We start from the raw sequence: 54064 nt of genomic DNA, 5'->3' as shown, positions 1-54064 counted from the left end.
CAGCACGATGCCCGCGGCCACACCGGCGTTGAGCGATTCCGCGCCGCCCGGCATCGGGATCCGCGCCCGGAAGTCGCAGGTCTCGCCGACCAGTCGGGACAGTCCCTTGCCCTCGCTGCCGACGACGATGACGACCGGCCCCTCCAGGGCCGCCAGTTCACCGATCTCCGACTCTCCGTCGGCCGCGAGGCCGACGACCACGACGCCGGCCTTCTTGTAGGCCTCCAGGGCGCGGGTGAGGTTGGTGGCGCGGGCGACCGGGGTACGGGCCGCGGTGCCCGCGGAGGTCTTCCAGGCCCCGGCCGTCATCCCGGCCGCGCGGCGCTCGGGCACCACGACGCCGTGTCCGCCGAAGGCGGAGACGGACCGGACGACGGCACCGAGGTTGCGCGGGTCGGTCACCCCGTCGAGGGCGACGAGCAGCGGGTCCTCGCCCTCGTCGGCGGCCGCGTCGAGGAGGTCCTCGGGGTGGGCGTACTCGTAGGGCGGCACCTGGAGGACCAGGCCCTGGTGGTTGAGGCCGTTGGTCATGCGGTCCAGCTCGGGGCGCGGCGCCTCCATGAGGTTGATGCCGCCGCGCTCGGCCGCGAGTTGCAGCGCCTCGCGGACCCGCTCGTCGTTGTCGATGAACTGCTGGACGTAGAGCGTGGACGCGGGCACGCCCTCGCGCAGCGCCTCGACGACCGGGTTGCGGCCGACGACCAGCTCGGACGCCGACCTGCCGCCGCGGCCGCGCGGCGCGGGGCGGCGTGCGGACTGCTTCGCCTTGGCGGTGGCGAGGCGGTTCTTCTTGTGTCCCTTGCGCATCTCGGCGGGCGGGGTCGGGCCCTTGCCCTCCAGGCCCCGGCGTCGCTGGCCGCCGCTGCCGACCTGCGCGCCCTTCTTGCCGGACATGCGGCGGTTGTTGGCTGCCATGACCTACCCGTCTGTCGTGCGGTGTGCGTGCGTACGTAATGCAGTGTGCCGCCCGGACACCCGGGCGGCACAATCGATCAAGAATCGATCAGTTTCGCTCAGCGCGGGCCGAGCGACCAGCGCGGTCCCTGTGGGCTGTCCTCGATGACGAGTCCCGACTGGTTGAGCTGGTCGCGGATGGCGTCCGCGGTCGCCCAGTCCTTGCGGGCCCGCGCCGCTTCCCGCTGGTCGAGGACGAGGCGTACGAGGCTGTCGACGACGCCGTGCAGGTCCTCGCCCCGGTCGTCCTCCCCGGCCCAGTGCGGGTCGAGGGGGTCCAGGCCGAGGACGCCGAGCATGGCGCGGACCTCGGCGAGGCGGGCCACGGCGGCTTCCTTGTCGTCGGCGGCCAGCGCGCTGTTGCCCTGCCGGACGGTGGTGTGCACGACGGCGAGCGCCTGCGGGACGCCCAGGTCGTCGTCCATCGCCTCGGCGAAGGCGGGCGGTACGTCGGCGGACGGCTCGACGACTCCCCCGGCCTTCTCGACGACGCGCTGCACGAAGCCCTCGATCCGCGCGAACGCCGACTCGGCCTCGCGCAGCGACTCCACGCTGTACTCGATCATCGAGCGGTAGTGGGGCGTGCCCAGGTAGTACCGGAGCACGATGGGGCGCCACTGCTTGACCATCTCGGACACCAGGACCGAGTTGCCCAGGGACTTGGACATCTTCTCGCCGCGCATGGTGACCCAGGCGTTGTGCACCCAGTACCGCGCGAAGTCGTCGCCGTAGCCCTTGGCCTGGGCGATCTCGTTCTCGTGATGCGGGAAGATCAGGTCGAGGCCGCCGCCGTGGATGTCGAAGACGCTGCCCAGGTACTTGTGGGCCATCGCCGAGCACTCCAGGTGCCAGCCGGGGCGGCCGCGGCCCCACGGGGTCTCCCAGCTCGGCTCGCCGCGCTTGGCCGCCTTCCACATCGCGAAGTCGCGCGGGTCCCGTTTGCCGGTCTCGCCGTCGCCGGAGGGCTGGAGCAGGTTGTCCAGGTCCTGGTTGGACAGCCGCAGGTACTCCGGGAAGGAGCGCACGTCGAAGTAGACGTTGCCGTCGGCCTCGTAGGCGTGGCCGCGCTCGATGAGACCGCGCATCATCTCGATCATCTCGGGCACGTGCCCGGTGGCCCGCGGCTCGTACGTCGGCGGGAGGCAGCCGAGCGCCTGGTAGCCGTCGTTGAACGCCCGCTCGTTCTCGTACCCGATGGACCACCAGGGGCGGCCCTGCTCGTGGGACTTGCTGATGATCTTGTCGTCGATGTCGGTGACGTTGCGGACGAACGTGACGTCGTAGCCGCGGTAGGCGAACCAGCGGCGCATGATGTCGAAGTTGAGGCCCGAGCGGATGTGCCCGATGTGCGGGGCGGCCTGCACGGTGGCGCCACAGAGGTAGATCGAGACACAACCCGGCGTGAGCGGGGTGAAGTCACGGATCTGCCGGGCGCTGGTGTCGTACAGGCGAATCGTCACCACTCCAGGGTAGTGGGCGTGGGACGGTGCCCCGCGCCCTTCCACCCGAAGGCCGCACATTCGTGCCGCGGCGCTTCGTCCCGCGGCACGGCACGTACCGACGGACGGCCGCCACCGGCTGCCGACGGACGGCTGTCACGGGCTGTCGACGGACGGCTGTCACGGGCTGTCGGCGGGCGCCCGCCGCCGGCGGTCAGGCAGGTCCGCGCCACCGCCCGTCAGCGGGCCCGCGGCACCGGCCGTCAGCGAGTCCCGCGCCACCGGCCGTCAGCGGGCCCGCACCACCGGCCGTCAGCAGGTCCGCGCCACCGCCCGTCAGTGGGCCTGCGGCACCGGCCGTCAGCGAGTCCCGCACCACCGACCGCCAGCGGCTCCGAGCCACCGACCCTCAGCGAGTCCGAGCCACCAGCGCCGTCGCGACGGCCATCAGGCCCTCGTCCCGGCCGGGGAAGCCGAGTCCGTCGGTCGTCGCGCCCGACACCGAGACGGGGGCGCCCGCCGCCGACGGTCAGCGGGCCTGCGGCACCGGCGGTCAGGCAGGTCCGCGCCACCGCCCGTCAGTGGGCCTGCGGCACCGGCCGTCAGCGAGTCCCGCACCACCGGCCGCCAGCGGCTCCGAGCCACCGACCCTCAGCGGGCCCGCACCACCGGCCGCCAGCGGCTCCGCGCCACCGACCCTCAGCGAGTCCGAGCCACCAGCGCCGTCGCGACGGCCATCAGGCCCTCGTCCCGGCCGGGGAAGCCGAGTCCGTCGGTCGTCGCGCCCGACACCGAGACGGGGGCGCCCGCCGCCTCGGAGAGGATCTTCTGCGCCTCGTCGCGCCGCTTGCCGATCTTCGGCCGGGGGCCGACGACCTGGACGGCGATGTTGCCGATGGTGAAACCGGCCTCGCGGACGATCCGGGCGGCCTCGGTGAGCAGGGTCACCCCGGAGGCGCCGGACCACTCGGGCCGGCCGGTGCCGAAGTGTTGGCCCAGGTCACCCAGTCCGGCGGCGGAGAACAGCGCGTTGCAGGCGGCGTGCGCGACGACGTCGGCGTCGGAGTGCCCGGCCAGCCCGGGGCCTTCGCCCTCCCACTTCAGGCCGGCGCACCACAGTTCGCGGCCGTCCTCGAAGGCGTGGATGTCGGTGCCGATGCCGACCTGGGGGAGCGTCAGGGGCTGGTCAGAAGCCATCGTTGAGCCTCCTGCGGGCCAGGACCGCCTCGGCGAGGACCAGGTCGAGCGGGCGGGTGACCTTGAAGGCCTCCTCGTGGCCGGGGACGACCACGACGGTCAGACCCAGCCGCTCGACCATGCTCGCGTCGTCGGTGACGTCGTCGACGACGGTCTCGTGGGCGCGGACGAGGGTGGCCCGGTCGAAGCCCTGCGGGGTCTGCACGGCGCGCAGGCGGGCGCGCTCGGGGGTGGCGACGACCGGCTCGGGGTCGCCCGGCGCGGCGGCCGGCTCGACCTCCTTGACGGTGTCGGCGAGCGGCAGCGCCGGGACGACGGCCGGGGCGCCCTCCCGGACCGCCTCGATCACGGCGTCGACGGTGTCGACGGGGACCAGGGGGCGGGCGGCGTCGTGCACCAGGACGATCTCGTAGCCGGGCGGCAGCGCGTCGAGGCCGAGCCGGACCGATTCCTGCCGGCTCTCGCCGCCGGGGACGACGAGGAAGTCGGTCCGGTCGGGCAGCGCGTGCGCGTCGAGCAGCGACTTGACCTCGGCGGTGCCGTCCGGCGGCGCCACGACGACCACGAGGGAGACGGCGCGGGAGGCGGCGAGGGCGCGCACCGCGTGGATCAGCATGGGGGTCCCGCCCAGCGTGCGGAGCGCTTTGGGGGCGCCCGGGCCGAGGCGTACGCCCCGGCCGGCGGCCGGAATCACCGCGGCCGTGCGGGTGGGGGCGGGGGCGGGAAGCGAATCGTCAGACATCGGTTCCTGTCAGGTTTGTGTGCTCGCCATACGTGGGTACGGAGACAGCGTGCCGGGCGCGACGCCTTGACCGGACCCTTCCGTGACGCGCCGGTCGAGCCAGCTGCCCGGGCCCGGCACACACAGGGTCGGGGGATCGTTCCCCCGAGGGGATCAGTCGTTTCCCCCGAGGGGACCGGTCGTTCCCCCCGAGGGGGTCGGTCGTCCCCGCGGGGGGTCAGTGGTCCTCCCTGGGGGATTCAGGCGTACGGCATCGGAACGCGACATGCCGCAGCGCCCGGCGACAAGAGATACGTCATCGGGCACCGCGGCATTTCTCAGTGTGCTGAGCCTGCTGTGCTGAGCCTGTACTGAGCCGAGGCCGGCTGCGTCGGCGTCAGGACGCGAGGACCTCGTCGAGGAGCGCCTCGGCCTTGTCCTCGTTCGTGTTCTCCGCGAGGGCGAGCTCGCTCACCAGGATCTGGCGCGCCTTGGCGAGCATGCGCTTCTCACCGGCGGAGAGTCCGCGCTCGCGCTCACGACGCCACAGGTCACGCACGACTTCCGCGACCTTGATGACGTCGCCGGAGGCGAGCTTCTCGAGATTTGCCTTGTAGCGACGCGACCAGTTCGTGGGCTCCTCGGCGTACGGCGCACGCAGCACCTCGAAGACCCGGTCCAGCCCGTCCTGACCGACCACATCACGCACGCCGACGAACTCCGCATTGTCCGCTGGCACACGTACCGTCAGGTCACCCTGGGCGACCTTCAGCACCAAGTAGGTCTTGTCCACGCCTTTGATCTGGCGAGTTTCGATGGCCTCGATCAGCGCGGCCCCGTGATGGGGATAGACCACGGTGTCGCCAACCTTGAACGTCATGTGACAGGTACCCCTTCCGTGGCTATCCAGGGTAACACGGAAACGGCGGTTCCTGAATGGCGTTTTCGCAGGTCAGGGCATATCTCGGGGCTTGACAACAGCAACAGGAACGTGCTGCGGGCGGGCGACGGAAGCAGGTATTCGCAGGTCGGAGCGGCTGTCCAAGGGGGACGAAACACGCACGTCACAGTCTTGCGGAGGCCGTTCCGAACGGCCGAACATCCCCATATGTCCGGTTCCAGACGTGCGACTTCCGCTACTCCGTTCGGTGTCCGGAGGCAGATCCACGCCGTTTCCGGAATTGATCACACCATCGGCCGAACAGGGCGTGATCAATTCTCCGGACGACCCCGCATTCCGGCCCGCAAAAACCCGCCCGCCCCGGCGAGCGGCGCTTATGTGAATGGGGGGCGACGTCCGGGCGATCGCGAAGAAGCCAATGTGACTCACGGGTCACTTGTGGGTGGTGTGACGGGAGTGGCGACAGTCCCGCTGTGGCGGTGATCGGGGCCCTGGAGCACGCTAGAGGCGGGTCGGGTGCGGTGGCGTGAGGACGGCTCGGTAACCTAAGGCCCGCTGACAGACCCTTAGGGCGGCTTTATAGAGGTGAGCTGCCCGTGCGTTTCAAGGAGTTGCCGCCGCCGTGAGCAGCAGCCTTCGACGCGGCGCCCTCGCCGCCTCCGCCCTCGCGTTCTCGATCGCCACGCTCGCCGCCTGTGGTGCGGGCAACGACGCCCAGACGCTGCAGATCAAGCCGGACAACGCCGCCACCACCGTTGGCGACATCAAGCTGCAGAACGTCGTCGTCATCACCCAGCCCGACCCGGAGTCGACGGGCCCGGCCGCGGTCTCGGCGACCGTCTTCAACAGCAGCGACGCCGCCCAGACGCTGGAGTCGATCACCGTCGAGGGTGTCGACGAGCCGGTGGAGATCAAGCTCGCCGAGGGGGACGGCGAGCTGACCGTCCCGGCCCACGGCTCGGTCGTCATCGGCGGCGCGGACAACGCCTCCGCCGTCCTGCCCGGCAGCAGCGAGGCGGTCCAGGACGGCAACGCCCAGAAGGTCACCTTCACCTTCAGCGAGACCGGCGCGGTCAGCCTGCGCGCCTTCGTCGTCCCCGCCGAGAGCTACTTCACCGAGTGGGGTCCGAGCGAGGTCCCGACCGCCCCGGAGTCCGCCTCCGCCTCCGTGACCCCGTCCGGCGAGGCGTCGGCCACCGAGTCGCCGGCCGAGGGCACCACGGAGGGCTCGACCGAGTCGCCCGCCGCCGCCGAGTCGGCCGACGCGAGCGCCTCGGAGTCGGCCGCCGCGGAGCACTGAGTGCCGTAGCGCCCCTGACGGCCGGAGGGCGGCACCCCACGTGGGGTGCCGCCCTCCGGCCGTGACGTCCGCAGCGTGCGGTTTACGGCTCGAACTTGTAGCCGAGACCGCGGACCGTCACCAGGTAGCGGGGCGCGCCCGGGTCCGGCTCGATCTTGGCGCGCAGGCGCTTGACGTGCACGTCGAGGGTCTTGGTGTCACCGACGTAGTCGGCTCCCCACACCCGGTCGATGAGCTGCATGCGGGTCAGGACACGGCCCGCGTTGCGCAGGAGCATCTCCAGCAGGTCGAACTCCTTGAGCGGCAGGTCGACCTTCGAGCCCGAGACCGTGACGACGTGCCGGTCGACGTCCATCCGGACCGGCCCGGCCTCCAGGGCCGCCGGGGTGACCTCCTCCGGCTCCCCGCGGCGGCGCAGCACGGCCCGGATCCGGGCGACCAGCTCGCGCGAGGAGAACGGCTTGGTGACGTAGTCGTCGGCTCCTATCTCCAGGCCGACGACCTTGTCGATCTCGCTGTCCTTGGCGGTCACCATGATCACGGGGACGTTGGAGCGGCCGCGCAGCTGCCGGCACACCTCCGTGCCGGGCAGTCCCGGCAGCATCAGGTCGAGCAGGACGAGGTCGGCGCCGTTGCGCTCGAACTCGTCGAGTCCGTCGGGCCCTGTGGTCGCGACGGCGACCTCGAAGCCCTCCTTGCGGAGCATGTACGACAGGGCGTCGGAGAAGGACTCCTCGTCCTCGACGACGAGCACTCGGGTCACGGAAGGACCTCCGGGGCGGAAAGCGTGTGGTACGCGGTGGAGTCGGGGGATGAATCGGCGGGGATTCCTCCGGCGGGCCCGCCCTCGGCCGCGGTGTCGTACGCGTCGAGGTCGGGGTGCTGGCGGACGCGGTCACGGACGGCGCCCGCCTCCGGCAGCCGGAGTGTGAACGTGGAGCCCTGTCCCTCGGCGCTCCACACCGTGACCTCCCCGCCGTGCGAGGCGGCCACGTGTTTGACGATGGCCAGTCCGAGGCCCGTGCCGCCGGTGGCACGGGAACGGGCCGGGTCGACACGGTAGAAGCGCTCGAAGATGCGCTCCTTGTCCTTGTCGGAGATGCCGATGCCCTGGTCGGTCACGGCGATCTCGATCAGGTCCCCGCCGGGTGTGGCCACCCGGCGCGCGGCGATGCCGACGCGGGTGCGGGCGGGTGAGTAGTTGACGGCGTTCTCGACCAGGTTGCCGAGGGCGGCGGCGAGCTGCCCGCGGTTGCCCCACAGGCGCAGCCGGGCGGTGTCCGTCCGGCCGCGGTCGCCGACCCCGGCGGACGGTTCCTCGGGCTCCTGGATCGCGGCGGCCATGGTGATCTGCTTGGTGCCCGCCTGGTGGCGGCAGCGGTCGATGGCCTCGGCGACGAGCTCGTCGACGCTGACCGGTTCGGCGTCCTCGAGGGGATCGTCGTTCTGGACGCGGGAGAGGTCGATGAGCTCCTGCACCAGGTTGGTCAGCCGGGTCGCCTCGATCTGCATCCGGCCGGCGAAGCGCTGCACCGCCTCCGGGTCGTCGGAGGCGTCCATGACGGCCTCGGAGAGCAGGGAGAGCGCGCCGACCGGAGTCTTCAGCTCGTGGCTGACGTTCGCCACGAAGTCGCGTCGTACGGCCTCGATGCGCCGGGCCTCGGTGAGGTCCTCGACGAGGAGGAGGACCAGCCGGGAGCCCAGCGGCGCCACGCGCGCGGAGACCGCGAGCGCCTCGCCGCGTCCGGTGCCGCGCCGGGGCAGGTCCAGCTCGACCTGGCGTATCTCGCCGTCCCGTCTGGTGTCCCGCGCCATCTGGAGCATGGGCTCCACGGCGAGCTCACCGCCGCGGACGAGCCCGAGGGCGTACGCGGCGGAGCTGGCCTTGACGACGGCGTCGGCCTCGTCGAGGACGACGGCCGAGGAACGGAGGACGGAGAGGACGGTGTCCACGCCCGGCGGCAGCACGGGATCGGTGTGCAAGGAAGTCCTGGTGGGTCGGTTCTGGTCGCGTTCGCTCCAACGGAACGCCAGCATGGCGATGACACCGGTGAGCACCCCGGCGATCGCTGCCGCTGCGGCGACCGCCGCGTTCACGTCCATGCGTCCAGGTTAGGCATGCGATCCGCCCTGGCCACAGCCATCGGAGTGGGACCTCGAACACTCGTCGCCCAGAGTTCACCTTGGCGCCAGGGGTGGTTCATTCAGGGTGACGGAAACCGACGCGTACGGGGCGGACCGTGGCACCGTGGGGTTCACAGCGCCGGGTGCCCTGAACCCCGGAACCCGATAGTCCGACATCACCGCATAACGCACATCACGACCTTGCGAAGCCCCGGAAGCACGAGTACGAGAGGAACCCCCGATGCGGGACGCGTACCACGAGGAACTGGACTCGATCGGCGACAGCCTGGTGGAGATGGCCCGGCTGGTCGGGTCGGCCGTCGGGCGCGCCACGACCGCCATCCTCGACGCCGATCTGAAGCTGGCCGAGAGCGTGATCGAGGCCGACCAGAAGATCGACGAACTGCAGCACGACCTGGAGGCCCGGGCCATCGCGCTGCTGGCGCGGCAGCAGCCGGTGGCGACCGACCTGCGGATCGTCGTCACGTCGCTGCGCATGTCGGCCGACCTGGAGCGCTCCGGCGACCTCGCCCAGCACGTGGCGAAGCTGGCACGGCTGCGCTTCCCCGAGCGGGCGGTGCCGCGGGACCTGCACGCCACCATCCTGGAGATGGGCCAGCTCGCGCAGCGCCTGATGGCCAAGGCGGCCGAGGTGATCATCACGAAGGACGTCGACCTCGCGCTCCAGCTGGAGACGGACGACGACGCGATGGACCTCCTGCACCGCACGCTCTTCCAGCACCTCATCGACGAGCGCTGGAAGCACGGCATCGAGACGGCCGTGGACGTCACCCTCCTCGGCCGCTACTACGAGCGCTTCGCGGACCACGCGGTCGCGGTCGCCAAGCGGGTCGTGTTCCTGGTGACGGGCGAGCACGCGGACGAGTTCCAGCCGGACCTCCCGAACGAGATCCAGCCGGTCGAGGGGGCGTAGGCGAGCCACTCGGGGGCGTTCGAACCCGCCGGAGGCGCGGGGAAGCCCCCATGCGCCGTTGATGCGCCGGACACAACGGGCATGGAATGGGCACAGGCGCCCTAGCCTCCGGGAGGAACCCATGGCCGAAGCCCCCAGCACCTCCACCCCCGACCCCACCCAGGACCATCCGACCGAACAGCCCGTCGCCGTCCGGAACCTGATGCTGATCAGCGCGTGCGGCTGCGGCTCGGGATGCGGCTGCGGCTGCCAGTCGGGCAATCCCTGCCAGTGCGGCTGAGGACGACGCCTCACCGCCGTACGAGACGTACGAGTCGCACAGGACTTGCAGGACCTACGGGACATGCGGGACGTACGCGAGAGGGGCCGGGCGCTCCGGCGCCGGGCCCCTCGTCGTCCGCTCCCGGACTCGGACGGGCAGAATGAGGCGATGACCGAGTCGTCGTTGCCCGGAGGTTCCGTCAACACCGTCGTCCGGGTCGGGAACACGGTGCGCCGTACGGCGTCCGCACGGACGCCGTACGTCAGTGGCCTGCTGGAACTGCTGGAAACCGCGGGTTGGGACGGAGCGCCCCGCCATCTCGGTGTGGACGAGCACGGCAGGGAGGTCCTCAGCCACCTCGACGGGCACGTGGCCTGGGAACCGCGGCAGCCCGCCGCCGTCTCGTCGGACGCGAGCATGGTGGCGGTGGCCCGGCTCGTGCGCGCGTTCCACGACCTGACGGCCGGCAGCGCGCTCGCCGCGGACCAGGAGGTCGTCTGCCACAACGACCTGTCGCCCCGGAACACGGTCTACCGGCCGGTCGGTGGTGAGCTGCGCCCGGTGGCGTTCATCGACTGGGACCTCGCGGCGCCGGGCGAACGCATCCACGACGTCGCCCACGTCTGCTGGCAGTACCTCGGCCTCGGCCCGTCCGTGGCCGACGCGGCGGACGCGGCCCGGCGGATGAGACTGATCGCCGACAGCTACGGGTTGGGGCGGCGGCTCCGGCGCGGACTCGTGTCCACGGTGCTGTGGTGGCAGGACCGCTGTTGGCGCGGCATCCAGGCCGAGGCCGACGCGGGGGACCCCGCGATGCGGCGGCTCCGTGACGCCGGGGCGGTCACGGAGGTGCGGACGGCGTACCGGTGGGTGTCCGATCACCGGGACGTGCTGGAGAGGGCACTGGGGTGAGCCGCGGCCACGCACCCTGAGTGCCCTCCGAGTGCCCTCCGAGTGCCCTCGCCCGATGCGGTGCGTCGCCGGGTCAGGGGGTCAGGGGGTCAGGTGGCGCTGGTGAACGTGGCGCACTTGGTCCACTTGCTGTTGGTGTTGGCCGGATCGCCCTTCACGAGGGAGATGATGATCCTGACCTTCCGCTTCTCCGGGAGATCGAGGTTCCACGTGTAGCTCTTTCCCGCGCCTCGGGTGACGTGGAAGGTGTCCCAGAAGTAGGGCTTGCCACTGGCCGCTTCGAGGTTGACGAAGACGGTGCGGCCGTCGGCCTTGCGGTCCTTGACGTAGAGGTAGTCACCCTTCGACGTGTACTTCGCGTATCCGCCGGCGCATCCGTCCGAACCACTGGCCTGCGCCGCCGGGGCTGCCGCGAGGCCGCCCGCGAGGACGGCGGCGACGACCGGAATGACGGTGGCGGCGCGCCGCTTGAGTGCTGCCTTCATTCTGTTCCCTCCGTGAATCCGTACATCCGGCTGCGTCGACGGCGGCCGGACCGTTGATCACTCTAGGGAACCGACATGGTGATCACATGGGCGTGTTGAGGCGGAACGGTGGGACCTCGCCCCCGGCCTCCGCACCTTTGCCCACCTGCACCTCTGTCCACCGGCACTTCTGTCCACCGGCACCTCTGTCCACCGGCGCCTCTGTCCACCGGCACCTCTGTCCACTGGCGGCGAGTCCTATTTACCGCCCAAAAGAGCTGAGCAGACAAACCGCTCGACTCATAACGTGCGAAGTAAGATGCGGATGACTTTAATCAAGAACGCTCTCCCCAACATTTCCTCCACATCAGGGTCACTCATTTGCCGCGCATCTGGAGGAGAGGGAGCGGCGTTAGCGGGATATGGCGAAAGCAGCAAGGTTCCATGGCTTGCCTCACCGCGGCGTGAGGAAGGATAATCTGCCTGCGACCCGTGATGCGACAGCGGGAAAATACACTTACACGCCTGGTGTGGCACTCTCGGCGCGCGAGGGCGGCGCCTTCCACGGGACCGGCGTGCGGGTCGAACTCCAGGTCACCGAGTCATTGCTCCGCGAGTTCCTCGTACTGCTGGAGGCGGCCCAAGAGGAACTCAACCAGCGGTGGAACGGCCAGGAAAAGTCCGGCTGCCACGCCGACCGCGCGTGACGGGAGCGGATTTCCATGAATCACGACTATGCGGATCCTTCCTTTGTACGGCATGAATGGTATTCCGATTCATATTCCTATGGTTCTGGTGCCGGCCGGCACGGCAGCCCCTCCGACGCCTTGAATGTCGGGGATCCCTTGGTGCCCCCCGACTCGGGCTGGGACCCGGTCGAGGAACTCGCCTATCTCCTGCAAGAGGCTGTTCCGGCGGAGCAGGAGGCCATGGTGCCGCCGCCTCGCGGCGAGTCGTCACCCGGTGTCGACTACGGCGACCCGATGGAGGGCCTGGCGCAGATCACCGCCCAGTTGCCGCCCATCCGACGTTCTTCCACCGGGCATCGGAAGATTCGGGTCCGGAAACTCCGGCTCAAGTGGATGCAGACCGGCAGTCTCGTCATCGTCGCGTTCGTTTCCGTCATCGTCGCGGTGGTCAGCGTCTTCTGTGGCGTGGTGGCCTACGGACCGCTGCAGAGCATCACGTCCGACACGAAGAGCGGGCTGATTCCCTGGTGGCCTCTTCTCGTGTACGGCCCGTGGACGGTGGCCTCTCTCTCCATCCTGCGAACTGCCCTGCATCAGCGCCGGGCGTTCAATTCCTGGTTCATCGTCCTGCTGTTCTCCTCCGTCGCGATGATGCTGTGCGTGGCTCAGGCCGAGAGGACCTTCACCGGGATCGCCGGAGCCGCCCTCCCCGCCCTCGCGTGCCTGGCCTGCCTCCAGCAACTCGTCCGGCAGATCACCTTGACCCTGCCCCCACGCAAGGGCAAGCCCCGGCACCGCCAGTAGCGCCACAGCCGACCGGAACGTCTCCCGCACAGCGACAGGCCCCCTGCCGACCGGAACGTCTCCCGCACAGCGACAGGCCCTGCCGGCGGAACAACCGCCGGCAGGGCCTGTCCGGTCACGCGCCGGGGGAGCGAAAGGTGACCTGCCGGCGGGCGGCCTGATCGATCTCGTCGAGGGTGAGGAGAGGGGTGGCCCGGGTGTGGAGGGCTCCGCCGGCCTTGACGGTGAGGCTGACGGCGGCCATGGAGACCGGGTCGGGGAAGTCGACGATGAGCACGATGTCGTCCTCCCCGAAAGCGAAGTACATGGCTTCGACCTGCCCGCCGAGGCCGGTGACGACCTGGTCGACGGCGGCGCGGCGGCCACTCCCGCCTTCCTTGAGCAGCCCCTTGGTGCCCTCGGGCGTGTAGCTGGCCTGGATGAGGAACTTCGGCACCGGCATGCCTCCTGCCCATCGTTTGTCCGGTGTGCCATGACCTTCCCGCTGTCGCACCGGCCGCTACGCGCCGACCCACTGGATTCACCCGTTGGAACCCGCGCCCCTCTCCGCCGCTGACCGATGCCTGTCGAGGAGCCGCGTTGTCCGGCGGCGGCGGAACGGTTCGGCGTCCGCCCGCGTCGTCCCTCTCCGGGGCACGGCCGTGTCCCGGAGAGGGGAGACCGGGTGCGTACGGGCGACTTCGCCGAGTGGACAAGGCGGTTCGAGGACGAGCGCGAGCGCAGACGCGCCCAGGGCGATCCGGACTGGGGGCAGGGCGCGACGCTGCATCCGGCGGTGTGGGCCGGCATCCAGCGCTTCCAGGTCGGCGAGGACGGCGACGGCGCCAACCTCGTCGGCACAGCGGACCGGGCCGGCGACCCCGACTACGCGCAGGCGGTCCGGCTCTTCGTCGCCGAGGAACAGAACCACGCCCGTCTCCTCGCCCGGCTGCTGGCCGCGGGGGGCAAACCGACGTTGACCGGGTACTGGAGCGACACGGTCTTCGTACGGCTACGGCGTCTCATGGGCCTGCGCGTGGAGCTGCTGGTGCTGATGATCGCGGAAGTCGTGGCGCTGCGTTATTACCGGGCCCTGCGCGAGGGCACCGACGACCCGCTCACCGCGGACGTGGCGGGACGGATCCTGTCCGACGAGCAGCGTCACGTCCCCTTCCACTGCGAGCGGCTGCACGCCTCCCTGGCGGAGCTGCCCCGCGCGGCGCGCCGCCCGGTGATGGCCGTATGGCGGCTTCTCCTGCTCGCGGCCTCCCTCGTCGTCGCCACCGACCACGGCCCGTCCCTACGCCGACTCGGCATCGGCCGCCGACGCTTCGTGGCCGACGTCATGGCCTCGTCCCGCACGGTGGTGTCGGCGGTACTGATGCCCCGCCCGGAGGTGGAGGTGCCCCGCCCGGACACAGGAACCAGCGCGGACTGACGGCCCGCCGCCGCACCTCGCCCCACTTGGCCGCTGTCGAGCCGCCTCGGACGGCCCGGAGACGGCCCGGAGACGGCCCGGACAATGGCCCGGCGGCTCGCTCGACGGCCACAGCCAGGTCGTAGCTCATGTCCGGGAGGCTCTCACTCCGGACTGACAGGCCGGCTGCTCGCGAAACGGGCAGAGTAGCCACGGGCACGCAGTCGGCACGCCCCCGAAGCACCTTGGGTGGAGGCCGGCCTCGGGGTCGCCTGAGTTTCAGCCGAGTTCAGTCAGCCACGATGGTGGGTGCGCTGCCCGATCAGGCCTCCGGTGACCACGCGGCTGATCTTCACGCACCTGATGCCTTCCAGTCAGGAGCGGACCTGCGAAGCCGTAGCCGCTGTCTTCGACGCCACCAAGACGATGCGACATGACGGCTGAGGGATCGTACGCTCCGAACCGGAGAGGGGCGGGGAAGGCGATGGCGGACGAGTACTTCTTGCTGGTGTGCGACGACGTGCCTCACGACGCCCCGGGCAGAGACGAGAGAACAGCCGGGGCCTGGAGCACTGAGCCCGGCCCGATCAACCGGCTGGCGGCCAGAAACGGCCCGGGACCGCCAAAACCCCCTACCAGCGGAGAACCCGCTGATAGGGGGTTTGTTTCGTACAGGCTTACTTCTTCTTGCCCTGGGTCTTGCCGGAGATCTTGGTGACCTGGGTCTTTGCTGGTCAGGGACGGTGGGCTCGTGCGCCTGGTGGTCGTCGTTGGTCGTCATTGGCCACTGTTGAGCGGCCTCGGACGGCCCAGGGACGGCCCAGCTCTGCCGCCCCGACCGACAGCTGGCACTGTCGATGCAGCCCGTCTGAACCTCAGCCGACGACAGTCAGCCACGACGGCGGGCGCGCCGACCGACTACGCACGCGTGTGCCTCGCTGCACCCCCACCGGCCTCAGCCACGCTGCTGTCTCCGTCGACCAGAGCAAGCCCCGACGGCCGGTCCGTGACCACGATGCCTGAGCCCTCAGCTTGGGCAGCTTCGATCATTTGCGGAAGATGAGGGTGATGACCTGGGCCAACGGCTGTGTTGGTCTTGCGCGGAAGCAACCGCCACGGGGTGCGGCTGACTGGATGGCCCAGGTAGAGCGGGTGCGGGGCGCGCATTTTTGAGAAGCGCAGTAGCTCCGCTACATAGAGACAGCAACTGACCTAGGAGCGGTGGTAAAGAGCCGGGCGCCGGGGAGCTACCTTCACTTCATCCTTCACGCCAGCTGCACTCTCAGTCAGCCATCGCGATACCTCAGCGCTACTCCCGCGCGGGCGATACCATCCGGGTGAGTGATCGGGAGCGGTTGCACTAGGGGGTGCCTTCGTGAGCGAAGCAGAAGACGGCGTCAAGCACGAACCGTTGGAGCGTAAGAACATGCGCTTCACAAGTCTCCAAGTGGCCAACTGGAGGAACTTTACTAGTTTTGCGGTCGACTTGCGCCAGAGGATGTTTTTGGTTGGGCCTAATGCTGCAGGAAAGTCGAACTTCTTGGACTGCTTCAGATTCCTTTCGGAGATCGTATCTGTTGGTGGCGGGTTCGAGGCTGCGGTAGCAAAACGCGGCGGCGTGAGTATGATTCGCTCTTTCGCGGCTCGAAGGTATCCGTCAGTTTCACTAAAGGTCACTCTTGGAAACGACGCCTTCCCGAACGAGTGGAGCTATGAGCTCAAATTCAAGCAAGATAACAACAGGCGCCCAATTGTGGAATCCGAGGTGGTGCAGTACAGGGGGAAGGACCTGTTGCGACGACCTGACGCAGGTGACCGTGGGGACGTGGAGCGGTTGCGTCAGACGCACCTTGAGCAAGTGAACGTGAATAGAAAATTCCGGATTGTGGCGGAGTTCTTTACCAGCCTTAGTTACATGCACATTGTTCCGCAGCTAGTTCGAGAGCCGGACAGGTCCGTAGGCAAGAAAAACGACCCGTTTGGAGGTGACTTTCTCGAACAAATTGCGCGCACACCCAAGGTGACCCGTGACGCGCGCCTACGGAAGATTGTCGACGCTCTTAAGGTGGCTGTACCGCAACTGCAAAAACTAGAGCTAGAATCTGACATTCGCGGTGTTCCGCACCTGAAAGGAAAGTACCAGCACTGGCGGCCGAATGGAGCCTGGCAGACGGAGGATCACTTTTCGGACGGAACTCTGCGACTCCTTGGCCTACTATGGGCGGTAGCTGATTCACGCGGCCCGCTGCTACTGGAAGAACCTGAACTATCACTGCACCCTGAAGTGGTTCGACACATTCCTCAAATGTTCGCAAGGGTACAGAGGAAGTCTGCTAGGCAGATCTTGGTGAGTAGTCATTCGCCGGAGATTTTGAACGACTCGGGAATCGGGTCCGACGAGGTCCTGATGCTAATTCCAGAATCTGAGGGTACTGCGGTATCTCGCCTGTCAGATCGGGAAGAGATCCGCATTATGCGCGAGTCCGGGGTTCCCCTGGGAGACATTTTGAAGGAATTCACGGCCCCGGAAGAGGCTGGGCAACTCAGCTTCTTCGTGGGGTGATCAGTGAACAAGGTCATGATCGCAGTAGAGGGAATTTCCGATGAAGGCGCGGTTCGCTCTATATTGCGAGAGTTCGGGCTTGACGTGAACATGGTACAAGGGAAGGGGGGTAAGTCGGCGCTGCTAAAAAAGCTGCCTGCATATAACCAAGCGGCTAAGTTCATGCCTTGGTTCGTTCTCGTGGATATGGACACGGTGGACGGCTGTGTAGTAGCAAGCGTACGTGAATGGCTTCCTGTCCCCGCAGACCTGATGGTATTCCGGGTGGCAGTCGCAGAAATCGAATCTTGGCTGCTCGCAGATCGGGATGCAATCGCCGACTTCCTTGGGGTTTCAGCGAGTAAAGTGCCTAGAAATCCGGACTCTCTGCAAGACCCAAAGCAGGAAATTATCAACCTGGCGCGAAAGTCACGCCGTAGAGACATTCGTGAGGGCCTCGTTCCGAGACCTAACAGTGGCACCTCCGTTGGGCCCACCTACGCGTCAGATATTCGGGACTTCGGTCTTAGGCTGTGGCGCCCCAGAATCGCTGCTGACGAATCGCCAAGCCTGGCGCGTTGCCTACAGCGGGTTGAGCAACTCGCGGTTACCTTGGGTCGCTGAAGGGTCTGGGGAGCCGATGGTCCCAGCTGCGACGGACCCCTTCTCTGACGTCAGGCGGCTGATTGCTGTGCGCGCGGCACGGGCGCCGGCCGGGCTGGAGCGGGGCGGAGACAGGAGCGCAGGCCCGGCCGGGGGCCGGGCCGCGCGCGGGGAGCGGAGCGAGCCGCCTTGAACCAGTAGAGAAAGTTGTAACTCAGTGCGTCGTGCGGGGCTTGAAGCTGTGTGCACAGGCTGGGAGTTCGATGTTCTGCCGGTGGGCCAACGGTAGGAAGAGGACTGGTCGGATCGTCCATATGATGCGGACGCCGGCATGCGTGATGGTCACCGTGCAGTGCTCGTAGCGCAGGAGGGCCCTTCGTGTTTCGGCACGCTCGTCGTGCAGCCACGCCCATGCCTCGTCCGATGCGTCGGAGTCGAGTGCCGGTGAGATGGTGCGCAGGGCGATGGCGACCCATCGGTCGGCCTGGGGCGCCGAGTACGCGTCGAACGATGCCAGGAGTGCCGGCCCCTCTCCCGTGGCGTCCTCGGTCCAGCATTCGCACCAGTAGCCGCGGGCGAGCCCGGTCATGTGGCCGCTCCCGTCGGGTGGGCCACGAGGACATAGCGGGTGCTCTCGTCGTAGAGGGTGATCTGGTAGCCCGTGCCTGCGGTCATGTAGGCCAGGGCTCGTTCGTGCTCTGCCTCGTCCGTCAACCAGTGGAGTCCTGGTTGTGCGTACGGCCTGTCGAACTGATCGATGATGTGACGCGTGCGCTCCTGTAACCAGCGCAGGGCCAGCCGCGGGCTGGTGGCGTCGTGTGACCCCAAGGGGATGGAGCGCACTTCGTTCAAGGGATAGGCGACCGCTCGGCAGTGGCAGGGAAGAGGCCGGCCGCCCGCGTTCTGAGCCTGGGGAGGAACGGACTTCAGCATGGGCGTCCTCCTGTCGGGCGTGCCTGGATGAAGAGTTCCGCGGTGACCGTGTGACCGCCGTGGCTGTCATGGATGACGACCCGGTGAGCGAGCGCGCTGACCATGCCCAGCCCTCGGCCGTGCTCGGCCTGCTCGTCCTGCTCGTCCTGGTCCTCGGCCTTCGGGGCTGTGCGGGTGCCTCCCTCGTCCGTGACCGACAGGGCGACCACCTGCGGTGAGACAGCCAGGGCCAGATGGAAGCTGCCCGACCGCATGCCGCTGGCCGTGTGGAGGATCGCGTTCGCGCTCAGCTCGCTCACGATCAGCTCGGCGTCCTCCGCCAGGGGTGACCCGCGCAGGATGTCGCGGGTCCAGCGGCGGGCCCGGCTCACCTCTTCCGGGAATCCTGGGCAAGACAGTCCCCAGACCCGGGCGGTGCTCGTATACTCGTGCATACAAGTTCCTTCGTGCTGATAGGCCGCCATGTGCAGCGGGTTCGGGCTAGACGAGTTTCACGCCGTCGTGGGCGCGGACGGCCGGCGGTGTGGCTGCGTCGAGTGCGTCCAGGACGCGGATCGCGTACGCCTCGTCGGCGAGTTCGGTGACCTCTTCGCGGGTGGCCCAGCGCAGTGCGCGGGTCTCGTCCCCGGTGGTGGGCGTGCCGTCGGCGGCTTCGCAGCGGAAGACCAGCGAGACGATGAGGCCGGTCATGTTCTTGTAGACGCCGGTGAGGGTCGCGGGAAGTGCGACCTTGATGCCGGTCTCTTCGAGGACCTCGCGCTGGAGGGCTTCGGGGATGGTTTCCTCACGTTCGAGGACTCCGCCTGGGGGCTCCCACTTGCCGTTGTCGCGGCGCTTGATCAGCAGGGCCCGGCCCTGGTCGTCGACGATGACCCCGGCGACGCTCACGGAGTGCGGACGATCAGTGCTCACGTTGTACGGCCCTCTCGGCTGGCTAGGCTCTCCACGGTAGCAACAACACTCACCCGCTCGTCTAGATACCTAAAGGAGTACACGTGTCCCCTCTCCCCTCCGGCTTCCTCGGTGCGCTCGACCCCACGAGCGACCGTGCCGTCTTCCGGCAGATCGCCGACCAGCTGCGCGAAGCCATCGACCGCGGACGGTTCAAGGAGGGCGAGAAGCTGCCCTCGGAAGCGGAACTCGTCGAGCACTACGGCGTCTCCCGCATGACGGTCCGCAACTCCTTCTCCATCCTCCAGGGGGAGGGGCTCGTGCACGCCGAGCACGGCAAGGGCGTCTTCGTCCGCCCCCGGCCGCCCGTGCGACGACTTGCCTCCGACCGTTTCGCCCGCCGGCACAGGGAACAGGGGAAGTCCGCGTTCATCGTGGAGGCCGACGCCGCCGGCAGTCACCCCACGGTGGACAGCCTGGAGGTGAAGGAGGAAAAGGCGAGTCAGGACGTCTCCGCACGGCTCGGCTCGGTGCGGCGCGTGCTCGCCCGGCGGCGCCGGTACCTCCTCGACGGACGCCCGGTCGAGTTCGCCACCTCCTACCTGCCCCTCGACATCGCCCGTGGCACGCCCATCGCGGAGCCGAACCCCGGCCCCGGCGGCATCTATGCCCGCCTCGAGGAGCTGGGCCACCACCTCGACCACTTCGAAGAAGAGATCCGCGCCCGGATGCCCTCGCCGGACGAGGTGCGGACGCTGCGGCTGGCCTCCGGCGTCCCGGTCATCCACCTCATCCGCACCGCGTACGACACGGATAAGCGGGCCGTGGAAGTCTGCGACACCGTGATGGCGGCCGACGCCTACGTCCTGTCGTACCAGCTCCCGGCGACCTGATCGCGGGAGCGGCGGTGGTGCGCAGGGGGTCACTCCCTCAACTCGTACACACCGACACGCATACTCGTATAGACGAGTGGGCAAGTCGCATGGCAAGGTGTTCACGTGAATCCCGCAAAGCGGGTTCGCAGAACGCAACATGTCTAGACGAGTAGATAGGGAAGATCCTTGCGTACTATCCGTGTGGAGACCTCGGCGGCCACGATCCTGCTGACCGAGGCCCCGGAACCCAAGGTCCGTGACCGGCAGACCGGCGAGATCGCCAAGGACGCCGTGAGCGGTGAGGCGCTCATGACGATCGGCGTCGTCTACATCGAGGACGGCGAGTCGTCGCTGATCAAGGTCACCGTCCCGGAGAGCGGCGTGTCGGAGGGACTGCCCCTCGGCTCGCCGGTCTCGCTGCCGGGCCTGGCCGCCCGCCCGTGGGAAAGCGTCTTCAACGGGCAGCAGCGGCACGGCATCGCCTACCGGGCCGCCGCCGTCACCCCGGCCGCGTTCCCGGCCGCCGCGGGGGCCTCGGTCTGATGGCCGACCTGACGACACTCCTGGAGGTGGGTGGCCCCCTCGCCGTGCTCGGCGGCGGGGCCGCCTACACCCGGGCCAAGCATCCGGCCGCCTACTGGTCCACGGTCGGCCTGCCGATATCCACCGCCCGGCTGCTCGGTTCGTACGGCTCGGTGATGGAGGCGTGCGGCCTGACCGTGGCGCCGTCCCGGCTGCGGGTCCTGGCGGTGAAGGCGACCACCCGCCGTGAGGTGCGACCGGTGCCTCCTCGCCGGGGCATCATCCGGCCCACCTCGACCGGCCTGCGGCTCCGGCTGCGGCTCGCTCCGGGGCAGGAGCCGGCCGACGTCGCCGCCTCGGCCGAACGGCTGCGGCACGCCTGGGGCGTCCACGCCGTCTACGTGACGACCATCAAGCCGGGCGTGGTCGAACTGCGGCTCGTCGGCTTCGACGTCCTGCGACGCGTTCGGATGCCTCGCAAGCTCGCCGCGGGGCTGTTGAAGGTGCCGGTGGCGCTGCGGGAGGACGCCACTCCGTTCGTCCGCGACTACCGGGCCATCCCGCACCAACTCACCCTCGGCGCCACGCTGTCCGGCAAGTCCATGTACCTGCGCCACCTGATCACCGGACTCGCCCGGCAACCGGTCGCCCTGGTCGGCATCGACTGCAAGCGCGGTGTGGAACTGGCGCCGTTCGCCGCCCGGCTCTCCGCGCTTGCCACCGACCCGGAACAGGCGGCCGAGCTGCTGCCCGTGCTCGTCAAGGAAATGGAGGACCGATACGACCTGATCAAGGCCCGGCAGGGCATCGCCCCCGGCACCCCGGCCGATGACATCACCTCCGACATCTGGGGCCTGCCCGAGAACGAGCGGCCCACCCCGGTCGTGTTGTTCGTCGACGAGGTGGCCGAACTCTTCCTCGTCGCCACGAAGAAGGACGAGGAACGGCGCGACGAAATGGTCACCCAGCTCATCCGCCTCGCCCAGCTCGGCCGGGCCGCCGGCATCTACCTGGAGGTGTGCGGGCAGCGCTTCGGCGCCGAGCTCGGCAAGGGCGCCACCATGCTGCGGGCCCAGTTGACCGGCCGTGTCTGCCACCGCGTCAACGACGAAGCCTCGGCGAAGATGGCGCTCGGAGACATCGCCCCGGAAGCGGTCGGTGCGGCCTGCGCCATCGCCCCCGAACGGCCGGGCCTGGCCGTCGCCGGCGACACCTCCGGCGGCTGGTCCCGCATCCGCACGCCGTACCTGTCCCTCGGTGACGCCGCCCGTGTCTGCCGGGAGTCGGCCCACCTGGCACCCGACCTGGCCGCGCTCACGCCCTTCCGGCCGTACGTTCCGGCCGGCCCCGTCGATACCCCGGCGCCGCTCGTCCGGCCGCGCCCGGTGACCGACTGACCTTCCCCCCTCTTCCCGGTCGGCGTGACCGCCTCGCGCCCTGTCCCTACCCCTGCCATGCCCGAATCCGGAAGGAGCCGCAGCATGCGTGCCCACCTGGCCCGTGTCGACGCGGTACTCGTCCAAGCGCTCATCGCGGCGGCGCTCTCCTTCGCCCACCTGCACGACATCGCCTCGGCGGCCGGACAGGACGGGTGGAAAGCATGGGCCTACCCGATCAGCGTCGACCTGCTGCTCGTCGCCGCCTGGCGCCGACTGCGGACCGGCGACGCGAAAACGGCCGGGTGGTGCTGGTTCGTGATCGCGCTCGCCGCGTCTCTCGGCGCCAACGTCGCCACCGCCGGCCTGCTCGACATGCACCACGTCCCGGCCTGGCTCCGCATCCTCGTCGCCGGATGGCCCGCGGTCGCCTTCCTCGGCGGCACGCTGCTCGCCCACATCGCACCGGCGGCCGTCGACAACATCCCGGAGCCTGCCGACACCGACACCGACACCGACACCGATGACGACCAGGAGGACGCGCCCGAACCGACCACCGCACCCCAACCGACCGCGCCGGCCATCGAGCCCCCGCCCGAGCGGCCCGCCGTACCCGTCCCGGCCGCCTTGGTCGAGCACGCACGCAAGGTCGCAGCAGAGCACCACACCCGTACCGGAACGCCCATCGACGTCCCGACCCTGCGCGCTCGTCTCGGCGTCCCCGCACCACTCGCCGACGCCATCGCCACCCGCCTCACCGGACAGCAGCGGAGACACCTGCCATGCGTCCGTCCATCCGATCCGCCCTACGTCGTGCTGCCGAGCTGACCCGGAACAACCAACTCGTCGAAGCCGTGGCCACCGCTGAGGCTGCGATCAACCGGGCCACCGCCGACGAACACCCGGAGATCGCGCAGTGGCTCACCGACCACGCCCGCGACTTCACCGGAGAGGAGAGCCCGTGATGCCGCGCCCGAAGCGCTTCCGCAACGTCACCCGCATCGGCCCCGTACAGGTCGGCACCTTCTACGACGGCCGGGGCCGTGAGAAGCACACCGCCGCCTGCACCGCTCCGCGCTGCGGCTTCTCCGCCGACTACGACAGCCGGGCCGCCGCCGAACTGGCCGCCCGCACCCACCGCTGCCCCGCCCGCTGAAAGGACCGCCCACCCGTGACCGTCAGCCTGCCCCTCGTCGTCGTCCTCGGCCTCTTCGCCTGGGGAGCGGTCAAGTTCCTCGGTGTCCGCGCCTGGGTCGTCGTCCTGGTCGCCCTCTTCGGCTTCTGGCTCTCGCACACCTTCCTCGCCCCCGCCATCGAGTCCGGCACGCGCTCGGGCGTGGACGTCATAAACGGCTCACATGACTAGACGAGTAGACCAGAGGAGTCCCGCCGTGTTCCTGCCTAAGTACCCCGACAGCCCGACCCCGCCGCCCGCGCACCCCCACACCCCGGCCGATCCGGTGCCCGTGCGGCGTGCGCTGCCGTCCGTCTCGCTCAGCACCGGGGCGGTCGTCGCCGTGGTCACCGGCGGCGTGATCCTGACCGCGCTCCTGGCCGCCGTCGCCGTCTCGGCCATCTCGGTCGCCGTCGCCGCCGTCGTCCTGCGCTCTCCGCTCCGCGAGCACCACCGCCGCTGAGCCTCACACGCCACCACGCCCCGGGGCGGCCACGACACCGCCAAGCATCCGGCCGCCCCGGGCGCTCACTCCCGACCCGAACAGCCAGAAGGAGCAAAGCCATCTTCACCCGCCCCACCCCGCCCCCGCTGCCCGAACTGGCCAAGCTCGCCGCGCACGGCACCCTGCCCGGCATCCTCCGCCAGCTCTCCGGCCTCGGCGGCTGCACGCACCCGATCCGCCTCGACGGCCACCGCACCGAGTACGACGTCGACACCGTCACGGGCGAGATCGGCCGCGTCCTCCAGCACCTCGAATCGGCCGACCTGCCCGCCGGCCACCTCCTCGTCCGCTGCAACAACCGCCGCACAACCCGTTGCCCGGCCTGCTCGGAGGTTTACCGCCGTGACACCTTCCACCTGATCACCTCGGGCCTGCGCGGCGGCAAGGGCACCCCCGAACACGTCGCCGCACACCCCCGCGTCTTCGCCACCTTCACCGCCCCCGGCTTCGGCCCGGTCCACAACCGCCCCACCGGCCCCGCCGGAACCGTCCACCCCTGCCGCTGCGGCACCCGCCACGACCAGGACGACGACCTACTCGGCACCCCGCTCGACCCGGACCGCTACGACTACGAAGCGGCCGTCCTCTGGAACGCGCACGCCGGGGCCCTCTGGCAGCGTTTCTCCACCTACCTCCGTCGGGAGGTCGCCAAGCGCGCCGGCCTCTCTCAGCGACGCTTCCGCGAGCACGCGCGCGTGTCCTTCGCCAAGGTCGCCGAGTACCAGAAGCGCGGCGCCGTCCACTTCCACGCCGTCATCCGCCTCGACGGCCCCGGCGGCGGCGACACCCCGCCCCCGCCCTGGGCCACTGCCGAACTGCTCACCGACGCCATCCGCAGCGCCACCGCCAAGGTCTGCGTGGACGGCCCGACCCTCGACGGACGCGCCCACACCTTCACCTTCGGCCGACAGCTCGACGTCCGCACCATCCGCTCGGCCGACTTCAACGACGGCCAGGAGCTGACCGAGCGAGCCGTCGCCGCGTACATCGCCAAGTACGCCACCAAGGGCGCCGAGACGGCCACGGGTGCTCTGGACCGGCCACTGAAGTTTGCCGCTGAGCTGGCCCAGCTCGACCTCAGCGACCACGCCCGCCGGCTCATCCGCACCGCTTGGACCCTCGGCGCCCGCAAGGACCTCCAACACCTCCGCCTGCGGGCCTGGGCCCACATGCTCGGCTTCCGCGGCCACTTCTCCACCAAGTCCCGCCGCTACTCCACCACCCTCGGCGCCCTCCGCGACGCCCGCGCCGCATGGCGCCGCGCACAGGCAGCAACAGCGAACGAGCAGACGCCCGACACCACGTACGTCCTCGCCCACTGGGCCTTCGCCGGCACCGGCCTCTCCGACACCGAAGCATGGCTCGCCGCGTCCATCGAGCCCGCCCCCGGAACGGAAGGAGAACCCACCCGTGGCTAGCCGACGCCTCGCCCTGACCGACGTGGCCGCAGAACCGCGCGCCCTTCCTTCGCGGTACCTGACCCCTGACGACCTGGTGGAGATGTTCGAGTTGCCCAGCGTCGAAACGGTCTACCAGTGGCGACGTAAGCGCACCGGGCCCCGTGGGTTCCGCGTCGGCCGGCATCTGCGCTTCGACCCGGCCGACGTACGGGCCTGGGTGGACTCCCGGCGTGAGGGGGCGGCTGCCTGATGGCCGGACACATCCAAGACCGCTGGTACAAGACCGAGGTCGGTCCGGACGGCAAGACCCGCAGAGTGAAGAGCGACCGCTATGGCTCGGGTGCGCGCTACCGCGCGCGGTACGTCGGCCCGGACGGTACGGAGAGGTCCAAGAGCTTCCCCGACAGGCAGAAGCGGCTTGCTGATCAGTGGCTCGCCCATACCGAGGCGGACATGGCACGCGGGCAGTACATCGACCCGCGTGCCGCTCGGGTCACCTTCCAGCAGTACGCCGAGACATGGGTATCCACACAGGGGGCTGACCCGAACACCCAGGCTTCGATGGAGTCACAGCTTCGGCTGCACGCCTTCCCGTACCTGGGATCGCGCCCGCTCGGCTCCTTCCAGCCTGCGCATATCCGGGACTGGGTACGGCAGCTGAGCGAGAACGGCATCAGGGGCTCGTACGCCCGCACCATCTACTCCAACGTGCGCGCCGCCCTCAGCGCGGCCGTGGACGATGGGCACCTTCCTCGGAATCCGTGTGCGGCTCGATCGGTCCGGCCGCCGACCGTCGATGACAGGCGCGTCGCTCCCTGGACACCGGAACGGGTCTTCGCCGTCCGGGCCGGCATGCCCGAGCGGTTCCGGGCCATGGTCGACCTGGGTGGCGGCTGCGGGTTGCGACAGGGCGAGATCCTCGGCGTGGCCGTCGACGCGATCGACTTCGAGTCGGACACGTTGCACGTGGTCCAACAACTCAAGCTGAGCCGGAGCAAAGCCGTCTTCGCCCCGCCCAAGGGTGGCAAGCTCCGGGACGTACCGCTGCCCGGTCCGGTCGCAGATGCGCTCCGGGCGCACATGAAGCGGTTCCCGCCGGTCGACGTCACCTTGCCGTGGAAGGTGGCGGACGGGCCTCCGGTGACCAAGCGACTGATCTTCACCGGGCCGCGTGGCGGTCACGTCTGGCGGACGTCGCTCAACGAGGAGGCGTGGAAGCGGGCGTTAGCTGCGGCTGGCGTGATCCCCGAGCGGGAGCCAGGCGAGCCGTACGCCGAGTCTCGCGAGAACGGCATGCACGCGCTCCGGCACTTCTACGCCTCGGTGCTCCTGGACGCCGGGGAGAACATCAAGGCCCTCGCCGAGTACCTCGGCCACTCGGACCCTGGCCTGACGCTCCGCGTGTACGCGCACCTCATGCCGTCCAGTCAGGAGCGCACCAGAAATGCTGTGGCCCAAATTTTTCACGCCCCGCAAAATCGCAGTTCCGCAGATTCGACGAGCATTTGAAATGTAGGGCCAAAAGTTGCGCCAGATTCTCCGTCGCGAACTTTGGATGCCAAATGAAATCGAGCGGACAAATTTCGTGCCAGGCACTCTGGCACACCCCCCACCTGTGTGCATGCACGCACACCATGTGCGCGCACGCACACACGAACAAGATCAACAGCGCCCAGTGAACCCATCCATGACGTCCGCGAGCTAGCCCACGATAGGCAGTCACTCAACATCACTAGGCCCCCACCTGGAGATTTGCGGGCAGCAGATAAAGCCCCATAAAGTCAGCCTGAAAAGTAGGGCCGCTCCCCGACAGGAGCGGCCCTGTCTCCATGAATGCAAGTAGCGCATACCAACATCTGGAGGACACCTATGCTCGCACGCGCGGGGCTCACCATCCACATCTCCCCCTATGCGTTGCCCATGCCCTTGATCGGCTGCGTGATCGCGATGCTGCCCCTCTGGATCGACCTCCCGCAGGAAGCTGCCGCGCTCGTCGGCTTCCTCATCGCGTTCCGCCTACGCGTCCACCTGACGCGTAGGCCCACTCAGGCCTGACGGCCCACAGACGGCCCAGCCCCACCAAAAAGCCCCCGGCCTGCCAAGAAACCGCAGGACGGGGGCTTACTGGTGTCGCGTTACTTCTTCTTGCCCTGGTTCTTGACCGCCTCGATGGCGGCCGCGGCCGCCTCCGGGTCGAGGTAGCGGCCTCCCGGGGTGACCGGCTTGAAGTCGGCGTCGAGTTCGTAGAACAGCGGGATGCCCGTCGGGATGTTCAGGCCCGCGATGTCGGCGTCGGAGATGCCGTCGAGGTGCTTGACGAGGGCGCGGAGGCTGTTGCCGTGGGCGGCGACGAGGACCGTGCGGCCGGTCAGGAGGTCGGGGACGATGCCGTCGTACCAGTAGGGGAGCATGCGGATGACGACGTCCTTGAGGCACTCCGTGCGGGGGCGGAGCTCCGGGGGGATCGTGGCGTAGCGCGCGTCGTCCGACTGGGAGAACTCGGTGCCGTCCTCGAGGGGCGGGGGCGGGGTGTCGTAGGAGCGGCGCCACAGCATGAACTGCTCCTCGCCGAACTCGGCGAGGGTCTGGGCCTTGTCCTTGCCCTGGAGGGCGCCGTAGTGGCGCTCGTTCAGGCGCCAGGAGCGGTGGACCGGGATCCAGTGGCGGTCCGCGGCCTCCAAGGCCAGCTGCGCGGTACGGATGGCGCGCTTCTGGAGGGACGTGTGGACCACGTCGGGGAGGAGGTCGGCGTCCTTCAGGAGCTCGCCACCGCGGACTGCCTCCTTCTCGCCCTTCTCGTTGAGGTTGACGTCCACCCAGCCGGTGAACAGGTTCTTCGCGTTCCACTCGCTCTCGCCGTGGCGGAGGAGGATCAGCTTGTACGGTGCGTCGGCCATGTGGATGAGCGTAATCGAAGGGTGCGTCCCGGCCCGCCCGGCGCCCGTAGGGCGGACGCCCCCCGGGGCACCTGAGCGCGAGCGCGGCGGGGACGCGGCGGGCGGCGGCGGGACAGTTGACTGATCCTGTTAATCGAGTGGCCCCCGGGACCGGCCGGTCCGTAAGTTCTCCATACCACCTGCGCCGCTTACATCCGGGGGATCACCCATGTCCGTCGCCTCCTTGAGACGTGCCGCCCGCGAGACCGTCTCCGGGCTGCCCCGCGAGTTCTGGTGGCTGTGGACCAGCACCCTCGTCAACCGGCTCGGCGCCTTCGTCGCCACCTTCATGGCGCTGTACCTGACCCTCGACCGCGGGTACTCCGCCTCCTACGCCGGACTCGTCGCCGCGCTGCACGGGCTCGGCGGGGTGATCTCCTCCCTCGGCGGCGGGGTGATGGCCGACCGGCTCGGGCGGCGGCCCACGCTGCTCGTCGCCCAGGTCGCCACCGCCCTCTCCGTGGCGCTGCTCGGCTTCGTGCACCACCCCGTCGTCATCGCCGGGGTCGCCTTCCTCGTCGGGATGGCCTCCAACGCCTCCCGGCCCGCCGTGCAGGCGATGATGGCCGACATCGTGCGGCCGGAGGACCGGGTCCGGGCGTTCTCCCTCAACTACTGGGCCATCAACCTCGGCTTCGCCGTCTCCTCCACGGCCGCCGGGTTCATCGCCGAGGTCAGCTACCGCGCCGGCTTCCTCGTCGAGGCCGGTATGACCCTCGCCTGCGCGGTCGTCGTCTTCCTCAAGCTGCCCGAGTCACGGCCCCGGCCGGTGGACAAGGCCCTGCGCGGGGACTCCGTCGGGCTGCGGACCGTGCTGCGCGACGGGCGGTTCATGGGGCTGGTCGGGCTGTCGTTCCTGGTCGCCTTCGTCTTCCAGCAGGGTTCCGTCGGGCTGCCCGTGGCGATGGGCACGGCCGGCTTCACCCCGGCCGACTACGGCATGGCCATCGCCGTCAACGGCGTCCTCATCGTCGTGCTCCAGATCCCGGTCACCCGGTTCATCGAGCACCGGGATCCGGGACGGCTGCTCGTGATCTCGTCGGTCCTCGCCGGATACGGCTTCGGACTGACCGCCTTCGCCGGGTCCGTCGGCGTCTTCGCGCTCACCGTCTGCGTGTGGACCCTCGCCGAGATCGTCAACGCGCCCACCCAGACCGGGCTCGTCGTCCGTCTCTCCCCGGTCCACGGACGCGGGCGTTACCAGGGCATGTACACCCTGTCGTGGGCCGCGGCGTCGCTCCTGGCCCCGCTGACGTCCGGCTTCGTCATCGACCGGTTCGGGGCGGAGTGGCTGTGGGGGCTGTGCGCGGTCGTCGGGACGGTGGCCGGGGCCGGGTACGCCCTGCTGATGCGCCGGCTGCCCGCAGCGGAGGCGGCCTCGGAGGCGGCGGAGGCGGCCTCGGAGGCGGCGGAGACCGCCGGTGCGCCCGGGTCGGCCACCGCCGCGCCCGAGGTCAGCGCCGTCTGACGGGCGGGGCGGCGCCCGCCGGCCCGGCGGCGCCTCCAACCCGACGGTGCCCCCGGCCCCGGGGGGCTCCCCGGCTCGGCGATGCCCATGCCCCCGGCTCAGCGGAGGGCGCCCTGCGGGACCGCGGACACGGCCGGACAGGGGGCCCTCTTCTCACGGATGCATCCGTGCCCCCTTCAGCACCTTGTCCACCGCGTTCCGCGGACCGTACACGGCCAGTCCCACCAGGTCCAGTGCGTCCGTCCCCACGGCCCGCACCGCCGCGCGGTTGTCGCGGTCGTTGCCGGTGGCGAAGAGGTCGCCGGTGAACACCGCGCGCGGCAGGGCGCGGGAGAGCACGCGCGCGTGGGCCGCCGTCAGGGTCTCCTTCGAGCCCTCGAACACCAGCACCGGCTGGCGGAGCATCGGCAGGTAGGGGACGCCGTCCGCGTCCTCGTACGGCTCCCCGACGACCTCGGGGAGCTCTGTGCCCAGGCCGCTGACCAGGAACGCGGTGACGTTCAGGCGCTGCCAGGTCTCCAGGTCCTCGCGCAGCAGGACGGCGATCTTCGTGTCGAAGCGGACGGGCGGGTCCGCGGGGGTCGGTGCGTCGTTCATGGTCCGAGGCTGCCGTCCGGGTGGCGGCGGCGTCTTGTACGTTCTTTGCATGGCCTCCGCTCAGGGCAGGGCCGCGCAGCCCACCGCCGACGTCTCCGCCTGGCGCCCCCGCGTCCGGGGCGTCGTGGAGGTCTTCCACGCGCACTTCACCGGATACGCCTACCCGATGCACGTGCACGATTCCTGGACGCTGCTCATCGTCGACGACGGGGCCGTACGGTACGACCTCGACCGGCACGAGCACGGGACGCCGCACGGCACCGTGTCGCTGCTGCCGCCGCACGTGCCGCACAACGGCTCCCCCGTCACCCCGGACGGCTTCCGCAAGCGGGTGCTGTACCTGGACGCGAGCGTGCTCGGCGAGGAGCTGATCGGGCCCGCCGTGGACGGACCCGACCTGCGCGACCCGCTGCTGCGGCGGCGGGTCGGGCAGCTGCACGCGGCCCTCGCCCGGCCCGGGGACGAGCTGGAGGCCGACAGCCGGCTGGCGCTGGTCGGCGAGCGGCTGCGCGGCCATCTGCGGCCCCGGCAGCCCCTGCGGCCGGCCCGGCGTGACCCCGTCCTGGCGCGCCGGCTGCGCGACCTGCTCGACGGGCGCGTCGTCGAGGGCGTCACGCTCGACACGGCCGCCGGGCTGCTCCAGGCTCATCCGGCGCATCTGGTCCGGGCGTTCAGCGGGGCGTACGGCATCGCGCCGCACCAGTACCTGACGGCCCGCCGCGTCGACCGGGCCCGTCGGCTGCTGCTGGAGGGGCGGCCGGCGGGCGAGGTCGCGGCGGCCGCCGGCTTCTACGACCAGGCCCATCTCACCCGGCACTTCCGGAAGCTGGTGGGGGTGACCCCGGGGCGCTACACGGCGCCCGCCACCTGACGCCGACGTGGTCGCCGGCCGCCGTCGCGCCGCCGGTGGCGGTGGCCCCGCCGGAGGTCCGTCGTCGGGAGCGCCTTCATTCAGCGGGGCGGCTGGTGAGGTGGCGGAAGGCGTCCAGGTTGCGGGTGGACTCGCCGCGGGAGACGCGCCAGGCGTACTCGCGGCGGATCGTGGAGGCGAAACCGAGCTCGAGGAGGGTGTTGAAGGCTCCGTCGGCGGCTTCCAGGACCTGGCCGAGGAGGCGGTCGATCCCGTCGGGGGTGACCGCGGCGAGGGGGAGGCGGGCGGTGACGTAGACGTCGCCGAGGTGGTCGACGGCGTAACTCACGCCGTACAGCTTGAGGTTGCGCTCCAGGAGCCAGCGGTGGACGCCGGCCTCGTTCTCGTCGGGGTGGCGGATGACGAAGGCGTTCAGGGAGAGCGAGTGGCGGCCGACGATGAGGGACACGGTCGTCTTCAGCTTGCGGGTGCCGGGGAGCTGCACGACGTAGGTGCCGGGCTCGGGGCCCTCCCACTCCAGTTCGGCGTCCCCCAGGACGTCCTCGACGACCCGCGCGGCCGCCTTCTGCGCGTCGGCCCGCTGCGCCTCAGTCATGCCACTCACCCATGCGGGGAGCGTACGCGACGGCGGTGGGCCTGCGTCGCGGCCGCGTAGACGTCGGCGGTGGCGGCGGCCGCGGTGTCCCAGCCGAAGGAGCGGGCGTGCCGGGCGGCGGCCGCGCCCATGCGGGCGGCGAGGTCCGGGGTGTCGGCGAACTCGGCGAGCACGCGCGCGTAGCGGGCCGGTTCGTGGCCCTGCACCAGGACGCCGGTCTCCCGGTCGCGCACGGCCACCGGCAGCCCGCCGACCGCGGCGGCGAGCACGGGCGTCCCGGCGGCCTGCGCCTCTATGGCGACCAGGCCGAAGGACTCGCTGTAGGAGGGGACGACGAGGACGGAGGCGGCACGGAACCAGTCCGCGAGCCGGTCCTGCCCGACGGGCGGCCGGAACCGTACGACGTCGGAGATGCCGAGGCGGGCGGCGAGCTTCTGCAGGCCCTCCGGTTTGGCGAGGCCGCTGCCGCTCGGGCCGCCGACCACGGGCACGACGATCCGGGAGCGCAGCTCGGGGCGCTCGTCGAGGAGGACGGCGACGGCGCGCAGCAGGACGTCGGGGGCCTTGAGGGGCTGGATACGGCCCGCGAAGAGCGGGATCAGGGCGTCCTGCGGCAGGCCCAGGCGGGCGCGGGCGGCGGCGCGGCCGTCGGCGGGCCGGAAGCGGTCGAGGTTGACGCCGGGGTGGACGACGGCGACCTTGTCGCGGTCGGCGTCGTAGTGCCGGACGAGTTCGTCGGCCTCCTCCGCCGTGTTGGCGATCAGCCGGTCGGCGGCGGTGACGATCTGGGTCTCGCCGATGACGCGGGCGGCGGGCTCGGGGGTGTCGCCGTCGGCGAGGTTGGCGTTCTTGACCTTGGCCATGGTGTGCATGGCGTGCACCAGGGGGGCGCCCCAGCGCTGGGCGGCGAGCCAGCCGACGTGCCCGGACAGCCAGTAGTGCGAGTGGACGAGGTCGTAGTGGCCGGGGCGGTGGCCGGCCCAGGCCTGCATCACGCCGTGGGTGAAGGCGCACAGCTGGGCGGGGAGGTCCTCCTTGGCGAGGCCCTCGTAGGGTCCGGCGTCGACGTGCCGGACGAGGACGCCGGGGGCGAGGTCGACGGTCGGCGGGAGGCCGCCGGTCGTGGCGCGCGTGAAGATCTCGACCTCGATGTCGATCGCGGCGAGGCGCTGTGCGAGCTCGACGATGTAGACGTTCATGCCGCCGGCGTCGCCCGTGCCGGGCTGGTGCAGCGGTGAGGTGTGGACCGAGAGCATGGCGACGCGGCGGGGGCGGCGGTGCAGCCGGAGCCGCGCGGGTGCCGTCCCGGAACGACGCCCGAGCCTGCCGATGTACTGGCTCACGTGGCGTTCCTCCTAGCTGCGGGCATGCCGGACGGAGGATGTGCGGCACCCTCCGAGGGGGTGCAACGCCGGAGGGAGCCGTCGCCATTCCGGCGGGCCCCCGGTCGCGGACGTTTTTGCCCAGGCGTTACCGGGGATCGCTCAACCGTTCGAGGGCGGGTTGCGTCTCCCCGTGGTCCTGCCGTCATGGACACCGTCGTCATGGACACCGTCGTCATGGACACCGTCGTCATGGACACCGAATACCCTCGAAGGCATGACATCCCGCGCGGCCCTCCCCTCCTCTCGGCTTCGCTCGAGCGGGGGGACCCCCGTCGTGGGCACGGTCACGCGCGGGACGACCAACCCCAACCGGCTGCGCCGCATGGACCGCTGGATCGCCGCGGCGCACGGCCGTGAGCTGCGCCGCGCGGGCCGTGCCGTGGCCGTCGACCTCGGCTATGGCGCCGCCCCCTGGACGGCCGTCGAGCTGCTCGCCCGGCTGCGCTCCGTCGCGCCCCACGCGCGCGTGGTGGGCGTCGAGATCGAACCGGCCCGGGTCGCGGCGGCCAAGCCGTACGAGCGGGACGGCCTCGCCTTCCGGCACGGCGGCTTCGAGGTCCCGCTCCCCGGCCGGCCCCACCTCATCCGCGCCGCGAACGTGCTGCGGCAGTACGACGAGGCGGAGGTCGCCGCCGTCTGGGAGCGGCTGTGCACGCGGCTCGCGCCGGCGACCCGGACCTCGCGCGGTGGGCTGCTCGTCGAGGGGACCTGCGACGAGATCGGGCGGCGGCACGTGTGGGTCGCGCTCGGCCCCGAGGGCCCCCGCACGGTCACCTTCGCGACCCGGCTGGGCTCTCTGGAACGGCCCTCGGACCTGGCGGAACGGCTGCCGAAGGCGTTGATCCACCGCAATGTGCCCGGCGAGCCCGTGCACGCCTTCCTCCGCGACTTCGACCGCGCCTGGGCCGCCGCCGCGCCGTACGCCTCGTACGGCGCGCGCCAGCGGTGGATCCGGACGGTGCGGGATCTGACCCGGGACTGGCCGGTGACGGACGGCCCGGCGCGGTGGCGGCAGGGGGAAGTGACGGTGGCGTGGGGGGCACTGGCCCCGCGCGGCTAGCGGCGGGGGCGGGGGAGGCGCTGGCCCCGTGGGGCTAGCGACGGTGGCGTGGGGGGCGCTGGCCCTGCGGGGCCAGTGACGGTGGCGTGGGGGGCGCTGGCCCTGCGGGGCCAGTGACGGTGGCGTGGGGGGCGCTGGCCCTGCGGGGCCAGTGACGGTGGCGTGGGGGGGCACTGGCCCTGCGGGGCCAGTGACGGTGGCGTGGGGGGCACTGGCCCTGCGGGGCCAGTGACGGTGCGTGCGGGGCGCTGTGGCCAGTGACGGTGGCGCGGGGGGCGCTGGACCCACGGGGGCAGGCACCGGGAACGATCTCCCTGAGGCGTTCGTCACATAGGCGGGGACTTCGCCATGGCGGGGTGTGAACGGGGGGAAGGACTGCCTCTGTCGTTTTCCGGCAGGGCATGGCACGATCCCTCGGGCGACCGTAAGTTACTGACGGTAAATCAGCTGTGGGGGGACGTATGGGGACGGGCAAGCGCGGCCTGCTCGCGGTGGCCGTGACCGTGGTCTGCGCGGTCACCGTGCTGGCGGCGCCGGGTACGGCGTTCGCGGCTCCGAGCCCCACACCGGCCCCGACGACCGCGCCCACGCTCACCCCGCCGCCCTCGCACAGCGCGGACCTGGAGGCGGTCCGCGAGAAGCTGGACACGCTGTACCACGACGCCGCGGTCGCCACCGACGCCTACAACGCGGCCGAGGAGCAGGCCCGGAAGCAGTCCGCGGAGCTGGTGGAACTCGCCCAGAAGATCGTCGAGGGGCGCGAGGAGCTGGACGCGCTGAAGGACCGCGCGGGGGCCGCGGCCCGCTCGCAGTACCGCGGCGGCGGCCTGCCGGACGAGGCCCACCTGCTGCTCAGCGACGATCCGGACGACTTCCTCGACGGGGCGGGCCGGGTGCTCCAGGGACAGCGGGCGGCCGACGGACTGATCGGCGAGATGACCCGCACCCAGCAGGACCTGGAGCAGTACTCCGCCGACGCCTCCGCCCAGTGGCAGAAGCTGGAGGCCAACCGGAAGGCCAAGGCCGCCGCCCAGAAGAAGGTCGAGAAGCAGATCGCGGCGGCCGAGAAGCTCGAGTCCCAGCTGGAGAAGGAGGAGAAGGAACGCCTCGCCCAGCTGCAGGAACAGGCCGCGCAGCAGGCGCAGACCGCCTGGCTGGGCACCGGCGTGCTCGACGGCGTCGAGGACGAGGCGACCGCGCAGGGCCTGGAGGCCGTCCGGTACGCCACCGCGCAGGTCGGCAAGCCGTACGTGTGGGGCGCCGAGGGGCCCGACTCCTTCGACTGCTCGGGCCTCACCTCCCAGGCGTGGGTGAACGCCGGCCGCACCATCCCGCGCACCTCGCAGGAGCAGTGGCGGCAGCTCGAACGGGTCGCGGTCACGGACCTGCGCCCCGGCGACCTGATCATCTACTTCGACGACGCCAGCCACGTCGGGCTGTACGTGGGGAACGGCTCGATCGTCCACGCCCCGCGCCCGGGCCGGACGGTGACCGTCGCGGGGGCCGGCTCGATGCCGATCCTCGGGGTGGTGCGGCCGGACGTGTGAGCCCGGACATGCGGCCGGACGCGTGAGCCCGGACACAGGGGCGGCGGCGGCCCGTGACCGCGGCCACGTGACCCACCGCACGCCCCTCGGCCGCCAAACCTCCCGACGACGTGACGTTCGTCATTCCCGCACCCCATCCACCCTGCCCAACTGCGGTACGGATCGCGGCATATGACAGCGGCCTGAGATCAAGCGGCGTGCTCCACACCATTCCGCTGCGGCGCCTTCTGCCGCTATGGTCCCGGTCGGTGGGTCGAGGTCCCTCGTCCCCGCCATGCCCTCGGGGGGAGGGAAGGAACCCGACACGATGCCCGTACCCGTACCGCGGCAGAGAGCGATCCCGGCCGTGGAGTGCGGTCAGGCGCAGGCCGCCCCCGCAGCCGGCGGCCCCTCCAGGGAAGAAGCCCCGCGCACGGACGACCGGAACGACGCTCGCGCCGAAGCGAACACGACGACGCCGGTCGGGGACGACGCCACACCCGGCGACGCCCCCTCCGGCGTGAGCGCCGCCGCCCCCACCACCAACCTCACACTGCTGCTGATCGAGGACGACCCCACGGCCGCCCCGATCGTGCCCGGCCTGCTGGACTCCTCCGGCAAGCCGATCCGTGTGCGCACCGCCCGCAACCTCACCGAGGCCGAGCGGCTGCTCACCGACGACGTCCACTGCATCCTGCTGGATCTCGCCCTGCCCGCCCCGGGCCGCGCGGACGAGGACGACGAGCTCGCCGTGCTCCGGCACGTGCTGCGGCTCGCGCCCCGGCACGCCGTGCTCGCGCTGACCGCGTCCGGTGACGCCGAGCGCGGGGCCGAGGCGGTACGGGTGGGCGCCCAGGACTACCTGTTCCGCGACGAGTTGGACGGACGGCTGCTGAGCCGCGCCATCCGGTACGCGGTGGAGCGGAAACGATCCGACACGGCCGAGCGGCGGCTCGCCGAGGGCAGGCTGCGCGCCCAGGAGAACGCCCGCCTGGAGCGCGGGCTGCTGCCCACGCCCCTGCTGGACGGCTCCCCGCTGCGCTTCGCGGCCCGTTACCGCCCCGGCCGCTCCCGCGCGCTGCTCGGTGGTGACTTCTACGACACCGTCCGCACCCCGGACGGCACGGTCCACACCATGATCGGCGACGTCCGCGGCCACGGCCCGGACGAGGCCGCCCTCGGGGTGGAGCTGCGGATCGCCTGGCGGGCGCTGACGCTGGCCGGCCTGTGCGGCGACGAACTGCTGAACACCTTGCAGCAGGTGCTGGAGCACGAACGCGACGACGACGAGATCTTCGCGACGCTGTGCACGGTGGACATCGCGCCCGACGGCCGCCGCGCCGGCCTGTGCCTGGCCGGCCACCCGGCCCCGCTGATCGCCCGCCCCGGCCTGCCGCCCCGGCTGCTGCCCTACGACAACAACGGCCCCGCCCTCGGTCTGCTGCCGGGCGCCCGCTGGCCGCGGATGCAGGTCGAGCTGGGCGCCGCGTGGAGCCTGATGCTGTACACCGACGGTCTCATCGAGGGCCGCGTCGGGGACGGCAGGGAGCGACTGGGGCAGGACGGCATGGTGGAGATGATCGGCCGCCAGATCGCGGCGGGCCTGCACGGCGAGAACCTGCTGCGGGCGGCCGTGAACGAGGTCCGCGAGCTGAACGGCGGCGAGCTGACGGACGACGTGGCGGTCGTCCTGCTGGACCGAGTGCCTTAGCGCTCCGCTGGGGGTGCCCGGATCGGGTTGCGCGCCGATGGGGGGTGCGTGGTGTGCCGGGCGCGGGCCGTCCGGGGCTGGTCGCGCCCACGCGGCGGAGCCGCATATGAGACCGCCCCGCCGCCCCTTTGAGGGGGCTGCGCCCCCCGTCAAGGGCTTCTCAGCGGCCGCCGTTGTAGGGGCCGTACGGGCCGTCGCTGCTGGAGCCGCCTCGGCGGGTGCGGCCGCCGCCCGGCAGGGAGCGGAGGGCGGGCCGGACATCGACCATGTACACGATGGTCGCGATCAGGCCGATGATCGGCAGGAACGACAGGATGTTGAAGATCAGGTTCACCACGAAGGCGAGCCCGAGGACGATCAGCCAGAACGGCTTGGTCTGCTTGTCCGCGGCACGATAGCCGTCCTCGCGGCGGATGGCCGCGTCGAACAGCGCGAAGCCGCTGAACACGATCAGCGCCAGGCTCAGCAGCGACATGAACCCGGCGAACCCCTGCATCAGCACTACGTCCACCACCCGACTCGGCACGGCTCGTCCTTACGCGGCCACCGTACCCGCAACCACGCCTCCGTCACCCGTACAACGGGCCGGGCACCCTTCGAGTGCCCGGCCCGTGGCCGTATTCCCGCGCGCTCCGCGCGGGTGGGGGATGTGGGGGATGTGCCCGTGGTGCTCACTCGGCCGGCGGGGTCGTCTTCTTCGCGGTGGTCTTGCGGGCGGCCGGGGTCTTCTTGGCGGGGGCCTTCTTCGCCGGGGCGGGCTCGGCCGCGGCCGCGGCGGGCTTCGGCTCGTCCTTGACCTCGACCGGCTGGGGCTTCGGCTGGGGCTTCGGCTCGTCCTTGCCCTCGACGACGATGGCCAGTTCCTCGATCTCCTCGGCGGCCTCGCCGCGCCAGGTCCGCACGGCCTGCTCGCCGTGCTCGGCGACCTTCTCGTAGGTCTCGCGGGCCTTGACGGCGTACTCGGCGGCGACGCCGACCCCGCGCAGCGCGAGGTCCTGGGCGGTCTCGCCGAACTTCTTCAGGTCGGCGTCGAGGGTGCTGCTCAGCTTCTTCAGGTCGCCGTCGAGGGCGCCGAGGAACTCGCCCACCTTGGTCTGGAAGGTCTCCTGCGCCTCCTTGGCCCTGGCACCGGCCTCCTTCGCGCGGGCGGCGGCCCGCTCCTGGACGGCCTTGGGGTCGGTGTTGCGGACCGCCTCGAACCGGGCCGGCGCCTCGGTGCGCAGCTGCTCGACCAGGCCCGGCACCTTCTTCGCCTGCTGGAGGGCCAGGTCGGCGGTGCCGGCCGCGAAGTAGAGGGGGGTCGGGTCGCTGAGGGTCTTGCGCAGGTCGTCGGTGATGGCCATGGTGTGGTCCTCCCGTGGTCGCGTTCGTCGCGTTGTTCGCGTTCGTGGATGTCGGTCGGTGCGGGTCCGAGCGGGTCCGCAGCCGGGCGGCCGGTCCACCGGTCCGGTCAATCGGCCTTCCGCTGCGGATCGTCCTCGACGGCACCGGCCGTGCGGGTGTCGTGTTCGGCGGCGTCGTCCTGGGCGTCCGCGGCACCGTCGCCGACCGTGAATCCGTTCTCCTTGCGGAAGGACTCGTAGATCTGCAGCAGCGCCTGCTTCTGCGGCCCGGTCAGCGTGGGGTCGGCGAGGATGACGGCGCGCGTCTCGACCTCGTCCCGGTCCCGTTCGGCATCGAGGATGCCGGCGCGCACGTACAGCGTCTCGGCGGAGATCCGCAGCGCCTTGGCGACCTGCTGCAACACCTCCGCGCTGGGCTTGCGCAGCCCGCGCTCGATCTGACTCAGGTACGGATTGGACACCCCGGCGGCGTCGGCGAGCTGCCGCAACGAGAGCTGGGCGTTTCGCCGCTGCTCGCGCAGGTACTCACCGAGATTGCCGACCTTGAGCGATGCCATGCCTCCAGCGTGCCCCACCACCGCTAACAATTGCAAGCACCCGCTTGCAGAAGTGTGTCGCGCCGCCGTCGCACACCTCGCCCGGCCGAGGCCGGGGGCGCCGTGGCCGTCGGGACGGTCGTCTACCCGCGGCCCGGACGCGGCTCGGCGGTGTCGCCCGAAGCCCCCTCCGCTCCGGCGTGGAGGACGTCGCGGGCCTGCTCGGCGGCGCGGGTGATGCTCCCTGCGCGGGCTGCTGCTCGGCACCGAGATCGGCCACAACGGATGGCTCGCGATCGCCTGGTGCGTGGGCCTCACCCTGCTCGGCTACTTCTGGTCGGCCTCGACGTTCGACCGCGACCCGAAGTGACCGCCATGACGGCGCGGGCCGTCCCCCGCACGGGTACGTCTCACCAGGGCACCCCTCTCTCCTCCACCACCACCAGCCGCGACACCGCCCGGGTCAGCACCACGTACAGCCGGTTCAGCCCCCGCTCCTCCGCCTCGGCGATGGCGACCGGTTCCACGGCGACCACGTGGTCGTACTCCAGGCCCTTGACGGCGGTCGCGGGGACGACCGTCACGCGGGTGCTCGTGTCCTCGGGGCCGGAGGCGATGGGGATGCCGGCCTCGTCGAGCGCCCGGCGGATGCGGGGCGCGTCGGCGTCGGCGGTGACGACACCGACGGAGCCCTCGTGGGCGAGGGCGTCGCGGACCGCGGCCACCACCGCCCCCGGCAGGTCACCGGCCGCCCCGCGGACGGCGAGTTCACCGTCCCGGCGCAGGGAACGCGCGGGCGGCACGTCGGTGTCGAGGCGGGCCAGGAGCCGGTTGGCGAGCGCGAGGACCGGGGCGGGGACGCGGAAGCCGGTGGTCAGCGGGACCACTCTCGCCTCGGGCTTGCCCAGGTGGGTCAGCAGGTCCCGCCAGGAGCGCGCGGCCCAGGGCGTGGTGCCCTGCGCCAGGTCGCCGAGGACCGTCAGCGAACCGAAGGGCACACGGCGGGCGATGGCGCGGCACTCCATCGGGGAGAGGTCCTGGGCTTCGTCGACGACGACATGGCCGTATCCCCCGGGGCGTTCCAGGAGCCCGGCGACCTCGTCGAGGAGGACGAGGTCGGCGGACGACCAGCGTGTGGAACGGGCCGAGCGGGGTGCGCCCGGCCGGTGCAGGGCCGCCTGCTCCTCCGGGGTCAGGATGCCGGCCGCCGCACGCGCCAACTCGCCCGGATCGCCGAGGAGTCGGGCCACGACCTCCTCCGGGCGCGCCTTCGGCCACACCGCGTCCACACAGGCGCCCACCGAGCGCGCCCGTTCCATCCGGCGGAGCCAGGAGGCGGGACGCGGGCCGCCCCGCTGTTCGGCCTGCTCCTGGATCCGGCGCACGATCCGGCTGCGTACGCGCTCGCGCCCGACCTCGTACGGCGGCTCCTCGGCGAGGACGCCGGTCACGATCCGCGCGACCTCGTCACCCGTGACCCGCCGACGGTACGGCCCGTCCGGCACCGCGAAGCCGTCCCCACCACCCGCGCCGCCGACACCGCCGACACCGTCGGCACCACTGGCACCACTGGCACCACTGGCACTACCGGCACCGCCAGCACCACCCGCGCCACCCGCGCCACCCGCGCCACCCGCGTTCACCCCGCCGTACAGCGCCCGGCGCAGCACCTCGGCCATGCGCGGGTCGTGCTTGACGGCGGCGGTGGGCGCGGCGTCGGTGACGGTGACCGGGTGCCGGGCGATCTCGTCGGCCAGGGTCGACTGCCGTACGCCCGTCTCACCGAGGGAGGGCAGGACCTCGGCGATGTAGGAGAGGAAGGTGCGGTGGGGGCCGAGGATCAGCAGGCCGCCGCGGCGGAAGCGCCGGGGGTGGGTGTAGAGGAGGTAGGCGGCCCGGTGCAGGCCGACGGCGGTCTTGCCGGTGCCCGGGGCGCCCTGCACGCACACCGACTCGGCCGGTTCCCCGCGGACGAGGTCGTCCTGCTCGGGCTGGATCGTCGCGGCGATGTCGCGCATCGGGCCGACCCGGGGGCGTTCGATCTCGCGGGCGACGATGGCGCTCGGCCCGGCCTCCCCGCGTCCCAGGTGCTCGTCCTCCAGGCCGGTCAGATCGGCGGAGTCGCCCCGGCTGCCCGGCGCCCAGCCGAACCGGCGGCGGACGGCGACGCCCTGCGGGTCGCGGGAGCTCGCCTGGTAGAAGGGGCGCGAGACGGGGGCGCGCCAGTCGACGACGAGCGGCGGGGCGGCGGGGTGCTCGCCGACGCGAAGGCGGCCGATGTGGTGGCTGAGGCCCGCGTGCTCACCGCCGGTGCCGTCCGCGAAGTCCAGGCGGCCGAAGAAGAGGGGGCCTTCGGGGAGTTCCCGCAGCGCCTTGGCCCGGCTGCGCAGCCGGTACCCGAGGACCTCGGCGTCGGCACCGGAGGCGGAGACGTCCTCGCCGGTGACGACCTGGACGTCGGCACCCGCCAGCATCCCGGCGAGGGCCGACCGGCAGGCGTCGTGGTGGGCGCGTTCCCGCAGGAGTGCCGCGGTGAGGCCGGGATCGTCGTCGTACGGGCGGGCGTCGGCGGGGGCGTCGGCGGCGGCGGAGGAGGACGGTCGGTCGTCCTTCGGGACGGGGCGGGGTGACGTCATGGCACGAGCGTACCCACTAAAGCGTAACTCGGTTATATTTTTTACTCGGTCCCATGACGAGCCAGGGTGCGGGTGGCGCCCGCCGGACGGCCGGCCGGTCAGAGGGACGGGCGGTTCACCGCTCGGCCGACGGCCGGGCCAGCCACGGCAGTCCCGCCTCCAGCAGCGCGAACGCCCGCTCCGCCGCCGCCACCGCCACCGGCCGTACGTCCTCGACCCCCTCCCCCGCCGCGATCCGCCGCCAGTTCTCCTCGGCGAGGATGCGCCGTACGGCGACGATCTGGCCGGCCGCGAGCCGGGCATCGAGGTCACCGCCGAGGGCATCGGCCAGAGCGGCCTCGGACCGTTCCAGATGGGCGTGGAGGCGGGCGACCAGTGCGGGGGTGCCGTACAGGAGGGCGTGGAAGGCGCGCACCTCGGGGTGGTCGTTGAGGCCGGTGACCGGGTCGGCCGCGGCCAGGCCCGCGAGGAAGTGCCGGCGCAGGGCGGCCAGCGGCGCGGCCCCCTCGTCCCGCGCCCCGGCGACCACCTCCGCCGCCTCCCGCTCGTGGTCGGCGATCCGGTGCAGGACGAGGTCCTCCTTGGCCGGGAAGTAGCGGAAGAGGGTCGGCTTGGAGATCTCCGCCGCGGCGGCGACCTCGGCGACGGACACCGCGTCGAAGCCCCGCTCCACGAAGAGGCGGACGGCGATCTCCGACACGGTCCGGTACATCCGCCGCTTCTTGCGCTCACGCAGGCCGGTCTCACTCATGGGGGGAGCCTAGATCCCCGACGGGCTCCGCAGGGGCGCCGAGGCGCAGGGCCGCCAGGCCGCCAGGCCGCCAGGCCGCCAGGCCGCCAGGCCGCCAGGCCGCCAGGCCGCCGGGCCGCCAGGCCGCCAGGCCGCCAGGCCGCCAGGCCGCCAGGCCGCCGGGCCGCCAGGCCGCCGAGGCACAGGGCCGCCGAGGCACAGGGCCGCAGGGGCGCGGGGCCACCAGGCCGCCGAGCCGCCAGGCCGCCGGGCCAGGCCGCCGAGCCGCCGAGCCGCCGAGGCACAGGGCCGCAGGGCCGTCGGGGGATCAGCCGACGCGGGCGCGGACCGGCGCGGTTCGCCTCACCTCGGTGAGCACGGGTTCCAGTGACGCCACGACGCGGGTGACGCCCGCGTCCCGCAGGAGCGCGGCCTTCGCCTCGCCCCGCGCGTAGCCCAGGAAGGGGACCCCGGCCTCCGCCGCGGCCAGGGCGGCCGTGGGCGAGCCGCCGATCGCCAGCGCGTCGTGGGGTGCCGCGCCCAGGGCGGCGAGTGCGCGGTGCAGTGGGTGCGGGCGCGGCTGCGGACGGCCGAGGTCCGCCGTGCGGCCGTGGACGGAGGAGGCGAAGCAGGACGTCAGACCACGGCCGGCCAGGTACGCGGCGACCGCCCGCGCGGAGACGTCCGTGGTGATCGCCATCCGCACACCGAGGGCCGTCCACGTACGGATCAGGGGGTCCGCGTACGCCGTGGGCATGGCGGAGGGACAGGCCCGCGTCTCCGCCCGGGTCAGCTGCTCCTCCAGCTCCGCCACCAGGTCGCCGCCCGGGTGCGCGCGGTCGACGGCGCGCAGGACGGCCAGGGGGTCAGCGGTCCGCCGCTCGGACTCCGTCAGCAGGCCGGCCAGGTCCCGTTCCCGCAGCCATCGCACCAGCGTGTGCGCCACGTCCTCCGCCGGACACCCGGCGAACAACCGGCAGATCGGCCCGTCGAAGTCCCACAGGACCACTTTCGCCCCGACGACCAGTTCCCGGAACTCGCTCGATTCAGCAGTCACTAGGTGAGTGTCAGGTCCGAGGTGATGGTTTCCCAGAGGGCGTCGAACCATTTCCGCGACTCGTTCACGAAAGCCTCCTCGTTCGGACCCCGGCCCGACGCGAAGGAGAAGAGCAGCGACTGGAAGTCGAGCACGTCGTACATGTTCAGCGTGGCGTCGTCGATGGCCTCCTCGCGGCGCGTGACCGTGTAGTACGCCATCAGCGCCTCCGCCCCGTTGAGGAGGTACAGCTTCACCGGCGGGGTGAAGGGCAGCGCGCGGAAGGCGACGCTCACGTCGATGCCGTGCGAGGAGCGCAGCGCCACGAGGTTGTGCCGCAGCACCTGCCCCTGGGCGTTGCGCATCGCGAGCCAGCGCCGGTGCACCCGGTCCTCGCCGCCCTGGCCCTCGATCGAGACCGGGAAGGCGAGGTCGATGTCGCGGGACGGCAGCAGGATGCGGACGTCGACCCGCTCCGGCCGGATGCGGCCCTCGTGGATGCGGCGCAGCGGCTCCCCCAGGGCCAGCATCAGGCTCCCGGCCGTGAGGCAGACCGCGTCGATCCGGACGTGCGGCACGGTGAAGGCGTCCGCGAGGCGGGGGGCCAGCGCCACCATGGTCGGCTGCGGCTCCTGCCCGTACGCGTCGGTGCTCGGCGCGGCGACGCGTGGCGGGCTGCCCTTGTTCACGTTGCTGAGCAGCCCGTCGTCCTGGAGCAGCCGCAGGGCCTGGCGGACGGCGCCGCGCTCCACGCCGAACTCGTCGGCCAGTTCGGCCTGGGTGGGCAGACGGTCGCCGGCCTTGAGCTGCCCGCCCCGGATGCGTTCGCGCAGGACGTCGGCGATCTCCCGGAAGCTGAGCCGCCGGCTGCCGTTCACTGCCGCACTCTCCTCGGTCACACGCCCACGGTACGGCCCTTCAGCCGCCCAGGTGCAGGTCCGAACTGATGGTCTCCCACAACGCGTCGAACCACAGGTGGGACTGCTCGACGAAGGCGCGGTCGCGCGGTCCGGCGGCCGCCTCGAAGCCGAACAGCATCGACTGCGCCCCCTCCGCGTCGTACATCTCCACGCGCTCGTCGTCGATCCCCGCCTCACGGCGCCTCACGGTGTAGTAGGCGAACAGGGTCTCCGACCCGTTGAGGAGGTAGAGCTTGACGGGCGGGGTGAAGGGCAGCGCGCGGAAGGCGACGCTCACGTCGATGCCGTGCGTGGAGCGCAGCGCCAGCAGGTTGTGGCGCATGACCTGCGCCTGTGCGTTGCGCGTCGCGAGCCACTGCCGGTGGACGGGACGGTCCCGGCCCGCGCCGTGGCCCTCGACCGGTACCGGGAAGGCGAGGTCGATGTCCCGGGACGGCAGCAGGACCCGCACGTCCACCCCGGCCGGTTTCAGATGCCCGGCATGGATCAGACGCAGGGGTTCACTGAGGGTGAGGGTGAGGGTGGTCGAGGTCAGGCACACGGCGTCGATACGGACGCGCGGGGCGGCGAAGGCCGCGGTGATCCGGGGGGCCAGGGCCACCGCGGTGGGCAGCGGCGGCGCCCCGGAGCCGAGGGGTCCGTCGTCCGGGGCGGCGGCGATGGTCGCCGGGCTGCCCTTCGACACGTTGGTCAGCAGCCGCTCCTCGTGCAGGACGCGCAGCGCCTGCCGTACGGTGCCGCGCTCCACGCCGAACTCCTCGGCCAGCTTGGCCTGCGTGGGCATGCGCTGCCCCGGCCTGAGCTCGCCGGTCCTGATACGGGCGCGCAGTTCGTCCGCCACCTCGCGGTAGGAGCGCTGAGGCGGCCGCGGTCTCCGTCGACCGTTGACCAGGGCACTTTCCGACGTCACAGCAGAACAGTACAACTTTGCGCCATCTTACGGCAGTTGCTCGGTAGATGGTTACCAGACACTTCCAAGTCGGCACCATATTGGCTAAGTTGGCGACCAACTCGTCCAACATGGCCGTACTTCGCGGGGTTGGTCGGGCTTCCCTCCGGAGGGGAGCCGGGAGCCCGGCCGTTCAGCGCACACCACGCACGGACAACCGATCGGCACAGCCACAACCGAACAACGGGCACGACCGCACAGCCACAACCGAAGAACGGCACCACAGCACAAGGCCGGATCGGCCGCAGCGGCTACGGATCACGCACGGCACCGCCCCGACGGCAGGAGGGAGCTCAGAACATGTCCGGGCACCAAGGCCGCCTGGACGTGCGCAGCAGGGCGTCGGCCGACCTGGCGGCGCCCGCTCGTTCTTCCCCGACGCTCCCCAGCGCCGCCAGCCGGACCGCGGACTCGTCGCCCAGCCACAGCCTCGCCAGCCCGGCCACGTCCAGCGCGAGGTCGGCGCTCTCCGTCGTCGGGGTGCAGGACCCGCCCAGCGGCGACGCCTCCAGCCGGAACCGGCCCCCGGTCAGACCCCCCGGGTCGGCCACGTCCAGCACCAGCGTCCCCTCCGCCCCGTACGTCCGCGCCTCCAGGGCCCGTACGACGTCCAGGATCCGCACCCACAGCCAGTCCGCGTGCGTGGCCGTCCGCGCGGACCGCGAGTCCGGCAGCAGGAAGGGGAGCAGGTCGTCGGGGGCGCGCCAGCCGCTCTTCACCTGCGTGACCCAGTCGATCGAGCAGAGGTAGCGCCACAGCGCGCGCTCGGCGGCCGGAGTTGCCGCGAGCAGCCAGTTCACGCTCACCGTGTGGTGCGGGCGCATGTCGGGCCAGTGGTCGTCCGAGGTGTACGAGGCCAGGCCCTCGACCTCGCCGTCCGGCGAGCGGTACAGCGCGTAGAAGGGCTCGGTCCACGACGACTCGAACCGTACGGCGCCGGTGTTGCGCTGCCACCACAGCTCGTCGCGGTCGACGGCGCCCGGCTGGGCGCGGCGCACCCTCTCGTGCAGGTCGGGGCCCACCTTGCGGACGTCCTCGCCCTCGACGAGGTCGATCCGCCCGCCCGCCTCGTCCTGGCCGGAGCGGCGGGGGTCGAGGCCGGTGCGCGGCACGTCGACGGTCCACTCGGTCGCCCAGGTGGCCGGGCCGAAGCCGTACCGGCCGTAGATCGGGTACTCGGCGGCGATCAGGGTGGCGACGACGGCGCCGCGCTCCTTCGCGGCCGCCAGGTCCTGGCCCATCATGCGGCTGAGCAGGCCGCGGCGGCGATGGGTGGCGGTGACGGTGACGCCCGTGACGGCGTTGGCCGGGACGTACCCGCCGCCGACGGCCGTGACCTGCTGGTCGAAGGACTTGAAGGTGGCCACGCACCGGCCCGCGTCGAAGGCGCCCAGGTAGCGGCCGGGGACGAACTGGGTGCGGCGGTTGCTCAGCTCGGTCTCCCCGACCACCGGTTCGCGCAGGAAGCCGGTGTGCACGGCACGGAGCCAGTGGGGGAACTCGTCTTCGGTGACGGGACGTATGTCGAGGGCGTCGGCTCGGTGGGTCATGAAGTCACCGTAGGCGGGGTGGGGTGGGTGCCGTCGAGGCCTTTTCGGCCCCTCCACGCGCGGCCCCCGCCCGCCCCGTACGACCACCTGCCGCCTGCCGCCTGCCGCCTGCCGCCTGCCGCCTGCCGCCTGCCGTGTGTGCGCTCCGCCCGGTCCGCCCGGCCTACACCAGCAGGTCGTCCACCTGTGCCTCTCCCTCCCGGTACCGGCGGGTGATCTCCGCGCCGCAGCCGTCCGCCGTCCGCTGGAGGCGCTGCCGGCAGCGGGAGACCTGCTGCTCGCAGCCGACGAGGCGGGCCATCGCCTCGTGGAGCTCCGGGTCGGTGCGGGCGGCCAGGTCGGAGAGCTCGACCTCGGCGAGCATGTCCGCGGCCAGCCGCCCGTACTCCTCGCTGTGCGGGGTGCCCAGGGTGACGTGGCGGGCGGAGGAACGGTGGCGGGCCGGGGCATCGGTGAGGATCTCCGGCAGGCGGGCGACCACGGAGTCCCCGGCCGGCTCGGGCACGGCCGCCGGCCCGCGGCGGGCCAGCTCGGCGCGCAGGATGTCGATACGGCCCTGGAGGAGCCGTCGTACGTAGCTGAGGTCCGCCTCGTCGCGCTGCGCGTCCCGGCGCAGGGTGCGCAGCTCGGGCAGGCTCAGGCGGGCCGTGTCGTGCTCGGGCGGCTCCGCGGGCAGCCTGCACGGTGGACTGTCGGTGCGCTGCACGGGCGGCCGCTGGGTGGTCGTCCCCAGCGGCCCGGTGCTTGGTGTGCTCATGTGGCTCTACCGTCCCCTCGACCGGCGTGTGGAAGCATCGTGCCACCCCAAGTGACCCCTATGTGACCGAGTGCCCCCGAACGGCCCAGATCCGGGCCAAAGGATCAAAAAGAATCCCCTGGCCGGCGGTTGCGGGGGCGCACGGCATGATGGTCCGCATGCGTGCAGTGGTGCAGAGGGTGGACGGCGCGAGCGTCGTCGTGGACGGCGAGACGGTGGGCGAGATCGCCGGCGAGGGCCTGTGCGTCCTGGTCGGGGTCACCCACGAGGACACCGAGGAGAAGGCGGCCCAACTCGCCCGCAAGCTGTGGTCCCTGCGGATGCTGGCCGACGAGAGGTCGTGCAGCGACATCGACGCGCCCCTGCTGGTCATCAGCCAGTTCACCCTGTACGGCGACGCCCGCAAGGGCCGCCGGCCCACCTGGAACGCGGCCGCCCCCGGCGAGGTCGCCGAGCCCCTCGTCGACGAGGTGGTGGCGCGGTTGCGCTCGCTGGGCGCGACGGTGGAGACGGGCCGCTTCGGCGCGCGGATGCGGGTGTCGCTGACGAACGACGGCCCGTTCACCGTGCTGATCGAGGTGTGATCCGGACCGCCGGGACAGGACGCCACAACTTCGGCCCGGCTGTCGGCAGTTGTTCCCGAGTTGTTTATGGATCCCTGCCACGTGGGGATAAGTACAGCGAAGTTGGTTGCCAACTTGGCCATGTTGGCGGAAGACGTCGCCGGATCCCAGACTTCCCTGTCAGCCCAGGTGGGTCGGACCCGAGGTCACCGGCAACCGATCACCGGGGCCTGTAGCAGCAGGCCCCGGAAGACCCGGACCGCCCCGGGGGTCACAGGCCTCCGGGGCGGCAGTCGTGCTTTCCCTACGGAGAACGGTGGAGTGCCCCTCCCCTTCCCGCCGTATCCCTTTTCCCGTACCCCGGCGCGGTGTTGCGCGGCCCGGACGCTGGGCATCTCTCCGGCACGGTGCACGCGGCTGCTACCGCGGGCGCCACTCACCTGGGCTGACGAAGGGAGCAGGGCATGGGACACCACCTGCCCGGAGAAAGGGGATCCGGCTCACCACCGGAGACGAGGGACGGGGGCGCCGGCGTCGCGCGGCTGCCGATGTCCAACGCGATCGCAGCGGTGATCATCGCCGTCGCGGCGCTGCTGGGCGGCATCACGGTGCTGCTCGTGATGCCGGGGACGCTCGAGGCGCTGGGCACCGCGGTGACGATCAGCGGTTCGGGCTTCACGCTGGCGGCGAAGATCGCCGTTCCGCGCTGACCCGGTCCGCCGCACCGGCACCCCGCCGGGGCCCGCCGTGCGGGGCCCGGCGGGCGAGGGCCGCTCGGGGTTCCCCGCGCTCAGGGTTCCACGACGACTTCCTGGGACGCCGCGGTGCTGTCCGCGACCAGGGGGGCGTCGACCGGGACGTTCCGTTTGACCAGGGCCAGGGCCACGGGGCCGAGTTCGTGGTGGCGCGCGGACGTGGTGATGAAGCCGATCTTGCGGCCGTCCGGGCCGTCGGCCGCCAGGCGCAGCTCGGTACCGGCGGGCGGGAGGTGCACCTCGCTTCCGTCAAGGTGCAGGAAGACCAGGCGGCGCGGGGGCTTGCCCAGGTTCTGGACGCGCGCGACCGTCTCCTGTCCGCGGTAGCAGCCCTTCTGGAGGTGGACCGCGGTACCGATCCAGCCCAGTTCGTGCGGGATGGTGCGGTGGTCGGTCTCGAAACCGAGCCGCGGGCGGTGCCGCTCGACGCGCAGCGCCTCGTGGGCGAGGATCCCGGCCGCGGGACCCGCCTTCCCGGCGTACGACTCCAGATCGGCGCGCGGGAGGAAGAGGTCGCGGCCGTACGGCGTCTCCCGGACGACGACGCCCTCGGGCACCTCGGCGATGGAACCGGCCGGCAGGTGCACCACCGCGAACGCGTCGGTCCGGTCGGCGACCTCGACCCGGTAGAAGAACTTCATCGACTCCAGGTACGCGATCAGGGCGTCCTGGGTGCCGGGTTCGACATGGGCCCAGACCGTCGCGCCGTCGTCGACGAGGTAGAGGGCGTGCTCGATGTGGCCGTTCGCGGAGAGGATCAGCGCCTCGGTGGCCTGACCCGTGGGCAGGTCGGTGACGTGCTGGGTGAGCAGGAGGTGCAGCCAGCTGAGCCGGTCCGCACCGGAGACGGTGACGACTCCCCGGTGCGAGAGGTCGACGAATCCGGTGCCGTCGGCGAGGGCGCGCTGCTCGCGGAACAGGTCGCCGTAGTGGGCGGCGACGCCTTCGTCCACACCCTCGGCGGGAACGGCGCCGGGCAGGGACAGCAAGGGGCTCTTCATGAAGACAAGCCTACGACTCGGTAGTTGAACTTTCGCTGGTCGAGCCCTTGAGCGAGCAGTCCTTGCACCGGCCGAAGATCGCGAAGTGCTTCATGTCGGTCTCGAAACCGAACGTCGCGCGCAGCTTGGCCGTGAAGTCGGCGGCGATCTGGATGTCCGCCTCGATGACGTCCCCGCAGTCGCGGCAGACCAGGTGGATGTGGTGGTGCCGGTCGGCGAGGTGGTAGGTGGGCGCACCGTGGCCGAGGTGGGCGTGGCTGACCAGCCCGAGCTCCTCCAGGAGCTCCAGGGTCCGGTAGACGGTGGAAATGTTGACCCCCGACGCGGTCTTCCTCACTTCCACGAGGATGTCGTCGGGGGTCGCGTGCTCCAGGGTGTCCACGGCTTCGAGCACGAGTTGCCGCTGCGGGGTCAGCCGGTAGCCGCGCCGTCGCAGATCGCTTTTCCAGTCGGTGCCTTGGGTGCTCGCCACACAGGAGAGTCTAGGACCACTTGCAGACTCGAGGACTACTTGAAGAAGGCGATGCCGTCGTCCGGCATGTCGTCGGGCAGGGCCTTGGCCCAGCGCTCGACGTCCTCCGGGGTGACGACCTTCTTCAGGTGGGCGGACATGTAGGGGCGCAGCTCGACGTCGGGGGTCTGCTTCTCGCCGACCCACATGAGGTCGCTCCTGACGTAGCCGTACAGGCGCTTGCCGCCGGAGTACGGGCGGGAGGCCGCCGTCCGCGCCACCGCGTCCGTGACCAGGTCGATCTGGGGCTTCTTGTCGGCGAGCTCGCCGTACCAGATCTCGATGACGCCGTCGTCGCGGGTCATCGTGACCTCGACCTTGCGGGCGCCGTCGATCCGCCAGAAGCCGGACTCGGACTCCAGGGGCCGGACCTTGTTCCCGTCCTTGTCGAGGACCCAGGTGTGGGAGTGGTACTCCAGGAAGTCACGGCCGTCGTGGCCGAAGGTGACCTCCTGCCCGAAGTTGCACTTCTCGGAGCCGGGGAAGTCGTGCACGCCCGCGCCCGCCCAGCTGCCGAGCAGGAAGGCGAGCGGGACGAGGTCCTTGTGCAGGTCGGACGGGATCTCGATCATGAGTGGCAGTTCCTGGACGTGGTCGGTCAGCGCTGGCCCTGGTACAGCTTCTTCACGGTCAGCCCGGCGAAGGCGAGGACGCCGACGCAGACCAGGACCAGCAGGGCTTCGAAGAAGATCTCCACGGGGTGCTCCTCGGATGAGCGTGCTTCAGGTGTGCGTACAACAGGGCCGGGCCCCAGCTTACGCGGCCGGGGCCCGGCCCTCTCCGTGAGGTGTGCCCTCGCGGGCGTCAGCCCAGCAGCTGGCTCTGGAGCGTGACCGTCTGCTGGAAGGGGACGGCGGCGGCGCCGCCCTCGCGGCTCTGGAGGATCACCGCGTAGACGTCGCCCGCGGCGAGGGCCGCCGCCCGGACCTGTTCCGCGCCGTACGGCTCGGCCTCGGTGTGCAGGACGCGTGCGATCTCCGGCATCCCGGGCTTCCTCTCGAAGGTCTCCTCGTACGGGAGCGTCTCCGCGCCGCGCACCTGGTACACCAGGTCGGCGTAGGGGACGGCCTCGCCGGCCATGACGGTGTCCACGACGATCGCCGTGTCGAACTGGAGGAGGTAGATGCGGGTGCGGGTCCCGTCCGGGGTGGTCCAGCCACGGGCCGCGATGTGCCTCAGGCCGTGGTCGACGAGTTTCTGGCCCAGTTCCGCGCGGTCCTCCTCGAGCGTGTACTCGGCGAGGTAGTCCGCCGTCCTCAGCCAGCCGTCCGTGCCGCGCAGCGCCTTGTCCTCGGTGGCGCCCTCGGGCGCGGGCAGGAGGAGGGCGCGCAGGTCGGCGTGGTGGACGCCCTCCGGGTTGGCCTCGTCGAACGGGCCGGGGCTGCCCGACGGCAGCGGCGGCCTGGTGAGCGTGGGGTAGTCCCACCGCCCGTCCGACTCCGTCGCCAGCCCCGGTACGTCCGTCCGCTCCATGGCGGAGATGCCGTACGCCGTGGCCGTGCCGACCGCCGCGAACACGGCGACGGCGGCGGTCCAGCGCAGGACGGCCCACAGGACCCGGCGGTCCCGGGCGGGCCGGACCGCAGCGGATGCTTCGGCCGCGGCGGATGCTTCGGCCGCATCTGTCAGCTCCGGCACTTCGGTCGCCTCGGTCACGGCGGGCGGCGCGGGCGCGGGCGGCTCGGCCGCGGGCGGCTCGGGCGCCTCGGCCGCGGGCGGCTCGGGCGGCAGCTCGGGCGCGACGGCCGGCTCGCTCGCCGGATCCGCGGCCTGCCGCTGCCCGACCTGCCGCTGCCCGATCTGCTGCTGCTCGGTCATACCGCCTCCCCCGGCTCCGCTATGCGGTCGAGTTGTGTGCGCAGGAAGGTCGCCGCTCGTGCGGTGCCGAGCGGCTTCACGCCGGTCACGGTGGCGGTGACCAGGACGTCACCGACGTAGGCCGAGCAGTACATCGCGTCCAGTTCCTGGTCCTCGTCCTCGGGCGGCAGGAAGCACTTGGCGTCCTTGTGGCCCTTGATCTGCGGGCCCTCGCGGAAGATGTCCAGGGCGGCGAGGAACTCGTTCTGGAAGGTCGCGATACCCCGGACGGCGTTCTGGTCCGCCATCCGGGACAGCACGACGCTCATCGTGAACAGCTCCTCGTTCCCGTACGGGGCGGGCGGCCCGCTGAGGTAGCTGCGCATCGCCATGCCCTGGATGTGCAGCTCGTCGATCCGCTGTTCGAGCTGCTTGCGCCGGGAACGCGGCAGACCGCTCAGCGCCTCCTTCTGGAGGGCCGTGGCCTGGGCGCCGCCGAGCTGTGCGTCGGAGCCGTACTCGCCGAGGTCCGGGCCCTGCGTCCAGCCGTCGGTGCCGTAGGGCACGAGGGTGGCGGCGAGCCCGGTCGCGGTGGGCACCTCCGTCCGCACGGACGTCGTCTTCGGCACCTTCCACACCGGGGCCCCGGCGTCACGGTCGGCGCCCCGCACGGTCACGACGGTGCAGCCGACCCCGGCGAGGAGCGCCCCGGCCAGCAGCACGGACCCGGCGACCGCAGCGGCGCGGCCCCGCCGAGCGGGCTTCTCGGCGGATTCGGCGGGTCCGGCGGATTCGGCTGGTCCGGCGGATTCGGCAGGTTCGGCGGATTCGGCAGGTTCGGCGGATCCGGTCGGTTCGGCGGGCGCTTCCGCGGATTCTGCGGGCTCTGCGGGTGCCACAGGCAGCTCGGTCGGCTCGGTCGGCTCGGTCGGCTCGTCGGCTGCGGCCGGGGTGTTTCGCGTGTCGGTCACAGCCGCTCCATCTGCCGCTGGGCGAGATCCAGGATCGTCTTCATCTCGAACGGCTCGGCGCCGGAGGCGAAGACCTGCATCGCGATGTCCCCGCGCCAGGCGTAGGCCTTGGCCTCGTACACCGGCTCGTAGCCGGGCTCGGTCTTCGGCTCGGTGTGCACGTACGCCCAGCCGTCGCCGGTGCCGGGAATGGTCCAGCTGTCCGTCGTCTCGTCGTCCTCCTCCGCGCGCTGGACGTTGTGCGTGGCCTCCTCGGCCGAGAGGGCCTCCCGCTGCCGGTACTGGACCAGCCGGATCTCCACGGTGTACGCCGAGCCGACCTCCCAGCCCGTGACGGCCGCCCTGCGGAACTCCCAGCCGATGAGGTCATCGAAGATCACACCCGGCTCGGTGTAGGTGTCGGCGTAGGCGGCCATGTCCATCCAGCCGTCGTCGCCCAGCCAGTCGGCGTCCCTGGCGCCCTTCGGCTTCGACAGCAGCAGCTCGCGCAGGTCGCCGTCGGTCTTCACCCGACGGTCCTGCGCCGCCGGCAGCGGCTCGGGGGCCGGGCCCTTCGCCTGGGCGATCGCCGGCTGCGAGAGCGGCGGCAGCTTCGTCGGCTCGCGGTCGGCCTGCACCAGGTAGCCGGTGCAGGTACCGGCCACCAGGCCCAGCACGGCGGCACCGGCGATCAGCGCACCGGTACGCCGGCCACGCCGCACGGGCCGTGGTTCCCCGGCGGCTTCTCCCGCGACCTCGCCCTCGTTCCCGTCGGCCTCGCCTTCATCCCCGTCGGCCTCGACGAGTGCCTCCGGCGGCGCCTCGCCCGGTTTCCCGCCGGGTGACCCGGCGGGTAACCCGTCGGGTTTCCCTCCGGATTTCTCACCGGCTGTCTCGCCGGCTGTCTCGCCGGGTTTCTCCTCGGGCAGCCCGTCGGCGCCCGCCTCGCTCGTTCCCACACCG

The 54064-nt window shown here is 71.4% G+C and carries 60 protein-coding genes and 2 pseudogenes (1 of these 62 running past the window's edge); 28 read left to right on the top strand and 34 right to left on the bottom strand.

What is annotated here, in order from left to right:
* The 6 genes and pseudogenes from rlmB to ACIP67_RS17780 all read right to left on the bottom strand — a co-directional run.
* A protein-coding gene (gene rlmB, locus ACIP67_RS17805) for a 23S rRNA (guanosine(2251)-2'-O)-methyltransferase RlmB (RefSeq protein ID WP_401692675.1) crosses the window boundary here: on the bottom strand, positions 1–915 show its 5' portion. Its footprint begins 27 nt before the window's first position; the window shows 915 of its 942 coding nt (coding positions 1–915); its start codon is at positions 913–915; its stop codon lies beyond the left edge, outside the window.
* A gap of 98 nt (positions 916–1013) precedes the next feature.
* Positions 1014–2414: a cysteine--tRNA ligase gene (gene cysS / locus ACIP67_RS17800; protein WP_401692674.1), complete on the bottom strand. Its 1401-nt coding sequence runs from the start codon at positions 2412–2414 to the stop codon at positions 1014–1016.
* 388 nt (positions 2415–2802) lie between these two features.
* Positions 2803–2916, bottom strand: a pseudogene (locus ACIP67_RS17795) (2-C-methyl-D-erythritol 2,4-cyclodiphosphate synthase); the annotation flags it as partial.
* 176 nt (positions 2917–3092) lie between these two features.
* Positions 3093–3590, bottom strand: coding sequence for a 2-C-methyl-D-erythritol 2,4-cyclodiphosphate synthase (gene ispF / locus ACIP67_RS17790; RefSeq protein WP_401692673.1), 498 nt, complete (start codon positions 3588–3590; stop codon positions 3093–3095).
* Entirely contained in the window at positions 3580–4332 is a 753-nt protein-coding gene (ispD, locus tag ACIP67_RS17785) for a 2-C-methyl-D-erythritol 4-phosphate cytidylyltransferase (RefSeq protein ID WP_401692672.1), read from the bottom strand. The genes ispF and ispD overlap by 11 nt, the downstream gene beginning before the upstream one ends.
* Before the next feature lie 376 nt (positions 4333–4708).
* Positions 4709–5191 carry a CarD family transcriptional regulator gene (locus tag ACIP67_RS17780; RefSeq protein WP_003953493.1) on the bottom strand — a complete coding sequence of 161 codons (483 nt, stop codon included), beginning with the start codon at positions 5189–5191 and terminating at the stop codon, positions 4709–4711.
* Positions 5192–5834: 643 nt separating this feature from the next.
* On the opposite strand from ACIP67_RS17780, the gene ACIP67_RS17775 reads away from it, so the two are divergent.
* Complete coding sequence (locus ACIP67_RS17775; RefSeq protein WP_401692670.1) at positions 5835–6512, top strand: DUF461 domain-containing protein; 678 nt, start codon at positions 5835–5837, stop codon at positions 6510–6512.
* 82 nt (positions 6513–6594) lie between these two features.
* On the opposite strand, the gene ACIP67_RS17770 is transcribed toward ACIP67_RS17775, so the two are convergent.
* Positions 6595–7275, bottom strand: a complete 681-nt coding sequence (locus tag ACIP67_RS17770; RefSeq protein WP_015659563.1) for a response regulator transcription factor — start codon at positions 7273–7275, stop codon at positions 6595–6597.
* The gene (locus ACIP67_RS17765; RefSeq protein WP_401692669.1) at positions 7272–8615 is read right to left on the bottom strand and encodes a sensor histidine kinase; all 1344 of its coding nucleotides are present in this window, start codon (positions 8613–8615) and stop codon (positions 7272–7274) included. The genes ACIP67_RS17770 and ACIP67_RS17765 overlap by 4 nt, the downstream gene beginning before the upstream one ends.
* Before the next feature lie 262 nt (positions 8616–8877).
* On the opposite strand from ACIP67_RS17765, the gene phoU reads away from it, so the two are divergent.
* The 3 genes from phoU (at position 8878) to ACIP67_RS17750 (ending at position 10744) form a co-directional block, all read left to right on the top strand.
* Entirely contained in the window at positions 8878–9570 is a 693-nt protein-coding gene (phoU, locus tag ACIP67_RS17760; protein WP_385078375.1) for a phosphate signaling complex protein PhoU, read from the top strand.
* A gap of 121 nt (positions 9571–9691) precedes the next feature.
* Positions 9692–9850: a hypothetical protein gene (locus tag ACIP67_RS17755; RefSeq protein WP_401692667.1), complete on the top strand. Its 159-nt coding sequence runs from the start codon at positions 9692–9694 to the stop codon at positions 9848–9850.
* 150 nt (positions 9851–10000) lie between these two features.
* Positions 10001–10744, top strand: a complete 744-nt coding sequence (locus tag ACIP67_RS17750) for a phosphotransferase (protein ID WP_401692666.1) — start codon at positions 10001–10003, stop codon at positions 10742–10744.
* 89 nt (positions 10745–10833) lie between these two features.
* Here ACIP67_RS17750 and ACIP67_RS17745 read toward each other — a convergent pair whose 3' ends face one another.
* The gene (locus ACIP67_RS17745) at positions 10834–11229 is read right to left on the bottom strand and encodes a hypothetical protein (protein ID WP_401692665.1); all 396 of its coding nucleotides are present in this window, start codon (positions 11227–11229) and stop codon (positions 10834–10836) included.
* 509 nt (positions 11230–11738) lie between these two features.
* On the opposite strand from ACIP67_RS17745, the gene ACIP67_RS17740 reads away from it, so the two are divergent.
* Positions 11739–11915, top strand: a complete 177-nt coding sequence (locus tag ACIP67_RS17740; protein ID WP_401692664.1) for a hypothetical protein — start codon at positions 11739–11741, stop codon at positions 11913–11915.
* A gap of 15 nt (positions 11916–11930) precedes the next feature.
* Positions 11931–12701: a DUF2637 domain-containing protein gene (locus ACIP67_RS17735; protein WP_401692662.1), complete on the top strand. Its 771-nt coding sequence runs from the start codon at positions 11931–11933 to the stop codon at positions 12699–12701.
* Positions 12702–12816: 115 nt separating this feature from the next.
* On the opposite strand, the gene ACIP67_RS17730 is transcribed toward ACIP67_RS17735, so the two are convergent.
* Positions 12817–13137, bottom strand: coding sequence for a GYD domain-containing protein (locus ACIP67_RS17730; RefSeq protein WP_401692919.1), 321 nt, complete (start codon positions 13135–13137; stop codon positions 12817–12819).
* A gap of 228 nt (positions 13138–13365) precedes the next feature.
* Here ACIP67_RS17730 and ACIP67_RS17725 point away from each other — a divergent pair, with 228 nt between their 5' ends.
* The 3 genes from ACIP67_RS17725 (at position 13366) to ACIP67_RS17715 (ending at position 17263) form a co-directional block, all read left to right on the top strand.
* Positions 13366–14118 carry a ferritin-like domain-containing protein gene (locus ACIP67_RS17725; protein ID WP_401692661.1) on the top strand — a complete coding sequence of 251 codons (753 nt, stop codon included), beginning with the start codon at positions 13366–13368 and terminating at the stop codon, positions 14116–14118.
* Between the two features lie 1354 nt (positions 14119–15472).
* Positions 15473–16660 carry an AAA family ATPase gene (locus ACIP67_RS17720; RefSeq protein ID WP_401692660.1) on the top strand — a complete coding sequence of 396 codons (1188 nt, stop codon included), beginning with the start codon at positions 15473–15475 and terminating at the stop codon, positions 16658–16660.
* A 3-nt stretch (positions 16661–16663) separates the two neighbouring features.
* Positions 16664–17263 carry a hypothetical protein gene (locus tag ACIP67_RS17715; RefSeq protein ID WP_401692658.1) on the top strand — a complete coding sequence of 200 codons (600 nt, stop codon included), beginning with the start codon at positions 16664–16666 and terminating at the stop codon, positions 17261–17263.
* A 193-nt stretch (positions 17264–17456) separates the two neighbouring features.
* On the opposite strand, the gene ACIP67_RS17710 is transcribed toward ACIP67_RS17715, so the two are convergent.
* The 4 genes from ACIP67_RS17710 to ACIP67_RS17695 form a co-directional block, all read right to left on the bottom strand.
* Positions 17457–17831 carry a hypothetical protein gene (locus tag ACIP67_RS17710; protein WP_401692657.1) on the bottom strand — a complete coding sequence of 125 codons (375 nt, stop codon included), beginning with the start codon at positions 17829–17831 and terminating at the stop codon, positions 17457–17459.
* Positions 17828–17956: a hypothetical protein gene (locus tag ACIP67_RS17705; RefSeq protein WP_401692656.1), complete on the bottom strand. Its 129-nt coding sequence runs from the start codon at positions 17954–17956 to the stop codon at positions 17828–17830. Before ACIP67_RS17705 ends, ACIP67_RS17710 begins: the two co-directional genes overlap by 4 nt.
* Before the next feature lie 212 nt (positions 17957–18168).
* Positions 18169–18609: an ATP-binding protein gene (locus ACIP67_RS17700; RefSeq protein WP_401692655.1), complete on the bottom strand. Its 441-nt coding sequence runs from the start codon at positions 18607–18609 to the stop codon at positions 18169–18171.
* Between the two features lie 46 nt (positions 18610–18655).
* Complete coding sequence (locus tag ACIP67_RS17695) at positions 18656–19063, bottom strand: NUDIX hydrolase (RefSeq protein WP_401692917.1); 408 nt, start codon at positions 19061–19063, stop codon at positions 18656–18658.
* 107 nt (positions 19064–19170) lie between these two features.
* Here ACIP67_RS17695 and ACIP67_RS17690 point away from each other — a divergent pair, with 107 nt between their 5' ends.
* From ACIP67_RS17690 to ACIP67_RS17640, 11 genes are all read left to right on the top strand, one after another.
* The gene (locus ACIP67_RS17690; RefSeq protein ID WP_401692654.1) at positions 19171–19959 is read left to right on the top strand and encodes a GntR family transcriptional regulator; all 789 of its coding nucleotides are present in this window, start codon (positions 19171–19173) and stop codon (positions 19957–19959) included.
* Positions 19960–20127: 168 nt separating this feature from the next.
* A complete protein-coding gene (locus ACIP67_RS17685) occupies positions 20128–20484 on the top strand; it encodes a hypothetical protein (RefSeq protein ID WP_401692653.1) in 357 nt (118 codons plus the stop codon).
* Complete coding sequence (locus tag ACIP67_RS17680) at positions 20484–21860, top strand: FtsK/SpoIIIE domain-containing protein (protein WP_401692652.1); 1377 nt, start codon at positions 20484–20486, stop codon at positions 21858–21860. Before ACIP67_RS17685 ends, ACIP67_RS17680 begins: the two co-directional genes overlap by 1 nt.
* 84 nt (positions 21861–21944) lie before the next feature.
* Positions 21945–22667, top strand: coding sequence for a DUF2637 domain-containing protein (locus ACIP67_RS17675; protein ID WP_401692651.1), 723 nt, complete (start codon positions 21945–21947; stop codon positions 22665–22667).
* A gap of 136 nt (positions 22668–22803) precedes the next feature.
* On the top strand, positions 22804–22995 hold the full coding sequence (locus ACIP67_RS17670; protein ID WP_401692650.1) for a mobile element transfer protein: 192 nt from the start codon (positions 22804–22806) through the stop codon (positions 22993–22995).
* A 15-nt stretch (positions 22996–23010) separates the two neighbouring features.
* Positions 23011–23205: a hypothetical protein gene (locus ACIP67_RS17665; protein WP_401692648.1), complete on the top strand. Its 195-nt coding sequence runs from the start codon at positions 23011–23013 to the stop codon at positions 23203–23205.
* 25 nt (positions 23206–23230) lie between these two features.
* Complete coding sequence (locus ACIP67_RS17660) at positions 23231–23476, top strand: SpdD protein (protein WP_401692647.1); 246 nt, start codon at positions 23231–23233, stop codon at positions 23474–23476.
* A 164-nt stretch (positions 23477–23640) separates the two neighbouring features.
* A complete protein-coding gene (locus ACIP67_RS17655; protein ID WP_401692916.1) occupies positions 23641–24936 on the top strand; it encodes a replication initiator in 1296 nt (431 codons plus the stop codon).
* On the top strand, positions 24929–25168 hold the full coding sequence (locus ACIP67_RS17650) for a helix-turn-helix transcriptional regulator (protein WP_401692646.1): 240 nt from the start codon (positions 24929–24931) through the stop codon (positions 25166–25168). The genes ACIP67_RS17655 and ACIP67_RS17650 overlap by 8 nt, the downstream gene beginning before the upstream one ends.
* Positions 25168–26427 carry a tyrosine-type recombinase/integrase gene (locus ACIP67_RS17645; protein ID WP_401692644.1) on the top strand — a complete coding sequence of 420 codons (1260 nt, stop codon included), beginning with the start codon at positions 25168–25170 and terminating at the stop codon, positions 26425–26427. Before ACIP67_RS17650 ends, ACIP67_RS17645 begins: the two co-directional genes overlap by 1 nt.
* Before the next feature lie 411 nt (positions 26428–26838).
* The gene (locus ACIP67_RS17640) at positions 26839–26973 is read left to right on the top strand and encodes a hypothetical protein (RefSeq protein WP_401692643.1); all 135 of its coding nucleotides are present in this window, start codon (positions 26839–26841) and stop codon (positions 26971–26973) included.
* An 80-nt stretch (positions 26974–27053) separates the two neighbouring features.
* On the opposite strand, the gene ACIP67_RS17635 is transcribed toward ACIP67_RS17640, so the two are convergent.
* Positions 27054–27815 carry a phosphoglyceromutase gene (locus tag ACIP67_RS17635; protein WP_401692641.1) on the bottom strand — a complete coding sequence of 254 codons (762 nt, stop codon included), beginning with the start codon at positions 27813–27815 and terminating at the stop codon, positions 27054–27056.
* Positions 27816–28023: 208 nt separating this feature from the next.
* Here ACIP67_RS17635 and ACIP67_RS17630 point away from each other — a divergent pair, with 208 nt between their 5' ends.
* Positions 28024–29322: an MDR family MFS transporter gene (locus ACIP67_RS17630; RefSeq protein ID WP_401692640.1), complete on the top strand. Its 1299-nt coding sequence runs from the start codon at positions 28024–28026 to the stop codon at positions 29320–29322.
* 153 nt (positions 29323–29475) lie between these two features.
* On the opposite strand, the gene ACIP67_RS17625 is transcribed toward ACIP67_RS17630, so the two are convergent.
* Positions 29476–29919, bottom strand: coding sequence for a DUF2000 family protein (locus ACIP67_RS17625; protein WP_401692638.1), 444 nt, complete (start codon positions 29917–29919; stop codon positions 29476–29478).
* 49 nt (positions 29920–29968) lie between these two features.
* Here ACIP67_RS17625 and ACIP67_RS17620 point away from each other — a divergent pair, with 49 nt between their 5' ends.
* Complete coding sequence (locus ACIP67_RS17620) at positions 29969–30790, top strand: AraC family transcriptional regulator (RefSeq protein WP_401692637.1); 822 nt, start codon at positions 29969–29971, stop codon at positions 30788–30790.
* A 76-nt stretch (positions 30791–30866) separates the two neighbouring features.
* Here the strand turns inward: ACIP67_RS17620 and ACIP67_RS17615 are convergent, their stop codons facing one another.
* Both ACIP67_RS17615 and mshA read right to left on the bottom strand, forming a co-directional pair.
* The gene (locus tag ACIP67_RS17615; RefSeq protein ID WP_401692914.1) at positions 30867–31385 is read right to left on the bottom strand and encodes a YbjN domain-containing protein; all 519 of its coding nucleotides are present in this window, start codon (positions 31383–31385) and stop codon (positions 30867–30869) included.
* Positions 31386–31390: 5 nt separating this feature from the next.
* Positions 31391–32728, bottom strand: a complete 1338-nt coding sequence (mshA, locus tag ACIP67_RS17610) for a D-inositol-3-phosphate glycosyltransferase (RefSeq protein ID WP_401692635.1) — start codon at positions 32726–32728, stop codon at positions 31391–31393.
* A 256-nt stretch (positions 32729–32984) separates the two neighbouring features.
* Between mshA and ACIP67_RS17605 the strand changes: the two genes are divergently transcribed.
* From ACIP67_RS17605 to ACIP67_RS17595, 3 genes are all read left to right on the top strand, one after another.
* The gene (locus ACIP67_RS17605) at positions 32985–33830 is read left to right on the top strand and encodes a class I SAM-dependent methyltransferase (protein WP_401692634.1); all 846 of its coding nucleotides are present in this window, start codon (positions 32985–32987) and stop codon (positions 33828–33830) included.
* A gap of 461 nt (positions 33831–34291) precedes the next feature.
* Positions 34292–35377, top strand: coding sequence for an NlpC/P60 family protein (locus tag ACIP67_RS17600; RefSeq protein WP_401692632.1), 1086 nt, complete (start codon positions 34292–34294; stop codon positions 35375–35377).
* Between the two features lie 307 nt (positions 35378–35684).
* Entirely contained in the window at positions 35685–37067 is a 1383-nt protein-coding gene (locus ACIP67_RS17595; protein ID WP_401692631.1) for a PP2C family protein-serine/threonine phosphatase, read from the top strand.
* A 160-nt stretch (positions 37068–37227) separates the two neighbouring features.
* Here ACIP67_RS17595 and ACIP67_RS17590 read toward each other — a convergent pair whose 3' ends face one another.
* The 3 genes from ACIP67_RS17590 to ACIP67_RS17580 form a co-directional block, all read right to left on the bottom strand.
* On the bottom strand, positions 37228–37563 hold the full coding sequence (locus tag ACIP67_RS17590) for a DUF2516 family protein (protein ID WP_389521607.1): 336 nt from the start codon (positions 37561–37563) through the stop codon (positions 37228–37230).
* A 175-nt stretch (positions 37564–37738) separates the two neighbouring features.
* Complete coding sequence (locus ACIP67_RS17585; protein WP_401692630.1) at positions 37739–38410, bottom strand: hypothetical protein; 672 nt, start codon at positions 38408–38410, stop codon at positions 37739–37741.
* Positions 38411–38517: 107 nt separating this feature from the next.
* Positions 38518–38967: a helix-turn-helix domain-containing protein gene (locus ACIP67_RS17580; RefSeq protein ID WP_401692629.1), complete on the bottom strand. Its 450-nt coding sequence runs from the start codon at positions 38965–38967 to the stop codon at positions 38518–38520.
* A gap of 220 nt (positions 38968–39187) precedes the next feature.
* Between ACIP67_RS17580 and ACIP67_RS17575 the strand changes: the two are divergent.
* Positions 39188–39316: pseudogene (locus tag ACIP67_RS17575) on the top strand (ABC transporter permease); the annotation flags it as partial.
* 40 nt (positions 39317–39356) lie between these two features.
* Here the strand turns inward: ACIP67_RS17575 and ACIP67_RS17570 are convergent.
* The 7 genes from ACIP67_RS17570 to ACIP67_RS17540 all read right to left on the bottom strand — a co-directional run bounded on the left by ACIP67_RS17570 (position 39357) and on the right by ACIP67_RS17540 (position 47524).
* The gene (locus ACIP67_RS17570; protein ID WP_401692627.1) at positions 39357–41582 is read right to left on the bottom strand and encodes a HelD family protein; all 2226 of its coding nucleotides are present in this window, start codon (positions 41580–41582) and stop codon (positions 39357–39359) included.
* A gap of 115 nt (positions 41583–41697) precedes the next feature.
* Positions 41698–42333, bottom strand: a complete 636-nt coding sequence (locus ACIP67_RS17565; RefSeq protein ID WP_401692625.1) for a TetR family transcriptional regulator — start codon at positions 42331–42333, stop codon at positions 41698–41700.
* A gap of 307 nt (positions 42334–42640) precedes the next feature.
* The gene (locus ACIP67_RS17560; RefSeq protein WP_401692624.1) at positions 42641–43420 is read right to left on the bottom strand and encodes an HAD family hydrolase; all 780 of its coding nucleotides are present in this window, start codon (positions 43418–43420) and stop codon (positions 42641–42643) included.
* Positions 43369–44247 carry a winged helix-turn-helix domain-containing protein gene (locus ACIP67_RS17555; RefSeq protein ID WP_401692621.1) on the bottom strand — a complete coding sequence of 293 codons (879 nt, stop codon included), beginning with the start codon at positions 44245–44247 and terminating at the stop codon, positions 43369–43371. The genes ACIP67_RS17560 and ACIP67_RS17555 overlap by 52 nt, the downstream gene beginning before the upstream one ends.
* Positions 44248–44266: 19 nt before the next feature.
* The gene (locus ACIP67_RS17550; protein WP_401692620.1) at positions 44267–45178 is read right to left on the bottom strand and encodes a winged helix-turn-helix domain-containing protein; all 912 of its coding nucleotides are present in this window, start codon (positions 45176–45178) and stop codon (positions 44267–44269) included.
* A 332-nt stretch (positions 45179–45510) separates the two neighbouring features.
* Positions 45511–46767, bottom strand: a complete 1257-nt coding sequence (locus tag ACIP67_RS17545; protein WP_401692619.1) for a GNAT family N-acetyltransferase — start codon at positions 46765–46767, stop codon at positions 45511–45513.
* A gap of 163 nt (positions 46768–46930) precedes the next feature.
* Positions 46931–47524, bottom strand: a complete 594-nt coding sequence (locus ACIP67_RS17540) for an aerial mycelium formation protein (protein WP_401692618.1) — start codon at positions 47522–47524, stop codon at positions 46931–46933.
* 158 nt (positions 47525–47682) lie between these two features.
* Here ACIP67_RS17540 and dtd point away from each other — a divergent pair, with 158 nt between their 5' ends.
* On the top strand, positions 47683–48108 hold the full coding sequence (dtd, locus tag ACIP67_RS17535) for a D-aminoacyl-tRNA deacylase (protein ID WP_401692617.1): 426 nt from the start codon (positions 47683–47685) through the stop codon (positions 48106–48108).
* 443 nt (positions 48109–48551) lie between these two features.
* On the top strand, positions 48552–48797 hold the full coding sequence (locus ACIP67_RS17530) for a hypothetical protein (protein WP_385070283.1): 246 nt from the start codon (positions 48552–48554) through the stop codon (positions 48795–48797).
* An 80-nt stretch (positions 48798–48877) separates the two neighbouring features.
* Here the strand turns inward: ACIP67_RS17530 and ACIP67_RS17525 are convergent, their stop codons facing one another.
* The 6 genes from ACIP67_RS17525 to ACIP67_RS17500 all read right to left on the bottom strand — a co-directional run bounded on the left by ACIP67_RS17525 (position 48878) and on the right by ACIP67_RS17500 (position 54060).
* The gene (locus ACIP67_RS17525; protein WP_401692616.1) at positions 48878–49843 is read right to left on the bottom strand and encodes a YgfZ/GcvT domain-containing protein; all 966 of its coding nucleotides are present in this window, start codon (positions 49841–49843) and stop codon (positions 48878–48880) included.
* A 10-nt stretch (positions 49844–49853) separates the two neighbouring features.
* On the bottom strand, positions 49854–50315 hold the full coding sequence (locus ACIP67_RS17520) for a Fur family transcriptional regulator (RefSeq protein WP_401692615.1): 462 nt from the start codon (positions 50313–50315) through the stop codon (positions 49854–49856).
* Positions 50316–50350: 35 nt separating this feature from the next.
* Complete coding sequence (locus ACIP67_RS17515) at positions 50351–50926, bottom strand: FABP family protein (protein WP_401692613.1); 576 nt, start codon at positions 50924–50926, stop codon at positions 50351–50353.
* Positions 50927–51158: 232 nt separating this feature from the next.
* A complete protein-coding gene (locus ACIP67_RS17510) occupies positions 51159–52172 on the bottom strand; it encodes a hypothetical protein (RefSeq protein WP_401692611.1) in 1014 nt (337 codons plus the stop codon).
* Positions 52169–53122 (bottom strand): hypothetical protein, encoded by a 954-nt coding sequence (locus ACIP67_RS17505; protein WP_401692610.1) that lies wholly within the window; start codon positions 53120–53122, stop codon positions 52169–52171. The genes ACIP67_RS17510 and ACIP67_RS17505 overlap by 4 nt, the downstream gene beginning before the upstream one ends.
* On the bottom strand, positions 53119–54060 hold the full coding sequence (locus ACIP67_RS17500; RefSeq protein ID WP_401692609.1) for a hypothetical protein: 942 nt from the start codon (positions 54058–54060) through the stop codon (positions 53119–53121). Before ACIP67_RS17500 ends, ACIP67_RS17505 begins: the two co-directional genes overlap by 4 nt.
* Positions 54061–54064 lie beyond the last annotated feature (4 nt).

This window comes from Streptomyces sp. NPDC088812 (genome assembly GCF_044750285.1).
Lineage (GTDB): Bacteria > Actinomycetota > Actinomycetes > Streptomycetales > Streptomycetaceae > Streptomyces.
Note: the sequence above shows the minus strand (reverse complement) of the source record. Positions and strands in the feature narration are given on the sequence as shown.

Coding starts and splice junctions, on each gene's coding strand:
- ispF (WP_401692673.1), bottom strand. CDS start 3,590: ATGGCTTCTGACCAGCCCCTGACGCTCCCCCAGGTCGGCATCGGCACC.
- ispD (WP_401692672.1), bottom strand. CDS start 4,332: ATGTCTGACGATTCGCTTCCCGCCCCCGCCCCCACCCGCACGGCCGCG.
- ACIP67_RS17780 (WP_003953493.1), bottom strand. CDS start 5,191: ATGACGTTCAAGGTTGGCGACACCGTGGTCTATCCCCATCACGGGGCC.
- ACIP67_RS17765 (WP_401692669.1), bottom strand. CDS start 8,615: ATGGACGTGAACGCGGCGGTCGCCGCAGCGGCAGCGATCGCCGGGGTG.
- phoU (WP_385078375.1), top strand. CDS start 8,878: ATGCGGGACGCGTACCACGAGGAACTGGACTCGATCGGCGACAGCCTG.
- ACIP67_RS17755 (WP_401692667.1), top strand. CDS start 9,692: ATGGCCGAAGCCCCCAGCACCTCCACCCCCGACCCCACCCAGGACCAT.
- ACIP67_RS17750 (WP_401692666.1), top strand. CDS start 10,001: ATGACCGAGTCGTCGTTGCCCGGAGGTTCCGTCAACACCGTCGTCCGG.
- ACIP67_RS17745 (WP_401692665.1), bottom strand. CDS start 11,229: ATGAAGGCAGCACTCAAGCGGCGCGCCGCCACCGTCATTCCGGTCGTC.
- ACIP67_RS17735 (WP_401692662.1), top strand. CDS start 11,931: ATGAATCACGACTATGCGGATCCTTCCTTTGTACGGCATGAATGGTAT.
- ACIP67_RS17710 (WP_401692657.1), bottom strand. CDS start 17,831: ATGACCGGGCTCGCCCGCGGCTACTGGTGCGAATGCTGGACCGAGGAC.
- ACIP67_RS17700 (WP_401692655.1), bottom strand. CDS start 18,609: ATGCACGAGTATACGAGCACCGCCCGGGTCTGGGGACTGTCTTGCCCA.
- ACIP67_RS17680 (WP_401692652.1), top strand. CDS start 20,484: ATGGCCGACCTGACGACACTCCTGGAGGTGGGTGGCCCCCTCGCCGTG.
- ACIP67_RS17675 (WP_401692651.1), top strand. CDS start 21,945: ATGCGTGCCCACCTGGCCCGTGTCGACGCGGTACTCGTCCAAGCGCTC.
- ACIP67_RS17670 (WP_401692650.1), top strand. CDS start 22,804: ATGCCGCGCCCGAAGCGCTTCCGCAACGTCACCCGCATCGGCCCCGTA.
- ACIP67_RS17645 (WP_401692644.1), top strand. CDS start 25,168: ATGGCCGGACACATCCAAGACCGCTGGTACAAGACCGAGGTCGGTCCG.
- ACIP67_RS17640 (WP_401692643.1), top strand. CDS start 26,839: ATGCCCTTGATCGGCTGCGTGATCGCGATGCTGCCCCTCTGGATCGAC.
- ACIP67_RS17635 (WP_401692641.1), bottom strand. CDS start 27,815: ATGGCCGACGCACCGTACAAGCTGATCCTCCTCCGCCACGGCGAGAGC.
- ACIP67_RS17630 (WP_401692640.1), top strand. CDS start 28,024: ATGTCCGTCGCCTCCTTGAGACGTGCCGCCCGCGAGACCGTCTCCGGG.
- ACIP67_RS17625 (WP_401692638.1), bottom strand. CDS start 29,919: ATGAACGACGCACCGACCCCCGCGGACCCGCCCGTCCGCTTCGACACG.
- ACIP67_RS17620 (WP_401692637.1), top strand. CDS start 29,969: ATGGCCTCCGCTCAGGGCAGGGCCGCGCAGCCCACCGCCGACGTCTCC.
- ACIP67_RS17615 (WP_401692914.1), bottom strand. CDS start 31,385: ATGACTGAGGCGCAGCGGGCCGACGCGCAGAAGGCGGCCGCGCGGGTC.
- ACIP67_RS17605 (WP_401692634.1), top strand. CDS start 32,985: ATGACATCCCGCGCGGCCCTCCCCTCCTCTCGGCTTCGCTCGAGCGGG.
- ACIP67_RS17600 (WP_401692632.1), top strand. CDS start 34,292: ATGGGGACGGGCAAGCGCGGCCTGCTCGCGGTGGCCGTGACCGTGGTC.
- ACIP67_RS17595 (WP_401692631.1), top strand. CDS start 35,685: ATGCCCGTACCCGTACCGCGGCAGAGAGCGATCCCGGCCGTGGAGTGC.
- ACIP67_RS17590 (WP_389521607.1), bottom strand. CDS start 37,563: ATGCAGGGGTTCGCCGGGTTCATGTCGCTGCTGAGCCTGGCGCTGATC.
- ACIP67_RS17585 (WP_401692630.1), bottom strand. CDS start 38,410: ATGGCCATCACCGACGACCTGCGCAAGACCCTCAGCGACCCGACCCCC.
- ACIP67_RS17580 (WP_401692629.1), bottom strand. CDS start 38,967: ATGGCATCGCTCAAGGTCGGCAATCTCGGTGAGTACCTGCGCGAGCAG.
- ACIP67_RS17570 (WP_401692627.1), bottom strand. CDS start 41,582: ATGACGTCACCCCGCCCCGTCCCGAAGGACGACCGACCGTCCTCCTCC.
- ACIP67_RS17565 (WP_401692625.1), bottom strand. CDS start 42,333: ATGAGTGAGACCGGCCTGCGTGAGCGCAAGAAGCGGCGGATGTACCGG.
- ACIP67_RS17560 (WP_401692624.1), bottom strand. CDS start 43,420: ATGGTTCGACGCCCTCTGGGAAACCATCACCTCGGACCTGACACTCAC.
- ACIP67_RS17545 (WP_401692619.1), bottom strand. CDS start 46,767: ATGACCCACCGAGCCGACGCCCTCGACATACGTCCCGTCACCGAAGAC.
- ACIP67_RS17540 (WP_401692618.1), bottom strand. CDS start 47,524: ATGAGCACACCAAGCACCGGGCCGCTGGGGACGACCACCCAGCGGCCG.
- dtd (WP_401692617.1), top strand. CDS start 47,683: ATGCGTGCAGTGGTGCAGAGGGTGGACGGCGCGAGCGTCGTCGTGGAC.
- ACIP67_RS17530 (WP_385070283.1), top strand. CDS start 48,552: ATGGGACACCACCTGCCCGGAGAAAGGGGATCCGGCTCACCACCGGAG.
- ACIP67_RS17525 (WP_401692616.1), bottom strand. CDS start 49,843: ATGAAGAGCCCCTTGCTGTCCCTGCCCGGCGCCGTTCCCGCCGAGGGT.
- ACIP67_RS17515 (WP_401692613.1), bottom strand. CDS start 50,926: ATGATCGAGATCCCGTCCGACCTGCACAAGGACCTCGTCCCGCTCGCC.
- ACIP67_RS17510 (WP_401692611.1), bottom strand. CDS start 52,172: ATGACCGAGCAGCAGCAGATCGGGCAGCGGCAGGTCGGGCAGCGGCAG.